This window comes from Aeribacillus sp. FSL K6-2848 (genome assembly GCF_038004325.1).
GTDB classification, from domain to species: Bacteria; Bacillota; Bacilli; order Bacillales; family Aeribacillaceae; genus Aeribacillus; species Aeribacillus composti.
In genome coordinates, this window is record NZ_JBBOQQ010000001.1 from 1,403,530 (window position 1) to 1,461,200 (window position 57,671).

A 57,671-nucleotide genomic window follows, 5' to 3' on the forward strand; every position below is an offset into this window, starting at 1 on the left:
GACTATTTTCCTTGAATACAAATCCATCATACTAGCTAGATAAAGCCAACCTTCATCCGTTGGAATGTATGTGATATCAGCTACCCATACTTCATTTGGTTTCGTAACAGTAAAATGTTGGTTTAAGACATTTTCGTGGACCGGATGGTTATGTTTTGAGTTAGTGGTAGCCTTATGCTTTTTCACGGTACGAGACTTCATTCCCTCTTTGTTCATTATGCGGGAAACCGTCTTCTGTGAAACCTTAATGCCTTCATGATTAAGCTTTTTGGCAACCTTTGGACTCCCATACAGTTGGCGAGATTCGATATACACACGACGCACTTCCTGCGTCAATTCTTCTCGACGCTCTTGTCTAGCACTTTTGGGACGATCACGCCATTTATAATAACCGCTTCGAGAAACTTTCAATACTTCGCACATCTTCTCCAATCGGTAATCGAAGCGATGTTTATGGATAAATGAATATTTTACCGATGGTCTTTCGCGAAGAAGTGCATCGCCTTTTTTAAGATGGAGTTTTCCTCCTCCAGATCCCGAATACGTTTCTTCAGTTCACGAACTTCGTGGTCTTCGGATCGAAACGTTTGGGTTTCTGTTATTTCAGGTTCTTGCTTATATTTTTTCATCCAGCCGTGAAGAGTATTTTCGTTAATTTTGAGCTCACGAGCCACTTGTGCAACGGATTTCGCTTCCTCCAAAATATAACGAACAGTTTGACGCTTAAAGTCTTCCTCGTACCGCCTTTGTTTTTTTGTCATGTAGACACCTCATTTTTCAGTCTATTATTACTATAATAATCTGTGTCTACTTTTTAGTCTAACATCATCCCCTTTTGAGGGTTAATTCAATGATATTTTACTTCAATCCTATTCTTACTTCACCGTCATGAAATATCTCAATAACATATCCTGAAGATGGTGAAAATATCCATGTATCAAAACTTACAGCAGTAACATCATCTATAACTTCAAATACTTTATTTAACTCAGATTGAATTATAGGTAATGTCCTTTCATCCCAAATAACATATATAACGTTGCTGTATTCATCAATGTTTTGGTTCAAAAAGGAGATGATCTCATCAACTGTATTCATTTTAGCATGATAAGTCACTTTCTCCCATTCAATACGCCCCCACTCAGTAAATGGAAAAGAATTCTCAAAATCTCTTAGTACTTGCTCTCCCTCACTATCAGATAAGACGTGTACATTCTCACCTAGTGCTTCAATACATTCATCAAATAAACTCATTCAAATTCCCCCTTATCTATTCAGCTGTTACGATCGCCAAAGATTTCATTCTGTTCCTTGTATTTGGCTAGTCGAGGTAAAAAATTTTCTCGAATCCGTTTTAAAGGTTTTTTCCATTTCTTGCGTTCTGCTCGTTTTTCCTTCCGAACTTTTGTATCAGATTCCTGTTCGATTTCCTCTGTTAGGATTTCGACTTTTTCTTCTAATTTTTGAGCGATGGCTTCCAAGTTCTGTTCCGTGATTTCTGGATCTTCTTTCGCCTCTTTTTGTGCTGTTCCTGCTTCTAATTGGGTTAATTCTTGAATGTACTGAAGTGTTTCTTGAATTTTTTCTCTTACCTTCGCTTCAAATTTCAAGGTTGATTTTTTCCACACGAAAGAATACTTATTGGCATTGGCTTCAATTTTAGTACCATCCAAAAAGTAGTTTTCCATCGTGATGTAATTTTCTTCAATCAGCTTCAGAATCATCGCTTCAAATAACTCATCCATTAGGACCTTCATCCGTCCGCCTCGGAATTCGTTGATTGTCCGGAAATCTGGTTGTTGCATCGCTGAAAGCCACATGGCAGGAATATTTTCTTTAACGAGTTTTTCGATTCCTCGACAAGAATAAACCTTTTGAGAATAAGCATACAAAATGATTTTCAGCATCATTTTGGGATGATAGGAGCTTCTGCCGCCGCCTTTATAATGAGAAAACAATTGCTCATCTGGTATCGCCTCCACCATTTCGTCCACGACACGTGCCACGTGATGTTCGGGTATGAGCGATTCAATATCATAAATCATTTGAACTTGACGGTTGTCATATGGTTTGAAAGTAGGGGCTAAATTTCTTTTGGCAGAAGTTTTTTCTTCTTTTCCATCTAGAGGAAGTGTCATTTGTGTGTTATAATTTTCAGGAGTAATCATTTGATTGCTCATAAAAAATCGTCCTTTCTGTAATGTTGTGTCGCAACTTCATTTTACTAGAAAGGACGATTTTTTTGTGCATTTTTTTAAAAGTGAAAAAATGAGGGGCTCCAAAAAGTCAGTTACCTGACTTTTTGGACAGCCCCTTCAAAAATCATAGTTTAAACTTTCTTAAATACTTTCTATTTCAATGTCTGACTTTATTTTTAAAGCTTTATTTAATGCTTTTTTTAAAATAGTTATTAAATCTTCCCCATCACTTGTAACAAAATAGTTAGATAAGTCTGTAATTTCATCACTTATATTATCTCCCCATGGAGGTGTTTTTGAAAGGTCTTCGATATCCCAAACGACTTGTGATGGACTGTAATTTTTCAAACTTTCTTGAATTTCATCTATTTCTTTAATAACATCTTTAATATATTTATACTCAAGTTTACCATTATATAGTTTGTTTAATAAAAGAGGATACTTTGTTCCCCAACCATTTGGCTCTAAATGATAGCTTACTGTTGAAAAAAACGAATGTAAAAAATCACCATGACCAATTGGATACCAGTAATATTTTACTTTCAAACCTACAGCCAATTCTGTCACCTCACTCATTAGTTTTAAATCTAATATTTACTTTACCATTTGTTTTTTTCATTATTCTATCATACAAATCATCTAGTATTTCTTCCGATACGTTTTGTCCCCGTATATCGATAATAACAGTTTGTTTAGTACCTCTCGGCAAATCACTTAATCGTTTTTCAACTTGGGTAGAAATATTGTTTACTAATCTGCTTCTACCACTTGGGGTAGTAATTTTATAATTTTTTACCTCTATACTAAATCCTTCTCTATAAAAATCTGGTCTTGAGCTTCCTTTTGTCCCATAAGGTACTTCTTTTCCGTTTTTGAAAGATTTTTGAGCACTATATTCTGGATATTCTTTTCCTATGTCAATTTCTGATTGTCTCCAAGACGGTCTAGCATTACCCATACCCTTAGTGCTAAGTTCAATGCCATCGTTGCCTGCTTTACCTCCGCCTACATTTATCCCATCCATCTTACTTAACCAAGCTTGAATCTTATTCTCCACCGGAACCTTAACATTCCCAGCCCCTTCTATGGCCAATCCCATTTGCCGGCTTGGCAGGAGGTGTCTTAAGTTTGTTGCGGCGTTGTCTACGAATCGGCCGACTTGCAACGCACCGTTTGCTGCGCCGGTTTTCAAATGCTGCGGCATTTCCTTCGCCCATGCTTTCGCATTTCGAATGCGGGCAACGATGTCTTTTTCAGCATGGACAATCAGGTCGCAGGCACGTTGTGATTTCTGGTGCAAGCCAGCTTTCAAGCTTGTAAATAGCTTGGGATCCATGGCTTCTAGAAGAGGTGCGAACCGGGCGGTGCTGCTGAATTTCGAAAGCGCGCTGACGCCAGGGACGATATCCAATGGGGCGAGGACACCGCGGAATACTCTTTCGCCTGTTCCCAGTTCCCTCCCTGAAATCCAGTCTTTTCCGGAAACGGCCGAGCTTAATTCCAGTGTACCATAGGCCATGCCCAATGCCATCCCTGCCGGCGGACAAATAAATGAGACGCCGACAATCACGACGAGCGCCGCTATTTGCCCCCAGAATTCTTTATTCAACTGTCCTTCTTTGATCGATTCATACTGAAAAGCATGGGAATTCAATGTCGTCTGTATATATTCTTTTTTCGAAAAGTCATGGCGGGTGTTCAGTTCTTTCCATGAGGCGTATTCCCGTTCCATTAGCCTGGCATAGTAGTTGCTGCCGCTGAACAGATCTTCCAGTCCAACTTCCGCTTTCGGCACTTCGATCGTCTCCTGTGAGCCATAAGTTCCTGGAACGACGATTATTTCTTTAACACCGATGTGGTTTTTCGTCTTGATCTTTGATATCGATAAGTCGCGCATCGCTTCGACAAAAGCACCGATATCTTGATAAAACGGCTCATCGATGGTGCGGTCGACAATATCTCCGATGCGGCCGCTAAAGCGGTGCATGACAAGAAAATCCTCATATAAGCTTTGATATTGGCTTTTGCGATCGGTATGGGTGAAAGAGATGACACCATCGCTGTCATATTTGGCTATGTCTGACTGGGCGTCTTCCAAAAGATCGCTGATATCTTTTAAGTTGTCGATCATGCCTTTTCCCCATGCGCCAAGGCCGATCAGATCGCCAATGCCTTTCTTGGTCCTTTCCCATTCTGAAGGTATATAGTTGACATTCACTGTATCCATGCCTCCGATTGAAACGAAATGGATTCCATCAAGTGGAAAAGCTTTTTGTTTCATTATAAGACAGATAAAGGAATTTTTAGTAAATAGAAATGAAAAAAGGGAATTTTAAGAAAAAACTACCAAGAGGTTTCTAGATTATTTTCTTATTTAGGTAATAGAGACCAATCATATTGTCTCAAAATAAAAATCCCCCTTAAAATTTGAAGGGGGATAAATGATTCTGTTTTGCAGGTAATCTTGACGGCAGCTTGTTGTCGATTTTTTGGTTTTATAATATGTTTGTTGGCGTATTTTTTGTTTAAGATAAAAATAAATTTTTTGCATTCTATTAGACTATGATTTATCCTACTACTACACCTTAACAGGGTGGAGGTCACTGGTTCGAACCCAGTCGGAATCATCGAGATGAAAAGTCATAAATCCTTGAGATAAGGGCATTGACCTATTTAATGTTCAAAAGTTGAGAGTCGATCGAGTAGTGGAAACAAAAGATTGATTATTGAATCACCCGCCAAAGTGATGGAAAGGTGCGTAAAAATGTTAGGGGAAAGTAATGGAATGGCGTTTAAAAGTGATTGAATCCCTAGCCAAAGTGATGGGAAAGTGCTTAAAAGTGATTGAATCCCTAGCCAAAGTGATGGGAAAGATTCCAGAAGTGATTTAAATCCCCAGCAAAAGTGGAGGAATCAATCGATCCTAGAAGTAACCTATCAAATTTGCAGCAATCGGTGAATGACCGAGTGCTTTATTATTCGGAACACAAGGATTTTAAATCTCGAATGCTTATTTTGTTACCCCATGCATTAAAAATGGGTTTAATATTATAATAAAAAAAAGAGAACTCATTTTTGAGGTGGACTAGGAATGAATAAAACTATTGCAGATATAGCAAAAATTTCGGGAGTTTCCAAAAGCACTGTATCTCGCTACTTAAATGGTGGATCTGTTAGTGAAGCAACAAAAAGAAAAATTGAACTTGCCATTAAAGAAACAGGATATACACCTAATCCTTTTGCACAAAGTTTAAAGGCTAAGAAAACATATTTTATTGGAACGATTGTTCCGCGATTAGATTCCTATGCAGCATCGCATACTTTAATTGGGATTGATGAACAATTAAAAGAGTTGAATTTTCAATTATTAATATCCAATACGAATCAGCAAATTGAACGTGAAATTGAAACGATTTATAGCTTGGCTAGTCAAAAAGTTGCGGGAATTATTTTACTTGCTACTCAAATTACACAAGTACATTTAGAGGCATTTGAAAAGGTGAACATCCCGATTCTTCTTGTTGGTCAAGAACATCCTGATGTACATAGTCTGATTCATAATGATTTGGAAGCAGGCTATGCAATTGGAAAATATGTATTAGAGAAAGGGCATCGAAAAATTGCTTACTTAGGTGTTACCGAAAAGGATGTAGCAGTTGGAGTAAGAAGAAAGGAAGGATTTAAAAGGGCAATAGCAGAAGCGGAAGGATGTGAGGTTCGTTATTTTGAAACAGGTTTTAATATGTTTGCTGCTCAACAAAGAGTAACAGAAATGCTAGAAGGATTTCAGCCAACTTGCATTGTGTGTGCAACGGATAATATTGCTCTCGGTGCTTTAAGGGCAGCACAATTAAAAGGATTGAGCATTCCAAAGGATGTTTCTATTACGGGTTTTGGAGGATATGATGTGACGGAAATTATTCACCCAGGGCTAACAACAGTAAAACTGTTTTTTAAAGAGGCTGGAAAGATGGCAGCGCAAAACATTGTAAAGCTTGTCAATGAGGAGTCAGTTCCAAAAAGAACATTATCAAAATATGAAATTATTGAACGAGAAAGCGTTGACAGCATCATTCCTAATGACTTATAATCAGACTGGAACCGGTTCCATTTCATAAAGTTTGGAACCGGTTCCTAAATCGTGAAAAATGGAACCGGTTCCACTAAATAAATGGGGGAGGAAGCTATGAAATACGATCAAATCGCAAAAGAAATTTTAGAAGCTCTTGGTGGAAAAGATAATATTTCTGCTGCAGCTCACTGTGCGACACGTTTACGTCTAGTTTTAAATGATGAAAGTAAAATAAATCAAGAAGCGCTTGACAAAATGGACGATGTAAAAGGAACTTTTTCAACGGGTGGACAGTTCCAAATTATTTTAGGGTCAGGTACAGTTAACAAAGTTTATCAAGAATTGACCAAATTAACTGGACTTCAAGAAATGTCTACAAAAGATGTGAAAGATGCTGGAGCGAAAAATTTAAATCCAATTCAACGTTTAGTGAAGCTACTTTCTGATATTTTCGTTCCGATTATTCCTGCCATTGTTGCTGGCGGTCTTTTAATGGGAATTAATAACGTATTAACGGCAAAGGATCTATTTATTGAAGGTAAGTCCCTCATTGATGCTTATCCAGAAATAGCGGACTTAGCAGCACTTATTAATACATTTGCCAATGCGGCATTTGTCTTTTTGCCAATTTTAATTGGTTTCTCCGCTACACAGCGCTTTGGTGGTAACCCGTACTTAGGAGCTACTTTAGGTATGTTAATGGTTCACCCTGATTTATTAAATGGTTGGGGTTATGGTAGCGCCTTAGCGAACGGTGAAATTCCAGTTTGGAGTATTTTCGGATTTGAAATTGAAAAAGTCGGTTATCAAGGGACCGTATTACCTGTATTAGCATCATCCTTTATTTTAGCGAAAACAGAACAATTCTTACGCAAATATATTCCGTCTGCACTTGATAACTTATTAACGCCATTATTAACGATTTTTATTACAGGCATTTTAACGTTTACAGCAGTAGGACCGATTACTCGTTCTGCAGGTAACTTATTAACAGACGGACTTGTTTGGTTATATGATACTACGGGACTCATTGGTGGTGCGTTATTCGGTTTAGTTTATGCCCCAATCGTTATTACAGGTATGCATCATAGCTTTATTGCAGTTGAAACACAATTGTTAGCAGAATTTGCTAAAACAGGTGGTTCGTTTATTTTCCCTGTTGCGGCTATGTCAAACGTAGCTCAAGGTGCAGCAACATTAGCTGTTTTTATGATTATTAATGATAAGAAAATTAAAGGTATTGCATCCGCAGCTGGTATTTCGGCTCTTTTAGGAATTACAGAGCCTTCTATGTTTGGTGTTAACTTGAAGCTACGTTATCCATTTATTGGTGCTATTACAGGTGCAGCTGTATCAGCCGCATTTATTACGATCTTTAAAGTAAAAGCTGTTGCGCTTGGAGCAGCCGGTTTACCAGGTATTATTTCAATTCGTCCAGATTCCATAGCTCCATACGTAATTGGAATGGTTATTTCATTCATCGTTGCATTCGTAACAACCATCATTTTAGCGAAACGTGCAGCGAAAAAAGAACAAGCAGCAGAAAAAGCATCTTAATAAATTAAATATTGGGGTCTGATCCTTAAAAAGAGGTCAGGCCCTGTGTTTACATCGTGAAGGAGTTTGAGGTTTAAAGATGGAATGGACGAGAAAACAACGGTATCGCCGAATCGAAGAAGCGACAAAAGAAGAATTGAATGCATTAAAAGAAAAAGTCAACAAAAGCATTTGGCGTCAGAAATTTCATATTCAACCAGTAACGGGTCTTTTAAATGATCCAAATGGTTTTTCTTATTTTAACGGAGAATATCACTTGTTTTATCAATGGTTTCCGCTAGGTCCTGTTCATGGATTAAAATATTGGTATCACACAAAATCAAAAGATCTTGTCAATTGGCAAAATGTCGGAATTGGTATTAAGCCGAACGATTATTTTGATTCTCACGGAGCTTATTCAGGTAGTGCTATTTGTCATGACGGTAAGCTCCATTTAATGTATACAGGAAATACAAGAGATGAAAATTGGGTTCGTCATCCATATCAATGCTTAGCGGTAATGAATGAAAATGGACGTATTGAAAAATTACAAGAGCCGGTTATTAAAGAAGTTCCAAAAGGTTATACCGATCATTATCGCGATCCGAAAGTTTGGAAGGAAAATGACACATTTTATGCTGTTATCGGGGCACAGAGGGAAAACAAAACAGGTTGTATTGTTCTTTATTCATCACCTGACTTAAAAAATTGGACATTTGAAGGTGAGGTTCAAACAAACTTAAAGGAATTTGGATTTATGTGGGAATGTCCCGATTATTTTGAACTAGATGGAAAAGGTGTGCTGATCTTCTCACCACAAGGGTTAGAGCCAAAGGGAGATCAATTTCAAAATATCTATCAATCCGGTTATCTTTTAGGGAACACACTAGATTTAAAGACAAAAGTTTTTGAACACGGTGAGTTTGTTGAGTTAGACCGTGGATTTGACTTTTATGCACCACAAACGACAATTGACCATAAGGGACGTCGCCTTTTAGTTGGGTGGATGGGTCTTCCCGAAATCGAGTATCCAACTGATAAGGATGGGTGGGCTCATTGTTTAACATTACCGAGAGAGTTGACCGTTCAAAATGGAAAGCTTATTCAGTGTCCTGTAAAAGAACTAGAAGCATTGCGACAAGATTCGGTAAATGTGAAAGATATTCTCGATGATGAGAAAAAAATGTATGAAGGATTCAATGGGACGACGTATGAACTTATTTGTGAATTTACGAACATGGAAGCAGATGAAGTCGGGATTGAATTCCGGTCATGTAAAGATGAAAAAACGGTCATCTCCTATAACAGAAAGGAACAAAAGGTGACCTTAGACCGTACCCATTCAGGGGAGGTTCCAGCTAAAGAATATGGAACAACAAGAACGTGCAGCGTTGAAGGGGATACGTTAAAGCTTCATCTGTTTGTTGATACGTCTTCTGTCGAAATTTTTATCAATGACGGCGTTGAAGTATTTACGAGCCGAATTTTTCCAAGACTTGAAAGCACAGATATTCGCTTCTTTGCACGAAACGGAAAAGTTACATTAGACACAACGAAATATAACTTATCCACTATGAATTAAAAGGGAGGTGTAGACAATGGGGCGCTTATTTTCAATTGGTGAAGTGTTAATTGATTTTATTCCAATGCAAAAAGGCAAAGCATTAAAGGATGTTCAATCTTTTAAACGTGCACCTGGGGGAGCCCCAGCAAACGTTGCAGCAGCTGTTGCGAGATTTGGAGCAGAATCTGCAATAATCACAAAGCTTGGAATGGATGCCTTTAGTGACTTTTTAATTGAAGAGTTACAAAAAATCGGTGTGAAAACAGATAAAATAAAGCGAACAAAGGAAGCGAATACAGGATTAGCATTTGTTTCACTGCTCGATGATGGTGAACGTGATTTTTCCTTCTATCGCAATCCTTCTGCAGATCTTTTGCTTTCAGAAGATGAAATTGAAGAAAGTTGGTTTGCTAAAGGAGATATTTTACATTTTTGCTCCGTCGATCTAGTCGAAAGCCCAATGAAAAAAGCCCATGAAAAAGCAATTCGACTTGTTAAAGAAAATGGGGGAATCATTAGCTTTGATCCCAACGTTCGCCTTCCACTATGGAACAGTGCAGAGAAATGTCGACAAACGATTTTAGAATTTATTCCGAAAGCACATATCATCAAAATTTCCGATGAAGAATTAGCGTTTATCACAGGAATCACTAATGAAAAAGAGGCGATTGAAAACTTATTCACAGGTGATGTAAAAGCCGTTATTTACACAAAAGGAGCTAATGGAGCCGACCTTTACACGAAGAATGCCAAATATGAATCAACTGGTTTCAAAGTTGAGGTTCAGGATACTACAGGTGCAGGAGATGCCTTTATCGGTGGCTTTTTATATAAACTACTCGAAAAAGAAGTAAACCATGATAACTTAATAGATGTATTAAATGAACACCATCAAGAAATCCTCACCTTTGCCAATGCAAGCGGTGCGATCACAACAACAGGAAAAGGTGCCATTTCATCCTTACCGACAAAAGAAGAAATCCTTAACTTCATTTCATGTAAATAAAAACATATTAAGATTAGCAGCACAGACCACGGTCAAGGTCTGTGCTGCTATTTGTGCGCCCGGCATGGGTGTAATCTATAGGGTGAAAGTCCCGAGCTGCGAAGGCAGAAGTAGCAGTTAGCTTAACGCAAGGGTGTCCGTGGTGACGCGGAATCTGAAGGAAGCGAGCGGCAAACTTTGGGTCTCTCGGAACACGAACTTCATATGAGGCTAGGTATCACTGGGTGAGTTTGCACAACAAAACAAAGCCCTTTCTGCCGAAGGTGATACAGAGTAAATGAAGCAGATGGATGGAAGGAAAGATTACACTCTTACCCGGGGAGGTCTGGCGGATATGTGAAGTACGCTTCATAACCTACTTAGTGATAAGTAGCTGAACCGTCAGAAGTCAGCAGAGGTCATAGTATTAGTTGGTCTAGAACAACTAAGAAGGACCGAACAATTAAGAGAGAATAGCCCTTGGCATTCAGTGAGTCATGATGAACACAGAAAACGTAGTACCTCACTTGAGGGAGGAAGCGGTGAATCCCGTGGGAGATCTCTTGGAGGGTGGAGTGACCACTGGCATAAAGAGAACAGCTATTCACGGAAGTTATAAAGACTTGCGTCAATTATCTTAATTGAACCGCCGTATACGGAACCGTACGTACGGTGGTGTGAGAGGACGGGAGTTAATCGCTCCCTCCTACTCGATTTTTAGTAGAAGTGGAGAAAAGGTCGTGACAGCCTAAAGAACGATAGGTTCGCAATGAAAAAACTGGCCTACTTCACGGATCTTATAAGAATCAGATTTAATATGTTGGATCCATGAGATCGTGGATAAGAAAAGGGAATCATTAAGGTTATATGAAGGCTTCTACAAATAATAGAGGAGGAATGTTTATGCAAAGTGTCATTGCCATTGATGTTACTAGGGGAAAGAGCTATATGGTTATTTATAATTCTGCTCAGATTTGTGTTTATGAGGGGGAAATATTACATAATCGCCTACAATTACGACATCGCATCAGCAACTTCGTAATTGTGTAGGAAAAAAAGCAAAAATCGTGGGGGCTATTTGGCATGCGTAAAATTATTTAGTTAGGGGCTTCTAATAAGTCGATTTTCCGTCTTATAGACGCCCCTTTAATGTTTTAGAAACGTTGATATATCAATGCTTATGATGTTTCGTTTTCAGTGGATTTTGACTTTCTGGACAACCCCTAAATAAATCCACTGAAACAAATAGTTTTACTAAAAACTCTTGACTAATTGTAAGTAGGGGGCTGTCCGAAAAGTCGATTGAATCGACCTTGGGCTCAGCCCTTTTTTCTGTTTTTAGGGTACAAAAAAATCGTCCTTTTTTATAGAATGAAATTGACCAAAAAACATTCTACAGAAAGGACGATTTCTTATGAATAATCAAATGACTATTCAAGAAAATTATAACACGCAATTAGAAATGACTCTAGAGGGTATTCAAAAAATAGAGGTTCAAAAGAATAAGAAACGCAAAAAACTAGTTTTCCAACCTTATTGCAATCGTCAAGTCATGAGCATTTTAGATATCGAAATGTATATTCCTGAAAATCATGTCGCCCGTTTAGTGGATGAAATGGTGGAATCGATTCCGGATGAAGTGTTGTATACTCATTATGTTGGTGGGGGTCGTGCACCCTATCACCCTAAAATGTTATTGAAAGTGATTTTATATGCGTACACTCAAAATGTTTATTCAAGTCGGAAAATAGCGCAAATGGTGAAAGAAAATCTTCCGATGATGTGGTTGGCGGGATTGCAAACCCCTGACCATCGCACAATAAATGATTTTCGTAGTGTTCGTATGTCAAACATGATGGATTCTGTATTTGAACAATTTGTCCTTCAACTAGTAGAACAAGGACTTATCGACCTCGACCATATTTTTGTGGATGGTACGAAAATAGAAGCGAATGCCAACAAATATACGTTTGTATGGCGAAAATCCGTAGAAAAATATGATCAGAAACTACGAGCCAAAATTCAATCGTTTCTACAAGAAGCGCACCAAATCGCCTTGGAGGAATTAAAAGAAGAACAATTAGAAGAAGAATTAGAAAAATCATCGGCACAACTTTCTGAGAGAATAGAAGCTTTGGAAAAAGATTATAAACAGGAAGAAGACAAAGAAAGAAAAAAAGAACTTCGCTCTAAAAAATCCCAACTCACCAAACAACTGAAAACGATTCAAACGGATTATCTTCCACGATTACGAAAATACAAAGTACAAAAACAGATTCTAGGTGAACGAAATAGCTACTCGAAAACCGACCATGAGGCCACTTTTATGCGAATGAAAGAGGACCATATGAAAAACGGCCAACTCAAGGCGGGTTATAATGTTCAACTCGCCACACAACATCAATTTATCGTGGGATTTGAAATTTATCAAAATCCAGGAGATACTCGCTGTTTCCAACCATTTATGGAAAAGTTATTGGAATCGATGCCGAAGGAAAAGAAACTCAAGTATGTCATTGCCGATGCAGGATATGCGAGTGAAGAAAACTATTTATATGCGATTGGCGAAGAAAAAGAACCTCGTTTTGAATTATTAGCCCCATACCAAACCTATTTGAAGGAACAAAGTAAAAAGTTTAAAAAGGATTTATCAAAAGTACAAAACTGGAAATACATCGAAGAAGACGATTGCTTTATCTGTCCGAACAATCGGAAAGTCGTATTCAAGTATTATCAAAAAAGAAAAAATGCATCTGGATACATACAAGATTTGAAAGTGTACGAGTGTGAAGATTGTACGGATTGCCCGTTGAAGAATGGGTGTACGAAAGCCAAAGGAAATCGTCGAGTATATTGGAACACGATTTATGAAGAAATGAAAGCGAAAGCCAAAGCAGCTCTTGGTGACGAACAAAAGGCAGCTCTTTATGCGAAGCGTAAAGTGGATGTCGAAAGTGTGTTCGGTAACATCAAGGGCAATTTGCGTTTCACTCGATTTCTGTTACGGGGGCTTCATAAAGTCCGAACAGAATTCGGGATTGTGGCAATGGCCCACAACATACTGAAATGGGCCGCAAATTCCCAAACCAATTTCAAAAATAAGGAAACAGAGCGAATGGAAAAACTCATTGTTTTCTCCATTCGCTCTGTTTTTATGGACTTTTTAGACAAGCCCCTTGCAACGATAAAGTACCTTCATCTTAAAACTGCTTGATGCTTACCATTTCCGCAATCGAATCAAAAATAATATCAACAGCGGTCTTTAGCTCATCATCGGTCATCGCCAAAACAGGGATAAACGTGATGACAGGACCTAATGGTCGGATAATGAGCCCGCGCTTTCTAGCTTCTAAAATAATTTTATGCTCAATCTGCTTCGAGCGGTCGAATATTTCTTTTGTTTTCTTATCCTTGACGATTTCGATGCCAATCATGAGTCCTTTTTGACGAATATCACCGACGATCGGCAGTTCATAAAGCTTTTGCAATTTACCTGCCAACGCATGAGCTTTTCGTTGGACATCCGAAACTAAGTTTCTCTTTTCGATCAACTCAATATTTTTTAACGCAACAGAACAAGATAATTGATTTCCCGTATATGTATGACCATGGAAAAATGTTTTATTTTCATGAACATCTCCTAAAAATGCAGAATAAATTTCTTCTGTTGTCAATGTTGCCGCAAGCGGTAAATATCCTCCTGTGATGCCTTTGGCTAAGCAAACAATATCAGGCTGGACATCTTCTTGTTCGCAGGCAAATAATGTTCCGGTTCTGCCGAATCCAACAGCCACTTCATCGCAAATAAGCAAAATATTGTATTTGCGGCAAAGCTTTTCAACGCCTTTTAAAAACCCTTTCGGATGTACAATGATACCTGCCGCTCCTTGAACGAGCGGTTCGACAATCATACCCGCGACTTCTGAATGATGCTGTTCAAGCGTTTCCTCAAGCCTTGTTAAACAATAATTCACAATTTCCTTTTCATCGCCATATTCGTCCATCCTATATACATATGGGGAAGGTACTTCAATTCGTTCAAACAATAGCGGCCTAAAGATTCGATGGAATAAATCCATTCCGCCAACACTTACAGCACCAATGGTATCCCCGTGATAAGCTTCTTTTAATGAGATAAATTTGTTTTTATCCTTGTAGCGGACAGGGTCAATGTTTTGCCAGTACTGGTATGCCATCTTCAATGCAATTTCAACGGCAGCAGCCCCTGTATCGGAATAAAATACTTTTGATAAATTTCCTCCCCAAATTTCCACTAGTTTTTTTGCTAACAAAATGGAAGGAACATTCGCGGACCCTAAAAGCGTAGAATGAGAGATTTTTTCAATTTGTTCATAAAGCACTTCGTTTATTTCAGGATCACTGTGTCCGTGAACATTTACCCATAAAGATGCATAACCGTCTAAATATTTTTTTTCCTTCGACATCATAAAGGTAGCTTCCCTTTCCTCTTTCAATGATGAGCGGCTTTTCTTCGATATAAGACTTCATTTGGGTAAAAGGATGCCATACATATTGTTTATCAAGTTGTTCTAACTGTTCGTAGCTATACTTCAATTTCTAATCCCCCTGACAATACATTCTTAAGTTCTTGCTTGGATATCAATGTTTTGGCTAATTGAGTAAGACTGTCTTTAGACAACGAGTCCATTGTTGGCAATTTAGTGATAATTGGAAGATTCAACATCTTATGTATAGTCCGTACATTATCAACATGAATCATATTGTATTGGTCAAAATGGTTAAATATAAGCCCGAGGATTTTAATGTCGTGCTTTTCGGCATAATTTACAGTTGTGAGTGTATGGTGTATAGCCCCTAATCCAGCCAGAGACACGAGAATTGTTGGCAATTCACATTCTTGAATTAAATCTTTTGTCATATAAAATCCATTAGAATGTTCAATGAGCGGAACCGCGAGTCCGCCTGCTCCTTCTACTAGAACAACATCGTATTGATTTTTTAATTCTAAAATTTTATTTTTTATTTCATTTGGCAGAATCGTAGTATTTGTGATCTCTGAAGCTAAATGAGGGGAAACAGCAGGCTCCATATAATACATCCCCGTAGAGCCTTTTTCTTCTCCAATCACTTCTTCATACCAATATTGATCGGCAAAAGAATCGCTCTCTTCTACTACACCTGTTTGAATGGGTTTAAATATTTTTGTTTTCACTCCCATTTCTTTCAATACCAGAAATAGAATGGAAGTGACAATCGTTTTGCCAATTTCTGTTCCGGTCCCTGTGATAAAAATCGCTTTTCCCATTAAGATGCAACTCCTTGTTTATGAATCAAAAAGTTCGTCCGTGGAAGAATCTGCGCTGCGATGATGGAACATAGGATACATAAGAAAATATCTCCCGGTATAGGAATCACAAAACCAAATAATAATGTTTGAGCAATCGTTAACGACTTATCGAAAATAAATTTCATTGCTGCATATAACCAAAGACAGCCAAGAAGATACACTACAAGAAGGCAGGCGAAATTAGCGAGGAAAATAGAAAATGTTTTTACCAATTGCAATCTCTTAATCAACCAGCCATTGACGTATGCTCCTAACACAAAACCTAGTAAATAACCAAATGTAGGTTTAAAAATGTAACTTGGACCTCCTCCTTCCGCAAAAACAGGCGCACCTGCCAGTCCAATCAAAACGTAAACAAGCTGGCTTAACATTCCGAGTTTTGGGCCTAACAAACACCCAGCTAAATAAACAGATACAATTTGCAGCGTAAATGGGACATATGGAATAGGGATTTTAATAAACCCACCGATCGCCGTTAACGCCGCAAAAAGAGCAATTAACACCATCGATTTGATTTTCATGCTTTTCCTCCTAATACAATATTTGTTATTTATTATGCAAGAAGAATGATAGAAATGTCAACCTAGAATTTTATTTGGTTAACATATTAAAGAAGAAGGAGCATTCCTGTTAGAAGTTTTTTCGGGGACTTGAATAAAAAAAGCCCTCTTGGTATGATTCGGGGGTGTCAATCGGATGAATTGACCCCTAATTTGGATACCAAGGAGGACTATACATGAATTCTATCTCAAACAAGAAGATTAATCAAGTCACCGATCAAACACGTTGCTTTATCCCACATATGGAGAAGCTAGCCTCCACTTCATTACCGATGCCCCAAACAGTTATTGCGGTAGTGAAGAAAACTATGTATATGCAGTTGGTGATGAGAAAGAGCCCCGTTTTGAGTTTTTAATTCCTTATGGGAGCTATGTAAAAGAACAAACACGTACATACAAAAAAGACATTAAAAATGCCAAAAACTGGACCTATTGTGAAGAGGAAGATTGTTTTATTTGCCCGAATGGAAGGAGAGTAACGTTTAAAAAATACCAAAACAAAAAGAATCCATCTGGCTATGAACAAAGCTTCAAAATATACGAATGTGAAGATTGTACCGATTGCCCATTGAAAGCGAAATGCACAAAAGCGAAGGGAAATCGTCAAGTTCACTGGAATCCCATCTTCGAAGAAATGAAAGCAAAGGCCAAAACAGCCCTTGAATGTGAAGAGAAAGCCGCCATCTACGCTCGACGCAAAGTCGAGGCAGAAAGTGTGTTCGGTCACATCAAGGGCAATCGGTCGTTCCGCAGATTTTCTTTGCGGGGCCTCGACAAGGTACATGTTGAGTTTGGGATTGTGGCATTAGCCCACAACATACTGAAAGTAGCCGGCATCCGCCAGCTACTTTCAGATAAAAATCGAAAAAATATAAAAGCAAGTGGAGAGAAACGAATTGTTTTTCTCCACTTGCTTCATTTTAGGGACTTATCGGACAGTCCCTTTCTTAGTGTAGCACCCCTATAAAACAGAAGAAAATCTAATTTCAAAATCTTTTTTAACCTAATAATTTTGTCTCATCACCATATTCTGTGATGTTCACACAATTCCGGAAATAAGTTAGCGAGATTGATACTCAATCTAGAGTAGCTCCTTCGTCAGCTTGATTCCTTCCAACTTGCCGATACTGCCCTTTCTCTTCGCAATGTTAAAAAAGTATGTAAGATTTTATTACATTAATATTACAAAAAAATTAACAAGAGAGTATATTAATTTACATATTCAAGACCTATTATTTTTTACTCTAAAATAGAACGATGTTCCTCTTAGCGGAACAAAATGAGTAATGAAATAAAGAGGTTCAAATTGTGAGGAGGGAATGTGATGGAACAATTGGAAATGAACAAAAATTTATCGGAACAAATAGGTATAGAGAGCAAACCTAAGATTACAAAGTATCAGTGGAAAACATTGTGGGCATCCACAATTGGCTATGCAATGGACGGACTGGATATGATGATCCTTGCATATACATTGCCTCTGATCATGGCCTTCTATGGGCTGAATCAAGCTGAAGGCGGCGCTCTCTCTACCATCACTCTGCTCGGATCGGTACTGGGGGGGATCTTTTTCGGCACTTTGGCAGATAAGTTTGGCCGAGTTAAGGTTTTTTCATGGACTATCTTAATTTTTTCGGTTTTCACTGGTCTTTGTGCTGTTGCGCCTAACGAGCAGGCCTTTGCATTTTTCCGTTTTATGGCCGGGCTTGGTCTTGGCGGAGAGTTCGGTATTGGCATGACCATTGTCAGCGAGAGCTGGCATAAAAAATATCGTTCAAGAGCAACATCGATTGTTGCAGTCGGTTTTCAGTTTGGAACCGTTCTGGCTACACTAGCCGTGTTATTTATCGCACCTGAATTTGGTTGGCAAGGTGTCTTTTTGGCAGGGGTATTGCCTTCATTGTTAGCATTCTGGTCTCGTAAAAATCTAGAAGAACCGGAAATTTGGAAGGTTTTAAAAAAGGAAAATAAAAATAAAATTGCGATTGGACAACTTTTTTCTTCTGCTAAACAAACAAAAACTACGATTGGCCTTATCATCGCGACGACTGTTCAGAACTTTGGTTTTTATGGAATCATGACCTGGATGCCGACCATGCTCGCTACTGAAATGGGTTACTCTTTTAACAAAACGACCGTTTGGACAGTAGTCACTATTATTGGCATGATTATCGGCATTATTACATTTGGCATTTTGGCAGATAAAATCGGGCGCAGACCGTCCTATATCATTTATTTATTTTCAGCTGCGACAATTGTTTGGATTTATTTTCATCAAACTTCTACAACGATTCTTCTGCTCTTGGGAGGAGTGCTCGGATTTTTTGTAAACGGCATGATGGGCGGATATGGCGCTCTGCTTGCCGAACATTATTCAACCGAAGCAAGATCGACAGCTGAAAATGTCATTTTTAACATCGGCCGGGGATTTGCCGGATTTGCGCCATGGATTATCGGTTATCTGTCATTAAATTACTCCTTAAGCTTTGCTTTAGGGCTAATTTCTCTTACGTATATAATCTCAGCGTTAAGTTTTATCTTTTTAATCCCTGAAACGAAAGGAACAGAATTGAAGTAGTCGGATCGGTTTCCGTTATTTATTTAGTAAAAAGGGGTTAATGTTTATGGAATGGTTAGATCGAATGATATCGGTCATGGACATAATCAGTGAAAAATCGGTAGAAGGTATTGGTATAACGGAATTATCCAAGCAAACCCTTATAAGTAAGGGAACTCTTCATCGGATGTTAAAAAACATGGTTGAACATAAACTGCTTACCCAGGACGCTGTTACGAAACGATATATGCTGGGGCCAAAATCAATGTTATGGGGTAGCGAATTTCTTCGCAACCAAGATCCAACAGGCTTGTTAACTCAGTATTGCAATGAAATTGGCAATAAAACCAACCTATATTCTTATATTTGCAGATTCCAATCCAATCAAGTCTATTGTACCTATACACATCAACCATCAGATGTACGCCATAAATATTTTGTCCATCTCGGCCAGAGAATGCCGCTGCACTGTACGTCAGCGGCAAAAGCAATACTGGCTTACCAGCCTCCTAATTTAGTAGATGGCCTTCTGCAAAAAGAAGATTTAATGAAGTACACCGAATACACAAAGCAGAATATTGAATTGATAAAAAGGGAATTATCCGAAATTCGCCAGGACGGTATTGCTTTTTGCAATCAAGAATTGGAAGTAGGTGTTTATGCTATGTCCGTACCGCTTTTTCATGAAAATCATAAAACGGCTATAAGTCTTAGCTTGGTCGGGGAATGCCAATATATTCAAGAAAACCGAATGCAATTCATCAAGGAACTGAAAAACATTTCCGAACAGGCAAGCGAGCATTTAATATCTATGAATCTATTAAGTTCCAATCGGATCTAGAGAAAAAGAATAGCAAAAACAAGTCGGAAAAGAGGGGTGGGAAAAACAATGGAATTATCTGAAACATTGGGGGACAGATATGAGGTGGTTTTTTGAAAATTTCCAGGGTTATGCAAACATTAGAAAAAATCAACGAGTTTGGAAAGACGGATTGCGGTATATCAAGATTAGCTTATTCAGATGAAGAACAACAGGCCAAATTCTATTTATTGGAGCAATGTCGGAATTTAGGGATGAAAATAAGCGTCGACCCGGTTGGCAATATGATCGCCCGTTATGAAGGATTGGATCATACATTGCCTGCTGTAGCTGTTGGTTCCCACTTAGATACTGTTTACAATGGGGGCAAGTTTGACGGTGTGCTGGGTGTTGTTGCAGGACTTGAAATTGTTAGGAGCATTGTGGAACAAGGGATCACGACGCTTCATCCAATTGAATTGATATGTTTTGCTTGTGAAGAATCATCCCGATTTAATTTTTCAACATTAGGCAGCAAAGCGATGATCGGCAGCTTAAACCTCGAAACCCTTAAACAGTTGAAAGATCATGATGGCATTTCCTTAGCACATGCATTTCAAAAGCAAAATTTACACCTCGAAAACTACCATATGGCGGAAAGAACAGAAAGGGAATTAAAGGCGTTTTTTGAACTTCATATCGAACAAGGCGCCAAGCTAATCGAAAGCGGAAAAAGAATAGGAATTGTTACTGGCATTGCAGCTCCATTGCGATTAGCCGTAAGTATTGAAGGGAAAAGTTCCCATTCCGGGACAACGGCGATGGGGCATCGCAAAGACGCTTTATTGGCTGCTGCCGAATTATCTTTAGCTGTGGAAGAAGCGGCATTTGCTGAAAGCGATTTTGAAACAGTGGCAACGGTGGGAGTGTTGGATGTTCATCCTTGCGCCATGAATGTGATTCCGGGATTAGCGGAATTAAAGATTGACATTCGAAGTACTGACATTGAATCTCGTAATCGGGTTTTCAAAAAAATTCAAGAAGAGATAGCATTCCTGCAGAACAAGCGGGGAGTTGTGATCAAGATAGATTGGATGATTGAAGAAGAACCGGTCATGATGGATCAAGGCATCGCTAAAACGATTGCTTCAATCTGCGAGGAGCAAGGATTGAGTTATATGTTTATGGCAAGTGGAGCTGGCCATGACTCAATGAATATGGCAAAACGCTGGCCTACTGCCTTAATTTTTGTCCCGTCAGTCGATGGTTTGAGCCATCATCCTGATGAATACACGAAACAAGAGGATATTGCAGCTGGAATAGCACTTTTAGAGCAAGCGGTCTTAACCAGCGCGATAACTTTAAGCAAGAAAGGAGATTCAGTATGGAGTCGCACCAAGTGAGAATCCTCTCAAATGAAAAAGTAAGTGAACGCTATTGGCATATGATTGTTGATGCAAGTGATATAAAAGAGAATGTGGAACCCGGCCAGTTCTTTCATTTTCTTTGCAGTAATAGTATCTATCCATTCCTGAGACGGCCGTTTAGTGTATACCGAATCGATTCGGATCGCAATACTCTTGAATTTCTTTATTTAGTAAAAGGTTTGGGAACAAAGAAAATGACTGAGCTGAAGGCTGGAGAAAAAATTGATATATTTGGCCCGCTTGGAACCGGATTTCATTTAAAAGAATCCGATTCCAATATCCTCCTTCTTGCCAGAGGTGTTGGCATTGCGACATTGGCGGCATTAGCTTATAAAGCTGTCGGCAAAAACAAAAAAGTCATTGCAATACTAAGCGCCAGATGCCGAAATGATCTCTTGGCTGCTGATTATTTAACCAGTTTTGGCGTTCAAGTGTATAAAGTGACTGATGAAGAAGGAACAAGCGATTTGCACAACGTTAAGGAATTAATCAATCAACTTCTTATTGAAAATGACATTCATGCTCTTTATACATGCGGTTCAAAAAGATTAGCTCGATTAATGCAAAGTATCGGAAAAAGGGAAGGATTGTGGGGAGAAATTGCTCTCGAAGAAAATATGGGATGTGCAATGGGAGTTTGTTTTGCATGTCTTTGTCATATACATGATGGCCATGAAGCGAAAAGTGCCCGAGTTTGTGTTGACGGTCCTGTATTTCCTTTAGAACAGGTGATCCTACAATGAAAAATGCGGCAGTGAATATGAGTGTAGATATTGGTGGATTAGTTTTGAAAAATCCGGTTATGCCAGCTTCAGGTACATTCGGCCCTGAGATGGAAAAGGTGATTGATTTTAATCGCTTAGGTGCGATTGTTCTTAAAAGCATTACGATGTTTCCGCGTGCTGGAAATTCAGCTCCACGCGTGTGTGAAACACCGGCTGGAATGATAAACTCCATTGGGATCCCAAGTAAAGGGATAGAGTATTATTTGGAAAACTCCGTCCCTTCTTATTCAAAATATGACTCACCCCTCATTTCCAGCTTATCAGCTGATTCCATTGATGAATTTGCCAAACTGGCTGAAATTGTAACAAAAAGCAATGATGTGGATGCAATAGAATTAAATATTTCCTGCCCTAATTTAAAAGGAAACGGCCTTGCATTCGGTATGGATGCAGACATCACGTTTAACCTTGTAAAGAAGGTTCGTGCTGTAACGGAAAAACCAATCATTACAAAGCTTACGCCCAATGTAACAAACATACAAGAAATAGCTGTAGCGGCTGAAGAAGCTGGGAGCGATTGTTTAAATGTCGCTAACACTTTTTTGGCGATGTCCATTGATGTTCATACGAGAAAGCCGAAGATTGGGAACATTATGGGCGGGCTGTCTGGACCCGCAACGAAACCGATCATTGTCAGACTAATTTATCAAGTTTCCCAAGTCGTTCACATTCCGATTATTGGATGTGGCGGAGTTATGTCAGGAGAAGATGCCATTGAAATGATGTTAGCTGGGGCAACTGCTGTTCAAGTCGGAACGGCAAATTTCATTCAACCTGATGCGATGATCAGAATATTGAAAGAAATTGAATCATATATGGAGCAATATCAAATAAAAGATATTCGTGAAATCATCGGACAAGTAGTAATAAATCAATAACAAGGGGTGATGGAATCAATGGAGTTCGATTTACTAATAAAAAATGGAACGATTGTGACCCCAGAAGATGCTTATAAAGGCAATATTTATATAAAAAATGGAAAAATTGCCGCTATCACAAACGATGAATTGCGGAGCGATGTAGGGGAAGTCGTGGATGCAAACGGAAAATTTGTATTTCCTGGTTTTATTGATACCCATGTGCATTCGAGGGATCCCGGTGCTACCTATAAAGAGGATTTTTACCATTCTACTCAAGCTGCCGCAGCCGGAGGTGTTACGACTGTTTTTGAAATGCCAAATACGAATCCGCCGGTAAATAATGTGGAAAATTTTCGGAAACAGGTTGCAAATTTGAAAAGTAAAGCTTTTGTTAACTTTGGCGTTTGGGGAATTTGTCTTGGGCATTTAAATATGAAAGAATACGAAAAGCTTCACCATGCTGGTGTCATTGGTTTTAAATTTTTCTGGGGATATGCTGTACATTCGGAAACATTCCAATTGATATATAACTATAAACCGGGGATGAAAGATGTAATCCCGCCATTTGCAGACGGTGAAATATATGAAATGTTTCAGGAAGTGGCAAAAACCGGGCAAATATTTGCGATTCATGCGGAAAATCATGATCTCATCCAGCGGCTGACACAAAAAGTTGAGGATCGGAATGGACGCACTTACATGGATCTGCTCGAAGGCAGACCCAGTCTTGCCGAAGAATTGACAATACAATCGGGGATAGCTATGGCAAAAAAAACCGGGGCGCGACTCCATATATTGCATGTTAGTACTGCCGAAGGGATAGAATTAGTTCGCCAGGCGCAAAAAGAAGGCTATCCAATTACCGCAGAAACATGCCCGCATTATTTGTTTTTATCAGCAGAAGATTATGATCATATAGGGCCACAGATGAAAGTTTATCCTCCGATTAAATATAAAAAAGACCAAGAAGCCCTTTGGGATGCGTTGCAAGATGGGACCATTTCTCATGTTTGTTCTGATCACGCTCCACACACTGAAGAAGAAAAAGCAGGAGATTTATGGTCAATCCCGGCAGGTATGTGTGGAGTTGAAACAATGGCTCCGCTAATGTTAAATGCAGTCAACGAAGGAAAAATTTCAATCCATGATATTGTCCACCTTCTTTCGGAAGGGCCGGCAAAATTATTTAATTTATATCCTAATAAAGGTGTTATTCGTATAGGCGCCGATGCGGATATCACGATTGTTGACATGAATAAAGAACATACAATTAAACGCAATGAGCTCCATAGCAAGAGTAAAGTTACCGCTTTTGATGGGTTTAAAGTGAAAGGGGTTCCCGAACAGACAATTGTAGGAGGTACGATTGTTATGAGGGATGGCGAAATAATTGGCCCGCCAACAGGAAAATTCATTGCACCAAATGCATCAAACTGATAAGGAGATTGGCGAATGACAGGTATGAGTTTTGTTGCGACAGGAGACAGTTTTTTAACAAGAAGGTTGTCTAAGAAAGATTATGATCGTCATCTTGCTGAATTGATTGGGAGAGCGGAATTTCGTTTTACAAATTTAGAAGTTACCCTTCACCATAACGAAGGGTATCCTTCTGCGCTAAGCGGTGGTACGTGGGCTATGGCCGATCCGGAACGGCTGGATGACTTAAAAAAGTATACATTTAATTGTATGACATGGGCCAATAACCATACGCTTGATTATTTATACGGCGGTTTGAGTGCAACGGAACGATATTTGAATGCATCTAATATCGTACATGCAGGTGCAGGAGAAAATTTGGCTGCTGCAAGTTCCCCTAAATATTTAGACTGCGAGTCAGGAAGAGTAGCTATAATTGGAGCCACTTCCACGTTCCATGATTTTTGGCGGGCTGGTGAACAACGCTCTGATATGAAAGGACGTCCTGGGGTCAATCCGCTTCGCTACAAGACTACGTATTATGTAAAACCGGAACATATGAAGGTTCTCAGGGAAATTGCTGATGTTACGGGAATGAATGCGGAAAATGATCTGGCAATTAAAGAGGGGTTTTCTGCTGAAAATGATCAGTTTAAATTTGGGGAATATACATTTTGCATAGGCGACAAAGAAGGAATGGTTAGAGTTCCCTATGAAAAGGATTTAAAGAGAATAACAAAAGCCATTCACGAAGGAAAGCGCCAGGCTGATTACGTCATCATTAGTATTCATTGCCATGAAATGAATAAGGATCGCAAAGATCAGGCGCCTGATTTTCTGGAAGCCTTTGCCCGTCATTGTATCGATGAAGGTGCTCATGCAGTGATTGGCCATGGCCCCCATATTCTTAGAGGCGTAGAAATTTATAAAAACAGACCGATTTTTTACAGTTTAGGGAATTTTATTTTTCAAAACGATTCTGTGCAGAAATTGCCTAGCGATTTCTATGAACAATATGATTTACCATTGACGGCTACTGTGGCGGATGCACTTGATAAACGAAGCAACAATAATACAAAAGGTCTTGGGGTTAATAAGGCAGTATGGGAATCTGTGGTTGCCTTTTGGGAAATGAAGGAAGGTGCTCTTACAAGTTTAACTTTTTATCCAATAGAATTAGGATATGGATTAAAACGATATCGAAGAGGCTGGCCTAAATTATCGGATAATATCGAAATATTGAAAAGGTTGGAAATATTATCGAAACAATATGGAACCAAATTTGACATTAAAGATGGAACAGCCAAAGTAATGTTAAATTAAATGTTTTTGTAATTTCCTGAGTAAGAAATATATAAAGGGTGAATAAAATGGATAAGGTAGAAAAAGTGAAAGTTTTATCACAATTATTTGACCTTATTAATTATTATTATGAGTATCGTGATCAACCAGCTGATGATCATTTTATTCAAAGTTGGCTCTCTGCTTCGGCCAGTTTTGCCCAAATTTTTGTGTCAGCGTGATCAACATTTGCAGTTGGTTAATCTTCATTTAGAAATGATAATCTGACAAATTCTTCTTCCTATCGTTAATTCAATCGGTAGGCGATTCGCGTTAAACAGTTCCAACGTGATTTGTCCTTTAAATCCCGGGTCAACCCAACCGGCATTTTGAATAAATAGCCCTAAGCGGCCGATCGAGCTTCTTCCTTCTACGAAAGCAGTAAGATTTTCCGGCAGCTCGATGGTTTCTATAGTAGTCGCAAGCAAGAAAGAGAAGGGGGGAATGACAATTTTCTCGTTTTCAGCCACTACTTCTTTATATTTCGCTTTCGCCTCTAATGATAGATGAGCATTGGCGTGCTCATCCATCACAAGAAAATGATTTCCAAGGCGCAAATCTACTGAAGCAGGTTGAATTTGCTCTTTTGTTAAGGGATCAATGACCAATTCTTTATGTTGAATTTTCTCAAGAATAGTTTTTCCAGATAAAATCATTCCTTCTTTCCTTCCTCCAGTTACACTTTTTGTAAATTCCAAGGGAATGGATCTGGAAGAGTAGACCAGTCTTGATCAAACTCAGCGTCGGTTAGTAAACATTTATCCAATTCCTTTATGATTTCTTCAGGGCGTAAATCTATTCCAATAAATACTAATTCTGTTTGCCGATCTCCGAACTGATCATCCCACTCGTCCAGCAAATGAGGGTTTTCCTTTAAAATTTGCTGCTGCTCTTCTTTCGGTAAAGAAGCGACCCAATAAGAGATCGGTTCAATACTAACAGAAGGTCCTGCCTGAGACATCAAAAGGGCAAGGTTATTCCTAGTTGCGCACCATGCAATTCCCTTTGCCCTTACAATATTTTCGGGCATGGAGTGAAGCCAATTGTAAAAGCGCTCGGAATGGAAAGGCAAACGTCTTGAATAAACAAAGGAAGAAATTCCATATTCTTCAGTTTCCGGTGTATGCTGATCATGCCCTTGCTCTAACTCCTTGATCCATCTAGCTGAAGAGCTTGCTTCCTCAAAATTGAATAGTCCAGTGTTTAAAATCTCTCGAGGATCAATCTCACCTTTGACAGTACGAATAAGTTTCGCTTTTGGCTGCAATGTTTTTAATACCTTTTCCAGCTTTGCCAATTCTTCTTCAGACACCAAGTCACACTTATTCAAGATGAGCACATCGCAAAATTCAATTTGATCAATAAGAAGGTCTGCGATTTCACGAGTATCGTCTTCACTTAACGCTTGCTTTCTATCTAATAGCCGATCACCTGACTGGTAATCCTTCCAGAATCGATTGGCATCTACAACCGTCACCATCGTATCCAATCGACAAAAGCGCGTCAGATCGATTCCTAGTTCTTCATCAATATATGAAAAAGTCTGAGCAACTGGGATTGGCTCACTAATTCCAGTCGATTCAATAATGATATAATCGATATTTCCTTGTTTAGCGAGCCTTTCTACTTCGATTAATAGATCTTCCCTTAATGTACAGCAAATACATCCGTTTGACATTTCGACTAGCTTCTCCTCAGTTCTTGAAAGCTCTCCGCCTTGTTTGACTAATTCAGCATCAATATTGACCTCGCTCATATCGTTCACAATAACGGCTACCTTGAGCCCTTGGCGATTTTGTAAAATATGATTCAGAATGGTAGTTTTCCCTGCTCCTAAGTAGCCGCTTAAAACGGTCACAGGTATTTTTTTATCCATTGTCATCTTCCTTTCAACAATTAAAGTTTTTCTTTGACCTCAGATTGGTTCGAGAAAATTGAAAACCAATTTATATAAATCGTAATCATTACGATTTATATAATATTTAAACATATTTTTTTCGTAAATGCAAAATAAACTGTGGGAGTATTGATTTAGAATGACGCAAGCCGAATATTAAACGATATACACAAAAGCAGAACGCATTCATAGCTGCCAAAAAGTACTTCAGAGAAAGTTCTTCTATAAAACAATCGTACAATACACATCATGAACAATTTCTGGAAGCTTGAAATCGATGTGCACAATGCTTTTATAAATGGAAAAAAATTATCCATTCACAAATTCCGTTTTAGATGGTATAGTTTTTACTATTTTCAAGGAGTGAGATGAACCCTTTTATTCTAATCGTAGGAGCGGGTCCTGTCGGGATTGGAATGGGGATATTATTAAAACGACTAGGAATTAAAAATTGCGGAATTTTAGAGCGTGACCGTATTGGGTCATCGTTTATGCAATGGCCGAAGGAGATGAGATTTATTACGCCATCGTTCACAGGATAAGGATTTGGTGCATTAGATTTAAACGCTGTTTCGCTGTCTGTTTTTGATTATAAAAAATTTGTTTAATCACCCAAAAAATTGCTGGAGAAATGGTTGTTTTTTTGTTTAAGTGTATATATCAAATTGAGGATGAACCAAGTATAATTTGATTAAAATTTTCTGAATAAAAAGAAAATAAAGTATTATTACCTGATAAACATCAATGAATATTCGTGAAAAATGATAGCGTTTTCAATTATTTAATTAATCTCATGTGAGGGGGAATGAAATTGTTTAAAGCATCTAATGGTGAAGAAATTTTTATTATTGATGCACACATTGCCTTATGGGATGGAAGCAAGGAGAATCAATTGAATATCCACGGAGAACAATTTATTAGTTGTTTTTATGATTATCACAAAAATCTAAGTCCGAAAGAATATTGGTGGCCGAAAGATGAGTTTGTAAAGTATTCTCCAGAAAAACTTGTGAATGACGTGTTTATGGAAGGATATGTGGATATGGCGATTTTTCAGCCAGTTTTTCTAAAAGAGTTTTATAAAAATGGCTTTGGTAATTTTGATGCAAATGAGGAGCTTTCAAAAAAGTACCCTAATCGTTTTATTTGCAATGGAACATTCGATCCTCGGCATGGCGAACGAGGCTTAGAAAAATTAGAAGAAAACAAAGAAAAATACAACTGGCAAGGGGTCAAGTTATATACAGCTGATTGGTATGGTAATTCAAAGGGCTATAAACTATCTGATGATTGGTCAAAAAGATATCTTGAAAAATGTCAAGAACTGGGGATAAGAAACATACACATTCATAAGGGGCCGACGATCACTCCTTTAAATCGGGATGCATTTGACGTAGCAGATGTTGATGATGCAGCAAGCTGTTTCCCTGAACTGAACTTTATTGTCGAACATGTAGGGCTTCCAAGATTAGAAGATTTTTGCTGGATTGCTACACAAGAGAAAAATGTCTATGCAGGTTTGGCAGTTGCCATTGCTTTAATCCATGATCGACCTCGTTATTTTGCTCACATTATAAGTGAATTGTTGTATTGGCTTGATGAAGACCGAATCATTTTTGGAAGTGACTATGCTATATGGGAACCGAAATGGATCATTGAAAAGTTTCTTGAATTTGAGCTTCCAGAGGATATACAAGAAGAGACTGGAGTTACATTTGATTTGGAAGTGAAGAAAAAGATTTTAGCAGGAAATGCAGCGAGATTATATAACATTGATATCGAAAAACAAAAAGAAAAATTAAAAAATTGTCAATTATCCAAACGGATAGCGTGACGAATAGAGAATAGTTGATGAAAAAACTTAAAAGGGAGGTGAAAGCGAGGTAATGGATAAAGAAAAGCAAGTATATAGCATGCTTGAAAAAGTGTATGATCCTGAACTGGATCAGCCGTTAACAGAGTTGGGATTTATCGATCAAGTCCTAGTGAAGGATAATCATGTTAAAGTAGTCTTTCGCCTTCCAACTTATTGGTGCTCTCCTAACTTTGCCTACATCATGGCTGAAGATATAAGGAAATATGTATCTGAGATTGAATGGGTAAAAACGGTTCAAGTTCATTTACTCGATCATTGTGCATCCGATGAAATTAATCACGGAGCATCAGCAGGAAAATCGTTTCGCGAAGTCTTCCATAATGTATCTGACGGAGATCTTGAAGAATTACGCAAAACTTTTGATATAAAAGCCTACTATGCAAGGCAAGAGAAACTGATGAAATATCTACTAAAAATAGGAATGTCAAAGGAAGAAATTACGTCTTTATCTCTACAAGAACTGAATGAACTGTCCCTGCCCGAAGAAGGGAGGCTGTTAAGAGAAAAATATTTGGAGAAGAAAAAAGTATTCCATCACTCAAGTACATTTGCCATAACAACTCCAGAAGGGAAACCATTGACTGAAGAAGAGTTTTCAGATTACTTGAAAGGCGCCAAGCTGACAAGGTTGAGCATGGAGTTTAATGCGCATTATTGCCGGGGATTGTTGGAGGCACGATATAATTTGTCTGCTGCTTATGAAGGCAGTTTGGCAAAATGATTCATAATTTTTACAGCGTACAAATAATTTCATAATAAAAGGAAAGGTGATGTAAGATGAGTAAAAATGTTCTTATTATTACTGGCGATGCTGCTGAAGCATTAGAAGTGTTTTATCCTTATTATCGTTGTATTGAAGAAAATATTAATTGTACAATTGCCTCACCTGTTAAAAAGAAGCTCCAGACGGTTGTCCATGATTTCCTTCCTGAAATGGAGACTTTTACAGAAAAATGGGCATATAAAATCGAATCTCATGCATCAGTAGATGAGATTAATCCGGCCGACTATGATGGATTAATTATCCCAGGAGGGCGTGCGCCTGAATATATTCGTATGAATCCAAAGGTTCAGGAAATTGCTGCTCACTTTTTAAAAGAAAATAAACCTCTTGGGGTGATCTGTCATGGACAATTAGTCTTAACAACTGTAAGAGAATACATCAAAGGAAGAGAGATGACAGCTTACACTGCTTGTAGACCAGAAGTGGAAGCAGCAGGAGCTACTTATGTGGAAAAAATGCTTCATGTGGATGGGAACATTGTATCGGGCCACGCTTGGCCGGATTTACCGGGATTCATGAGAGAATTCTTTAAATTGTTGAATGTAAGAGAAAAGTCTGCTGTTTAAAACATAAAAGGGCTGATGTATTTGAAAATGCAACCCGAATATCGGATACTTGAAAAAAGTTCGATATTCGGGATTTTTTGTTTCATCAGGAAAAATACGTTTATCATCGAATCCAAGATGTAAGCGGAGGAAATCCAATGAGGATGATTTGAGTGACGTTCAAATGAGACAGTTAGAGAAAATCATTGGAATGTCAAACATGTGTCCAGACGTTCTCCACATTTAGAGCAGTTCCTAATTACTTGTCTAAAAGGAAATTGCCCATTGAAAGACACTATGGACTTAATACTTGGCGTATAGCAGCAATCCCAAGTTTTCCTGCCGGTCGTCTCCCCGAACAACATTTGCCGATTGTCTTTTTTCATTCACTCCCGTTTCGATCAAATTATCCGGACTTAACGGTTTAAAGAATTTAATAACAGTAACGATATATAAAATATGACAATTCCTTCTGTTGTTTTAGGGTTAATTCCTGTCAGCTCTTCGATTTTATTTAAACGGTAGTGCAGTGTATTAATATGGATATTCATTTCCTCTGCTGTTTTTTTGATCGATTGATTATTGTTCATATAGTGTTGTAACGTTTCGATTAGAATTTGATCTTTTTCCATCATATGAATGGTTTGCTTCAAAAAATCTTTTTGCATCTCTGATGGGATATCTTCCAAGATGATTTCTAATATAAGATCCTCATAAAATACAATGCCTTTATTTTTTCGCGCTACCTTTAATGCTTTTTGTGCTTCTTTAAAAGATTTATTGATCATGTGTTTGCAAGCTGTTTTTCCTATGCCAATAGCTAAAGTGCTTTTGTATCTGTTTTCGAATCTTTTTTTTAAATCGTTTAACTGACTGTAAAAATAATTTTGTTTATAAGAAGCATCCATCTTTTTTAATACTAAAAAGCGCTCTTGCCCCCATCGAACAATAAAATGTTTTTCTTTCCCGAAGATAGAATAAAACAATTCTATGATTTCTTTTTGAATTCGATGAATATCGTAATTATTTAATGTGTGTATCTCCAATTCCATGAGTGTGCAAACATGAGTGTCATACACAGGAATGCCTAACATAAACCCGCGCTCTAAAAAATCTTTATCCACAGACGAAGCATTGATCCATTCATAAAGATACGATTCTATTCCTCTTATTTCCCATTCGTTTCTTTCAGTATAATATGCTTCTTGTATAATGAGCTCTGTCATTCTTCTAATTAAGTCCGCATAAGGCTCCACTTGTTTCGGTTCGCCAGTTATTCCGATCACTCCAATTACCTTCTTATGAAACATAATGGGCATATTGATTCCTGCTTTGACTCCTTTCAGCACTTGTGCTTTGATTTGATCAATGTAAAGCTTTTGTTTGGACTTAATAACAATCGTAGCTCCTTCATGAAAAGAGCCGATCCGACTCTCATCAGTGGAGGATATGATGATCCCATTAATATCAACTAATATGATATCCTCTTTGACTACGTCCTGAACCTCTGAAATAATTTTAGCAGCCAGCTTTGGGGATAATTGCAACTCGTATCACCACCCTTTTGGTTAAAAAGACAATAAAATAGGTATTTTTGGTATGTTAATTATATCATCATACATAGATAATATGACTCTCATTCTTTATAATAAAACGAAAAGAATAAAAGTGAGGGGTTTGAATGATTGCTCCTGATATAAAGAGGGAATTCATAAATATTGTAGGAGAAGAAAATTTTGAAGATTCGGAAGTTGAAAGGTTAGTATATTCGTATGATGCGACTCCAAATTTTCAATCGATTCCGGATGCGGTCGTTTCGCCTAGAAATACAGAGGAAGTATCTAAAATATTGCAATTATGTAATGAAAATAAAATACCGATTGTTCCGCGGGGCTCTGGTACGAACTTATGCGCCGGCACTTGTCCTGTTGAAGGAGGAATCGTTCTTCTATTTAAACATATGAACAATATTTTAGAGATCGATGAGGAAAACTTAACCGTCACATGTCAACCGGGAGTTATCACACTTGATTTAATCCATGCGGTGGAACAAAAAGGTTTGTTTTATCCACCAGACCCAAGCTCAATGAAAATATCTACAATTGGGGGAAATATTAACGAAAATTCTGGAGGATTAAGAGGACTGAAATATGGAGTAACTCGTGATTATGTGCTAGGGCTAGAGGCGGTTCTTCCTAATGGGGAAATTGTTCGAACAGGAGGAAAGCTAGCGAAAGATGTGGCAGGGTATGATTTAACGCGCTTATTTATAGGTTCTGAAGGAACGTTAGGAGTGATTACAGAAGCGACATTAAAGCTGATCCCACTGCCTGAATCAAAAAAGACAATGCTTGCTTTATTTCAAGATTTAGAAGCTGCTGCGCGTTCCGTATCGAAAATTATTGCCAATAAAGTAATTCCGGCAACTTTAGAGTTTTTAGATCAGCCGACGCTAAAAGTAGTGGAGGACTATTCACAAATCGGACTGCCAACAGACGTGCAAGCCGTATTACTGATTGAACAAGATGGAACGCCTGAAAATGTGAGTAAAGATATGAAGGTCATGGAAGAAATATGCAGGAGTGAAAACGCCGTATCTGTACAAATTGCCCAGTCAGAAGAAGAAGCTGAAGCTTTACGAACAGCGAGACGCACCGCTTTGTCCGCATTAGCCAGACTAGCACCAACTACCATTTTAGAAGATGCGACTGTTCCAAGATCAGAAATTGCCAAAATGGTCAAAGCCATTAATGAAATAGCCGCAAAACATAACGTAAAAATATGCACGTTTGGTCATGCGGGAGACGGAAACCTTCATCCTACCTGCACGACAGATATTCGGAAGAAAGATGAGATGGAACGGGTGGAAAAAGCTTTTGCTGAAATATTTGCAAAGGCCATTGAACTGGGAGGAACAATTACTGGAGAACATGGAGTAGGAGCCATGAAAGCGCCTTATTTAGAATGGAAGCTAGGGAAATCTGGCATCGATGTGATGAAGTCGATCAAAGCTGCATTGGATCCAAACAATATTATGAATCCTGGGAAATTATTTGCAAAGGATACACGAAAACGAGTGGTGATCTCAAAATGATGACAGAATCAGAAAAGCAAAATATCCAAAGAGATTTCAAGGAACGCATGGACGAAGATGAGCTGTTAAATTGTATGAGATGCGGTTTTTGTTTGCCATCTTGCCCAACTTACATTGTGTCTGGATATAAAGAAAGCCAATCACCAAGAGGAAGAATTGCCTTAATGAAGGCAGTTTATGATGGGGTCCTTCAACCGGATGATGAATTTGAAAAGTCTTTAAACTTGTGTTTAGGATGTCGTGCGTGTGAGCCGGTTTGTCCATCAGGTGTGAATTATGGACATTTATTAGAAGAAGCAAGAGACATAATTAACCAAAATAAAAAGCATTCTTTACCTGTGCGGGCAGTTCGAAATGTGGTTTTTAAACAACTATTTCCTAAGAAAAATAATTTAATCAACATAACTAGCTTAGTTGGATTTTATCAAAGCTCTGGACTTCAAAAAGCGGCACGTAAAATAGGATTTATGAAACTGTTTCCAGATCATCTCCGGGAAATGGAAAAAATATTGCCTGATGTTCCTGAGAGAAAGACACTGAAACAGCGATCTGAATATTTCCCGCCAAAAGGAGAGAAAAAAGCAACTGTTGCTTTCTTTTCCGGATGTTTAATGGACACGTTGTTTCTCGAAACAAATCATGCAACCATTCAATTATTGCAAAAAGCCGGGTGTGAAATTGTTATTCCCAAAACACAAGCATGCTGCGGAGCTTTGCATGGTCATAGCGGAGAAAAAGAACTAGCGAAAGAATTAGCAAAACAAAATATTGAAGCGTTTGGAAAAAACGAAGTAGATTATATTATAACAAACGCAGGTGGCTGTGGCGCTTTCTTGATTGAATATGATCACTTATTAAAAGATGATCCGCAATGGTCAGAGCGCGCTGAAAAATTTGTTGCAAAAATAAAAGACATTACGTCCATTTTATATGAGCTTGATTTTCACAAACAATTTCGCCTTTCACTTCCTGAACAAGTCGTCACATATCAAGATTCCTGTCACCTGAGAAACGTCATGAAAACGTCAAAAGCTCCTAGAGAATTGCTTCGTTCAATTAAAGGAGTAACATTCACAGAAATGGAAAATGCCGATAGCTGCTGCGGCTCTGCAGGCATTTATAACATTGTCGAACCGAAAACATCCATGGAAATTTTAGATCAGAAAATGGAAAAAATGAAAAAAACCAGTGCTACTACAATAGTAACAGCTAATCCAGGATGTTTCATGCAAATGAAGCTAGGAATTGAAAGAGAAGGATTAAAGGATGTAAAAGCTGTTCATATTGTGGATCTATTGTTAGAAGCAGCGAAATAACGAACAAGCACTATATTTGATGTAATTTTGAAACTTAATGTGAATGTTTAATTGTTAAGCTGCAGTTTTTTGTTCAGATGATTATGGGGGAGGACTTTCTCTAAGAAGCGGACTTGTTTGAAGTAGCTTCTACTCAAGTGTCTCAGACCTTCGAAAGCATCTGTGTCTGATTTTAAGTTAAATTCAACATAAAATGAAGAAAAGAAACGGAATGTACCGCGCATGCATTCCGTTATTTCAACCGCCATCAAGATAGATTTTACGGTTGTGAGAACATATAGATTTTTCATGAATGAAATAACTAAACGTTTCTTTTTATTCCAGACTTCATTTTCATCATTGGAGGATTTTGCTTGCGGCGTTGGCAAGTTTGCTTTCGTTTGATGATCCAGTCTAACTTTAAGCAGATTCATTCCCTTTTAGAACAAGAATATTTTTTGGGCTGTCCAGAATGAAACATCATAATCATTGATATATCAACGTTTCAAAAATATTAAAGGGGCGTCTATAAGCCGGAAAATCGACTTATTAGACAGCCCCTATGTGTAGAAGACTCCGCTCATGGAATACATTTGTTAGCATTCCGCCTCTGTGAAACATCTCAGCCAAAAGGTGCCTTCACCCGCAAACAAGTTACGATTGCTCCGCTAAAAAATAAATTTTCTTCACTTTCTCCTTAAACTGCTCAACATGAACAAACCGCGCTTCTCGCAAAACCTCTTTTCCATCGACATACAAAATTAAAACAGGTGCGGTAAATATGGATAAGTGACCGGCTATGCTCGGAATATCATCGACGTTGATAAAGCCCATTTGAATCTTTGGAAACTCAGCCAGCACTTTTTCCACCTTTGGCAGCAAAGCATGACAAACACTGCAATTTGTTTTGGATATATATAAAAATGCCAAATGATGACTATTAATAAATTGCTCGACATCTTCTATGGAAAATAAATCATGGTTTGTCTGCAAAATTCATTTCGTCCCCTTTCATGATCAAAAAACTTACTTCATTATACCATAGGAAGGTATAAAGAAATTGAACAGATGCTTCACACGTTGAGAAGCAGGAGATTCACTTGGAGGGGCTTTAGGATAGACAAGCGAGAATCCTCCCCTTTTTAAAGGGGAGATGAATCGCTTTTTTTATATTTTATAAAGACTATATGTGGTTTATTAAAGATTGAAATAATTGGTTTTTTTGTATATTTTTGATATACTATATGTATGAAGAAAACAAATTTAATTCACGCAAGAACTTGTGTTTATAATGTCAATTATCATATTGTATGGTCTGTGAAATATCGAAAGAAGGTTTTGACACAAGAGGTTGAGTTATATCTCAAGAAAATTTTTAAAGAGATTGCAGAAGAAAAAGGTTTTCTGTTGCAGATGGTAGAGGTGGGTGAACAAGATCATATTCATGTATTTGTATCAGCTCATCCAAAAATAGCACCTTCTTATATTGTCAAAATGTTAAAAGGGATTTCAGGGAGAAAAATTTTTCTGCAATTTCCTGAAATCAAACAAAAATTATGGAAAGGAGTATTATGGAACTCTAGTTATTATATTGAAACCGTTGGCTCTATTAGTGAGGATGTCATAAAACGCTATATTGCTAACCAAAAGAAAGGTGGTGACTAAATGAAAAAGGTATCGTATTTCACCTATAAAGCGAATCGAACCAATCAAATCATCTTATATCACTTGTGTTATGCCAGTCGTAAGTTATGGAATGTGGGGAACTATGAAAAACGGAATTGGTCGAAAGAACAAGGTGTACCGTTCCCGAATTGGTATGAACAGAAAAAACGATTAAAAACACATTTTTGGTATAAACAATTACCTGCTCAATCAGCACAAGAGGTCTTAAAAGTCTTGCAAGAAGCGTGGGTGTCTTTTTTCAAACTAAAGGAAAGCAATGGAATAGATAATCCACAACCACCACGATTCAAACATCAAAACTTTAATGTCCGTTTTCTAAATAACAGTTTCAAATTGGTGGAGAACAATACCAAAATTCGTTTACCCATTCCAAAGGCTCAAAAAGCCTTTTTAAAAGAAACGTATGGATTGGAAGAAAGTTATCTTTATATCCCGATTCCGAAACATATCGAAATCGAAAAGATAAAACTGATTGAAGTGAAACCCATCAGTCGAAAAGAATATACGATTTATCTGATTCAAGAATACAAAGATGTACCATTGAAACAAAAGAATAGCACGAAATTTTTATCGATTGACTTAGGGATTGCCAATGCGATGACTTGTTATGATTATCAAGGAAAAGCACACATCATTTCAGGAAGGCAATGGCTATCCGTTGAACGCTACTTTCATAAACAAATCGCCCATTTTCAAGCGATTGGTTTCGCTCAACAATGTGCTAAAGGAATACAATACCCGAAACCTTCCAGACGTGTGTTACAACTTTATCAAAAGAAAAGAAAACAAGTGCATCACATGTTGCATTGTATGACAAGAAAAGTGATTGATATTGCTCTGCAACAAGGAGTCGAAACGATTGTGATTGGTGACATTACAGGTATACGAGAACAAGCGAAATTCAACAAGAAAACGAATCAAAAATTGCATGGTTTTCCGTATGCGAAAATCATTCAAATGATACGGTATAAAGCGCAGGAGCAAGGAATAGATGTTCGTTTATTAACCGAAGAATACACCTCTCAAGCATGTTCAGTATGCCAAATGTTCCCTTGTGAAGAAAACGCAAAGCCGAGTAATCGGATTCATCGAGGGTTATATGTATGTAACGACTGTCATACAACCATCAATGCGGATGTGAATGGTGCTATCAATATCAGCAAAAAGTATCTGAAAGAGATTAAGGCTTTATCTCAATCAGTAGTGGTGTTGGACACGCCGACTGTGTATACGTTTAACGGACAACAGTTCGTTGCGTAGAACAGGAAGCTCGTCATTTCAATGACGAGTAGTTCACATCGTTATAACGATAATATACAAACGTTAAAAGTGATGGTGCCAAACAAAACGATCTGCTAAAGTACTCATGATGAGGTTAGATCAACAACAGAAATACATAAAGGAAAGGGATGAACTTCTCACGCGGTTTCTAAAGGAATCCATGGAGACACGCAAAATGATCACTGTGGCCAAAGAGGAAGAGCAAAAGAAGAAAAAGTGTTTTGGTCTCTTCATCTCTTTTGTGATTGTTCATTTCGCATGCATCCTCTTTTCCCTCAAGTTCAGTATTCATGCGAGAATCAAAATTGTACATTTATTAAATTAGCATTCATATGCATCTTCGCTCTGTATGAGTAAAATGTTTGTTGGAGAAAGATAAGATCCTTTCCGTTAGAAGCAAGAGTTTCTCTTAAATGGTAGGGGGAAAGGCAAAATAAATGCAAAAAGGACTCTCTTCCTGTATTGTGATAAGTGCACAAACCAAACACAAGGAGAAAAGAGTGTACTATGTAAGAGTTTATCACAGGTGGGCAAACATTAAAAGAGATCGAAATGGAATTATTTTCGATGATTCAAGAAACCTTCGGGGAACTGCTTCAACAGGTGTTGGAGTACATCGATCAAGAACTGGCAAAACATCGGGATAAAAATCGTTATTACTTGAAAGATAAACGAACGGTACGAATCCAAACATTATTTGGGGAGGTGGAGGTCAGACGCAATTATTATTTGGATCGTGAGAAAACAAGCATACACCTGTTTATTGGATCATTTTCTATGCTTTGATGGAACAAAGGAGATCAGTCTATTGTTGGAGGAAACCCTCATGGAATTAGTCGTCACCGATCCTTTCCACCTCCAAGCTGCAGAGGCGTTTGAAAAGATGGCAGGGTATGCGGTAATGAACCATGAAACGATTCGCCAGTAGTTCTACAGGCGACGGTGGAGATGCATCGTCGGGTGAAGATGAGGCGCCGTGTGTTGTTTGCGGAGGCAGACGGACTGCACGTGAAACGGCAACAAAGCCGCCGAAAAGGGAATAAGAAAAGATCTTGTTGGTTCTTCAAGGCTGAGAACGAAACGGAAAACGGGTGCCCTTGGTAAACAAACGTCACTATGTGCATCAGACGAAATGAGCCGGTGTAGGAAGGGATTGAAAGGTTTATGATGGAAGAATACAGCTATGACCCGATGGTGGACTGGTTTTCTGAATGGAGATAGAACCGCGTGGATCACCGCTTGCCGGGAGTATTTCGGAAAACGGCAGGAACACCGATTTACAAGCATTAAAAGTGTTGAAAGGATTTAAAAAAACAAAAGAGGCACATACAAACAGGATGAGATGGTTGGCGAACGCTTACAAAACAGATCGTAAAAACGAAATATACCCAAAAAATCAAAACAGCAAAAAAATCCCCATCAAAATCTTGTCTCAATCTCTCTGCAAATCTATTACAATAGAAATAAAAACATAATTTATAAGGTGATGCATAATGGATTCTTCATGGCTGAAGCCGATTTCGGAAGCAAAGTATTTGGCAACGGACAATGCTTATCGCTATCGGGCGATTTTACGATATTTTTATATGCAGCATGAACGAATGCGGCAATATTTGTTTCCTGAAGAAGTATTTGCATTTTTAAAAGAACATAAGGAGTTTCAGAACTATACGGAAGACGATCTCCAGCAGGATTTAGATCAGCTTGTCAAATGGAAAAACTTAATTGCTCGGCAAGAGACGGTGAATATTCGCACAATCGAAGAATTTAAAAAGAAACGGTTTCGTTATCAATGCAGTCCTTACACGGTTGAAATTGAGAGGATGATCCGCACGTTAGAGAAGCTAGGGGATTCATTCGGAGGATCTTTAGAAAAAACGCGTTTTGACCGTTTATACTCTTCACTCGTTCGAATAGAAAATATTATACAAAACGATTTTCAAGAAAAACGAGAAGAGATTAATCAAATTTGGGAAGAAACATTCGATTATTTCAAAAAAATCATTCAAAATTCTGCGGATTACATCGCTTACCTTAACAGTGAGAACACGGAAGAACGAATGATGTCGGAAGCCTTTCTTGTATATAAAGAAAAATTTACGACATATTTACGCGATTTCATCGTTGCCTTACAGAAAACATCGTTAAAAATTGAAAAGTTGTTGGAAGATATCAGAGAAGATGATGTTCACAAACTAGTCGCAATTGTTGCTGATTATCAAATGACGATTCCTCGATTAGAAGAAATGGAAGTGACGAAAGAACAACTTGAAGAAGATTTATTCGAAAAGTGGAGAGGTCTAAAAGAATGGTTTTTAGGCAGAGAAGGACGTGAAAGTGAATTGTATTTTCTTCAGCACCAAACGAATGAAGCCATTCGCCGCATGACTCGGGTCGTGCAAAGGCTGGGGGAACGTCATCACAATTTCCGCAGCCGCAAGAAAGATTTTCTCCATTTAGCAAAGTGGTTTTCCGAGCTTCCGAGTTTAGTAGATGCCCACCGACTATCCTCTGTTGTTTTCGGCTGTTTCCATACAAAGCATCTCATAACAGAGAACGATGCAACAGAAAACTTTTATCGTGATATTTGGGAAGAAGAGCCGACAGAATGGACGGTAAAGCCTCGCGTTCGCCATTACCGTGAAAAGAAAAAGCCGGAAGCGATCGAAACACATGAAAAAGAGAAACAGGAGATGAAGGAGAAATTTTTGCTGGAGAAAAAACGTGAGAAAGAAGAGTTAGAGAACCTCATTCAAGACAATAAAATCGTATTACGAGAGTTGCCGGTGATCGAACCGCACATTCGAAAAACATTGTTAAGCTGGATAGCAAAATCAATGACAAAACAAGACGGAGTCGTAAAAACGGAAAACGGGTGGAAAGTGAAAATCTTGCAAAAGGATTCTTCCTCGATTCAATTGAAAGCCTCTGACGGTACACTTACGATGCCGAATTATGAACTTTATGTCCTCGAAAAGGGAGAGATGTAACATTGGAAAAGACGGAGCAAGGGTTTGATGAAAAAGCGAAAGAAGCCATGACAGCCCTGTTTGAAAACTTCTGGATTGTCCGGGAAGAGGAACCAGAGCTTTATCAAAAGATTAGAGAACGTGAAAAAGTATTGAAACGTTACTTGCAAGAAAAGTTTGGATATCGGCTAATCATTCACCGCTATTTTGCAAAGCTCGAGAAAATCCCGGCTGAGCCAGAATCGTGGATGGGTATTCAAGATTTTCAAGATATATTAGATTATGCCCTGTTTTGCTGCTTATTAGCATATTTAGAGAGCAAAGCCGTCGATGAGAAATTTCTTCTGTCCGATTTATGTGAAGAGATTCAAGCGATGTATCCCGGGGAACTGCCAATCGATTGGACGAATTATCAACATCGGAAGTCGCTCATTCGGGTGCTGAGGACGTCGGAGCAAATTGGTATCGTAAAACGCGTCGATGGGGATCTTGAAGGGTTTGCAAATAAAGAAGACCATGAAGCACTCTATGAAGTTCCCGTTGTATCCCGCTATTTTATGAGATCATATCCGAAAGACTTGTTTCAATATGAAACGATAGAGGAGATTTTAGAAGAAGAATGGAAAGCGTCCCCGCAAGACTATCGCCGCCATCGGATATATCGGCAACTATTTTTATCGCCAGCCATTTATCGAAGACAAAAAGACGATCCTGACTTTTATTATTTAAGAAACTTTCGCCATCGCTTGCGGGAAGATATTGAAAAACATACTGATTATCACTATGAACTTTTTAAAAATGCGGCACTTTTAACTTTACCGGAACGTCAAAGCCGCTATACGCTGTTTCCAGATCAAAAAGGTACTTCGGAGATTATTCTTCATTTTTCCAAAATTATTCGCCAGCATCTTGATGTTCACATGCCTGATGAATATGGACAAATCCGCTTAACACCAAATGATTTTTTAGGTCTGTTAAAAAAATGCCGTGACGAATTTTCCGAAGGATGGAGTAAAACATACCGCGACATGACAATCTCTCAGCTTTCTGATGAAGTATTGAGTGCATTAAAGGAGTGGAAAATGGCAGAACGTGAAGCGGAGACTGGGATGATTATTCTCTACCCTCTTTTAGGTCGATTAGTCGGAACATATCCTGATGATTTTCTAATGAAAGGAACGAATGAAGATGACGAGTAAATGGGAGTTATATCGAGCGGGAGTGTTAAATTTTTGGTATTATGATGAAGAATTTTTTTATTTCGCAGACGGAAAACTTCTATTGCGTGGAAGCAACGGCTCCGGCAAATCGGTGACGATGCAAAGTTTTCTTCCGGTTCTGCTTGATGGAAAAAAGAGTCCTGACCGCCTCGATCCGTTCGGTTCCCGAGCTAGAAGAATGGAAGATTACTTGCTTGGGGAAAAAGAACTCGTCGACAGGGACGAACGAACAGGCTATTTATTTTTAGAATATAAGCGGAAAAACTCTGAACAATATATCACAACGGGTATCGGCTTACGGGCAAAACGGCAGAAAAATATGGATTTTTGGGGATTTGTCGTTTTTGACAATCGGCGCATCGGCAAAGACTTGCGTTTATATAAAGAAGAAAAGACAGACGGGAAGACGCAAAAAATTCCTTTAACGAAACGGGAGTTGATCACTGTTATTGGTGAAGGCGGTACGGTTGTTGATTCGCAACGTGAATATATGGAGTTAGTGAATAAACATATTTTTCGATTTGAGTCGCTTGATGCGTTCCACGAATTGATTGAATTACTCATTCAATTACGCAGTCCGAAGCTTTCAAAAGATTTTAAGCCAACTGTGATCTACGAAATATTAGAAAGCTCGCTGCCAGCACTTACAGATGAAGAGCTGCGACACTTGTCAGAAACGATAGAAAATATGGATCAAGCAAAACAACAATTAGAACAGCTTGAAAAAGACGAGAAGGCTCTAAAGCATCTTTGCCAGCATTATTCGACTTACAATGAGTATATGTTGGCTGAGAAAGCGAATGAATATGTAAAATCGGAAAAAAGCTTTAAAAAGTTAGCTGAAGAAAAGAAACAGTTTGTCGCACAACATCGTGAATATGAGGAAACACTTGCGACATTGAAAGAAGAGACTCAACAATTATCGATTGAACAAGAAGTGCTGCGTAAACGGGAACTTGATTTATCCAATCATGAAGTGTTTCAGGCAGAAGAAAAGCGTAATGAAACAGCGGAAAAACTGCAGAATGTAAACAAAGAGCTCAAAAAGAAAGAAAGATTTATAGATGAAAAACGAGAGCAAGAACGGAAAATTGAACAAAACTTAAACATGTATGAAGAACGTTTCGAACAGTTATTGAAAAAGCTAACAGAACAGTTAGAAATGATGCGGAACGATGCGTTAGAAAGCTCTTTTTCCGAGCATACAATCAACGAAGAAGATTTTCAGCGGAACCGAGAATATGAATTTGATTTTACCGTATGGAAGCGGGAAGCTAATGCACATTTTGATCGACTGGAGCAAATTAACGGACTTTGGAAAGAACATGATGAAATTCAATTACGTTATGAAGAAACGTATAAAGAGCTCGGCGAATTAAATAGGGAATTAGACCAACTAAAAAATGAAGAGAAAAAATGGTATGAACTGGTTGAAGACGAAAAATCCCGTTTGCAGGAAAGCGTGTTTGAATGGAGCAAAATGTATCCGGATATAAAGGTGGATGACGAAGCATTTCAAGTATTTTTACAAAGGTTGAATGAGCTATATGAGCGCTATCATTTCGAAGAGGTGAAACAACCGTTTACGAATCAATATTATCAATCTTTAGAATCGTGGAAAGCGGAAAAAATTAAAAAACAACATGAAATGAAATTGATAGAAAATGAAATTCGTGAAACGGAAGAAAAATTACGTTATTGGAAGGAACAAAAAGATCCTGAACCAGAACGAGACATGCAAACGGTGCAAACAAGGGTTTTGTTAAAAGAGAAAGGAATACCTTACGTTCCGTTTTATGCAGCTGTGGAATTTCAGGAGCACGTTTCTGAAGAGTTGCGGGAACGGATCGAATCTACATTAAATCATGCTGGATTGCTCGACGCTTTAATTGTGGAAGCGGATTTAGATATCCAATATGATCGAGTAATCATGCCAAACCCGGCAATGATGGCACACACGCTAGAGGATTATTTAAAACCTGATGTAGAGAATGACTCAGGTGTTACTAAGGAACGAATCGAAGCGGTATTGCGCAGTATAATCGTATCGGACGAACAGCAAGGTAACGAATATTTTGTCATTAACGAAGCCGGACAATATTCACTAGGACTTTTAAAAGGACATGCCCCTGAAAGGGAAAAGGCAAAGTATATTGGAAGAGCCGCACGGAAACGGCTGCGTCTTGAGAAAATTCAGCAATTTGAGGAAGAATTACAGCTTTTAAACACTCAACTAAGAGAAAAACGAGAGCAGCTCGCGGCAGTGGATGAACGAATTCGCCATATTACGGAAGGGTTTCAATCGTTTCCAACTGACCAAAATGTCAAATATGCCTATGACCAGTGGAAGGAAACGAAACTCAAAGTAGAGAGCAAAGAAAAAGAAACAGAAAAGAAAAATGAAAAATTAGGTCAAATTGCTCGAAAATGGCAGCAAGTGAAAAATACTTTGCGCAACAAGACAGAAGGACTGGACCTTAAGTTTTCGAAAAAAGGGTACGAAGATGCTTTGTCTTATATGAAATCATATTTAAAAGAGTTAAATGATGTACAAATTACGCATGGAAACATCGTGCATACCGATGAAATGATCAAAAACCTAAATGATCAGCTTGAAGCATTACAAAACGAAATAGACGAAGCGAAAGGCGAAATCAATGTTCTTCTCGATCAACAACAGCGAGTATCACTTGAACTTGAGCATATCGAATCGATGTTAACGAAAATGGGAGCGGAACATATTCGTCAAGAGATTCAACAGATTCGAGAACGACTAACGTTTTTAAAAACGGAAATTCCTGAGAAAATTAAGAAACAAGCAGACATCGGGAATCAACTTTCAAACATGAAAAACAAATTAAGCAGTTTAGAGAGAAAACTGGAATTTGCAAAGGTTCTTGTCCAAGCATGGGAAGAGCTATTTGCCAAAGAATTGGAACGAGGGCTAGTGTTTGTTGACGAAAATGAAACAGGCTCGCTTTTGGACAAAGCAATAGACATTTCCAAGAAATATGGTTCTGTATTAAAAGAGAATACACGACTTTCTGTCACCGAACGATTAAACCGAATATTTTTCCAAGAACAACCGAATTTAATCGAATATCGTCCGGCACAGGAACCTGCCGATTGGAACAAACAAAATCCGTTCGTCGAGCTTTCATTAGATGAGGAATCGGAGCTAAAAGCGAACGATTTGAAGGAAAAAGCAGGACGTATCATCATTTTACTAGACTACAAAGGACAACGCGTTACACCATATTATGTATTAAAAGAGATTGAAAAAGATATATTGCTGCAAAAAGAATATATTAACGAACAGGACCGCGAATTGTATGAAGATATTATTTTGAAAACGATCGGGCGAATATTGCGAAGCCGCATACAGCGTGCCGAACGCTGGGTAAAAGATATGAACGCATTAATGGAAAAACGTGATACTTCTTCAGGTCTGACGTTTTCAATTCAATGGAAGCCGAAGACCGCGGAAACCGAAGAAGAAATGGACACGAAAGATTTAGTCGAATTGTTGCGAATGAATTCGCGGCTGCTAAAGGAAGAAGATTTGCAGCGGGTTACGATGCATTTCCGCTCAAAAATCAACCGAGCGAGAGAAATGCTTGAAGAAAGTGGGCAAGGCAATACGTTGCACCAAGTCATTAAAGAAGTGCTCGATTACCGAAAGTGGTTCTCGTTTACGCTTTATTACCAAAAAACAAATGAACCAAAGCGGGAATTAACGAACCAAAAGTTTTATAAATTTAGCGGCGGAGAAAAGGCGATGGCGATGTATATTCCACTTTTTGCCGCGGCATATTCACGATATCAAGAGGCTGCAGAGGATGCTCCATATATTATTTCGTTAGATGAAGCGTTTGCCGGTGTTGATGAAAATAACATTCGTGATATGTTTGCTTTAGTCGAAGAGCTTGGTTTCAATTATATCATGAACTCTCAGGCGCTTTGGGGAGACTACGACACGGTACCATCGCTTTCTATTTGCGAGCTAGTTCGCCCGAAAAATGCACCGTACGTTACGGTTATTCGTTATCATTGGGATGGAAAAGTGAAACGACTTGCGTCAAATCTGGATGAAGAATTTACTTTTACATCATCCATATAGGAAGGATGGTTCATGTTGGAACAAAAAGTAGCGGATGCTGTTGAGTTTTTTCGCGGTGAACCTGGCTTTCACCGCCTTTTTTTGCTGATGAAAAAGAAATATCAATCACTCGGGAGAATCGGCGGAACGGTCAAATTAGACGGTTTTTCCTTTGAAGAAAAAGAAGCGCTCGGGGCGTTTTTTGGGAAGGATTTTCATCAAGAATCTACTCCTTCGGTTTCATTAAAAATGTTTGCCGAACAATTAGAGAAAACGCGCTTTGCCGGTATACCGCTCGTTACGTTACTTGAGAATTATTTTGGTGAAGACATTACAACCAATCAAGAGAAGAGGGAAACAGATCGGAAGAAAAAAGAAGAATTTTTTCAAAACCTTATTCATCAATATCCCGAACAAGCAAGGCTTCTGTCTTTTATAGCTGAATCAGCTCCCCAAAACCGCTTTATTCATATCGCCTATTCGCAAGATCGGGAACATTTGGAGACTGTTTTAAAGAATGTGTGCACTGCGCTTCAACATTTGCCGAAAAAAGGTGATTATGAACGTCTTTCAATTTTTTCACAAAAAGTGCTAAAAGATCCGCACGCATTTGACTTACATACGTTTCAAGGAAAAGTATTTCTTCATGCACTTCAATTTTACTCTGATCAAGACTATGACTTATCATCAGTCGAGGAAGTCAATGAGCTCCTGCAATCATTTGGCATTTTACGGGAAGATATTTTAAACTTTGTGACATGTGCGGGAATTTTGACAGAAACGGAACAGGGAATTCATTCTGTGTTTGCTTCTGCTGTAAAAACCAATACAGTACTCAATGTGCCATTGCGGGAAATATTGAAGTTAAAGCGTGCATATCCTGCTAAGGGGCAGACCGTATTTGTCGTTGAGAACTCAGGCGTATTTTCCGCTTTGTTGGATTTATTTCCTGACGCTTTTCCGCCGCTGATTTGCACAAATGGGCAATTTAAACTAGCGTCACTAATGTTAATAGACTTAATCATCCAAGAAGGTTGTCAAATATATTATTCTGGAGATTTTGATCCTGAAGGACTAAAAATGGCGCAGCGATTAAAGGAGCGGAATCAGGAGCATATTCATTTATGGCATTTCCAATTAGAAGATTACTTAGCGTCATCTCCAGAGGTTTTGCTGTCGGATGACCGAGTAGCGAAACTAGAAACTGTTACGATCGAAGAATTGCAGCCGATCAAAGAGAAAATGCGGGAAATAAAAAAAGCTGGGTATCAAGAAGAAATCCTGAAGAAGCTTTATGAAGGTATTTGTCGCCACATGTGGGATTAGGCTGGAAACATGATTTGCGAGTCTGTTCCCATTCGATTTGCTAACAATGCGCGAATGGGGACAGGTGGTTACATAGTAAAGAAAATACTCGTTTGGATAGACGTGCTTACTTTTCGAGTTTATATTAACATATTTCATTATTTGAGGTTTTAAGCTTTTTGTTGGTTTTAAATTAACTCGAATGTCTATTTCTTTTTCTATATGATGAGCTTGCTCATTTTGGTGCAAGTGGTCAATAATTCCTATGTTGAAATGGAAAGACAAGCGAATTATTTTGCAGCTGCTCTAATATTGCCGAGGAAGCTCTTCCTATACTCATATAAAGCTAGAGGAGTTTATTAATGAAAGAAATTTTGGATGGTTTCTATAAATGCGATGATTGTAAGAAGTTATCATATATGTTTAATAAGTTACAATTCAATACCAATGCCAGCAAAAGCAAATGTACCAAAGGAAATAAAAACACTCAGTTGAAATTAAGTTGGACCGCCAAACTCTAATGGAGAAAAGATTTGAAAGTACCAAAACAAGATTAATCTAGATTTAGAAATTTTGCATCAACTCTTTCAAGGAAATTCAAAAAATTCGCGGTTAAAATAAACCAGATTTTACAAGCTCAAGCATCTGAAAGGATCGGATTTGAAATTGGCTAGTATTTTTAGACCCATCCATTTTTACACAATTGTACGGACTTAACTCTATTAAATAGATGTATGACTGGAAATGATATATATTGTAAAATTTATGATAAAATAGCACTATATACATGTTCTTATGGGTGAGGTGTGTATATGTCGCAAAATTTTCGCTTTTTAGAAGAAAAATGGGAAGTTCTCGCCCGTGTTGGGGAAACAGCTGAACGAAATGTCTATCAAAATCCAAATGTGGCGATAAGTGAGCTTAGAAAATTTGCTGAAACTATAACAAAATATATTTTAGCGTTAGAAGAAATAAAGGAAGAACGTAGAACTGATCAACAGGAGCGTCTGAGAATTCTTTTTTATGAGCAAATTCTGCCGAAAGAAATATATGACTTATTTACGGTCATTCGTTTGAAGGGGAATCAAGCGGTACATAATCCGAGCTATGGTGAAGTAAATGAGGCAAAAGCTTTATTGCATATGGCGTTTCGAATTGCGGTTTGGTTTATGGAAGTGTATGGCGATTGGTCATTTCAAGCTCCAGAATATATCGAACCGACACCGCAAACATCTATATCAGAAGATGAATTGAACGATGTAGTTAAGTCATACGAAGAAAAGCTTGCTCATTTGGAAACAGAGCTTGAGAAGATACGCAAAGAACAGCTATATATTAGCAATGAAGAGAAACAAAAACGACGTGAATATTCACAACGGGCAGTCGCCAACTTTGAATTGACGGAAGCAGAAACCCGTATTCTTATTGATCAGCAATTGCGAGATGCTGGCTGGGAGGCTGATTCAGAAAAGCTGCGTTTCTCAAAAGGAGTTCGTCCGGAAAAAGGAAAAAACATGGCGATTGCGGAGTGGCCTTTAAAACATGGTTACGCTGATTATGCTTTATTTATTGGCCCCGAGCTAGTAGGGATCATTGAAGCGAAACGTGCTAGTAAAGATATCCCATCTGACATTGAGCAAGCAAAAGAATATGCAAAACTTATTGTTCGGCATGGCCATGAAGTGATCCATGAACCATGGGGAGATTACTATGTTCCATTTTTGTTCGCAACCAATGGCCGCCCCTTTTTAAAACAGTTAGAACAAAAGTCAGGCATTTGGTTTTTAGATGCGCGGAAATCAACGAATCACCCGCGACCACTTCAAGGATGGTACACTCCTCAAGGACTGAAAAATCTATTAGAAAAAGATACGGAACGTTCGGAACAATTTTTGCGTGATGAAAAATTTGATTATCTTAAATTACGAGACTATCAAGTCAAAGCTATTCAAGCGGTCGAAAAAGCATTGGAAGAGAAAAAACGCAGCATTTTAATCGCCATGGCAACCGGAACAGGGAAAACAAGAATGGCGATTGGTCTCATTTATCGATTGATCAAAGCAAATCGTTTTAATCGTATATTATTCCTTGTCGACCGAAAAGCTCTTGGAGAACAAGCGGAAAGCGCTTTTAAAGAAAGTAAGCTGGAAAATTTCCATACGTTCACTGAAATTTATAGCTTACAATCGTTATACGATCAAAAACCAGATGATGAAACGAAAGTACATATCGCTACCGTACAAGGAATGTTAAAACGCATTTTCTACAACGAGAAAACAGAAGACATTCCATCGATTGATCAATATGATTGCATTATTGTCGATGAAGCCCATCGAGGCTATACACTAGATAAAGAGATGAATGACATAGAAATTGAAATAAGAGATCACAATGACTATGTAAGCAAATATCGAAAAGTACTTGATTACTTTGATGCCGTTCGCATCGGTTTAACAGCAACTCCTGCGCTGCATACTACAGAAATTTTTGGACCGCCGGTTTTCACTTATTCTTATCGTGAAGCAGTCGTCGATGGATATTTAGTCGACCATGAACCACCATATCAATTTGAAACGGTATTAAAAAAGGAAGGAATCACTTGGGCCAAAGGTGAAAAGGTCGACGTATATGATACGGTTTCCGGCACAATTTCACAAGAATACCTTGAAGATGAAGTGAATATTGAGGTTGCACATTTTAATACAAAAGTTATCACAGAAAGCTTTAATCGTGTTATTATACGAGAGTTGACGAATTATATTTCTCCTGACGATGAAGGCAAAACATTGATATTTGCAGCGACAGATGATCACGCAGACTTAGTCGTACGTCTTTTAAAAGAAGAATTTGAAAAAGTATACGGTGAAGTCGAAGACAATGCGATTATGAAAATTACAGGCTCCATTAAAGACCCATCAGGTGCGATTCGACGCTTTAAAAATGAAAAATATCCAACTATTGTTGTGACGGTGGATTTGCTAACGACAGGTGTCGATGTTCCAGCAATTACAAATCTCGTCTTCTTGCGCCGCGTTCGCTCTCGGATTCTTTATGAGCAAATGCTAGGCCGAGCAACGAGAAGATGTGAAGAAATCCGAAAAGATCACTTTAATATTTTCGATGCGGTTGGAATCTATGAGTCTTTAAAACCATATACAAGCATGAAGCCTGTTGTCACTCGACCAAATATTTCACTGACTCAATTAGTAGAAGAATTAGAAGGTTTAGAAAAAGAAGAACACCTTCAGCATCAACAAGAACAAATTATAGCCAAAATCCAACGAAAAAAACGCCAATGGTCAGAGAAGCAGCACCAAGACTTTAAAGTATTATCTGGTGGAAAAACAGTTGATGAATTTATAGATTGGGTAAAAAACTTGAATCCTGCTGAATTAACTGGACAGTTAAAAGAGTATAAATCGATGTTCCGTTATATGGATGAAAATCGCTATCGGGAAAATAAACAATATATTTCCACGCATGAAGATGAACTTATTGGAGTTAAACGCGGATATGGAAATGCGGAAAAACCGGATGATTATTTACAATCATTTGGAGAGTTTATCCGAAACAATATGAACAAAATCCCTGCGCTAATGATTGTATGTCAACGTCCAACTGAATTAACGAGAGAAGAGTTAAAGAAATTGTTGCTTGAATTGGACCAAAAAGGTTTTTCCGAGAAAAAATTACAAGCAGCTTGGCGCGAGGCGAAAAATGAAGACATCGCAGCGGACATCATCGCCTTCATCCGCCAGCAAGCGTTAGGCGATCCGCTTATTAGTCATGAAGAACGAATTAAACACGCCATGAAGAAAATTTACCAAATGAAAGCATGGCCGCCTGTTCAAAAGAAATGGCTGGAACGTATTGAAAAGCAATTACTGCAAGAATCTGTTCTTCATCCGGACCCTGAAAAGGCTTTTGAATATGAACCTTTTAAGAGCCGTGGAGGCTTTAAACAATTAAATCAAATTTTCGATGGACAATTAGCACAAATTGTTCGCGAAATTAATTATAATTTGTATAACTATCACCAAAAGAAGGAGCAAGCGTAGATGAACAACAGAGAAATCGTCCAAAAACTATGGAATTTATGTAACGTTCTTCGTGATGACGGCATTACGTATCACCAATATGTGACAGAGCTAACATATTTGCTGTTCTTAAAAATGATGAAAGAAACCGGTCAAGAATATATGATTCCTGAAAAATATCGTTGGGATTCGTTAGTAGAAAAAGACGGGATCGCACTTAAAGAGCATTATCAACAGCTGTTGCTTGATTTAGGAAAAGAGGAAAATGAATTATTAAAACAAATTTATACAGATGCGACATCTAATATTAGAGAACCAAAGAACCTAGAAAAAATTATTCAATCGACCAATAACTTAGATTGGTACAATGCGAAGCAAGAAGGATTAGGGGATTTATACGAAGGGCTGTTAGAAAAAAACGCGAGCGAAGTGAAATCGGGAGCGGGGCAATATTTTACGCCTCGCGTCCTTATTGATGTTATTGTCGAACTTGTCAATCCTCAGCCGGGCGAACGCTGCCATGACCCTGCTGCGGGAACATTCGGCTTTATGATCGCGGCAGATCGCCATGTTCGTAAACAAACCGATGATTATTTTGACTTATCTCAAGAAGAAATCGAATTTCAAAAATACAAGGCATTCTCAGGAGTAGAGCTTGTCAGAGACACGCATCGTCTAGCGGTCATGAATGCGTTGCTTCATGATATTCATGGGGAAATCTTGTTAGGCGATACCCTCTCTTCACTAGGTGAAAGTTTGAAAAATTTTGATGTGATTTTAACGAATCCGCCTTTTGGAACAAAAAAAGGAGGCGAGCGGGCAACACGAACTGACTTCACCTTTACAACATCGAACAAACAGTTGAATTTCTTGCAGCATATTTACCGCGCTCTCAAGGCAAACGGCAAAGCCCGTGCCGCGGTTGTCCTTCCAGATAACGTCTTGTTTGAAGGCGGGGTAGGAGCCGACATTCGCCGCGACTTAATGGATAAGTGTGATTTACATACAATTTTACGCTTGCCAACTGGCATTTTCTATGCCCAAGGAGTGAAAACGAACGTTTTATTCTTCAACCGCGGGACAACAGATGTCGGCAACACGAAAGAAGTATGGGTGTACGATTTACGAACAAACATGCCTTCCTTCGGCAAACGGAATCCGCTAACGAAAGAACATTTTGAAGGATTTATCAAGGCTTATACGGCAGAAGATCGCAGCCAAGTCAAAGACGAGCGCTGGAATGTGTTCACACGTGAAGAAATTGCGAAAAAAGGCGACAGCTTGGATATTGGTTTAATTGCTGATGAATCCTTATCCGTCTACGAAAACCTGCCAGACCCAATCGAATCTGCAGAAGAAGCGGTGGAAAAATTAGAACTAGCGATTTCGTTACTAAACGAAGTCATTGCCGAGTTAAAAGCTGTCGAACAACCGAACACCTACCAAACAGATTCTAAAGAAATGCTAAAAGTCGCAGAAACATCTGAGGTGCTTGAAAAATGAGCAAAAAGAAACAAAAATCGATGGAAGAACTACTAGAAGAAGCATTAGTGCCGGAAGAAGAACAGCCTTATAAAGTGCCGGAGAATTGGGCATATTTTTACTTCACTTCAATATTAGATATTCAGGGCGGAACACAACCTCCTAAAAGTCAATTTATAAATGAACCAAAAGAAGATTATATAAGACTAGTTCAGATCAGAGATTTTGCGTCAGATGATTATTTGACATATATTCCATACACAAGTAAGTTAAGATTAATTGAAGAAGAAGACATCTTAATAGCAAGGTATGGAGCTTCAATTGGCAGGATTTTAACAGGACTAAGCGGTGCATACAATGTTGCATTAGCTAAAGTAGTTTATCCAAAAGAACATATTTATAGAAAATACTTATATTGGTTATTACAAACAGAACATTTTCAAGGACCTTTGAAAATGATCTCTCGTTCAGCCCAAGCAGGATTTAATAAAAATGATTTGTCTAACATTAAATTACCATTACCTCCTTACAATGAACAAAAACGCATTGCTGAGAAGATTGAGCGGCTTTTTGCGAAAATTGATGAAGCGAAGTGGTTAATTGAAGAAGTAAAAGGGTCGTTTGAACTTCGCTGGGAAAGCATTTTAGACAAGGCATTTCGAGGAGAGTTAACTAAAAAATGGCGGTCTAAGAGCTCAATCATTAAAAGTGCTGATGATATTTTTAAAGAAATTCAAAATGTCTATAAAAAAAAGAACAAAAGAGATGAATACGAAATTAATCCACCTTTTCCAATCCCTCAAAATTGGAGATGGGTTAGATTAGGTGATATTGTCGATATTAACCCAGCTAGGAAGAAATTAGAGGATATTGAAGATATTCAAAGTTGCTCATTTATTCCTATGCCTTCTGTAAATGATAAAACAGGTGAAATAGAAAATCCAGAGATTAGGAAGTATGCTGAAGTCAAGAAAGGTTATACATTTTTCCTTGAGAATGACATTCTTTTTGCCAAAATAACTCCATGTATGGAAAATGGAAAAACTGCCATTGCTCATAATTTAATAAATGGTTTTGGATTTGGATCAACTGAGTTTCACGTGATTAGAACAAACCCTTATATTAACACTAAGTTAATATATTACTTACTCCGATCTAAAAAATTTAGGATGGAAGCTAAAAAGGAAATGACAGGAGCAGTAGGACAACAACGTGTACCTAAATCATTTTTAGAGAATTATTTATTTCCATTGCCACCAAAAGCAGAACAAGACAAAATTGTTGAGTTATTAGATCATTTACATGTTAAAGAAGTCGAAATTAGTAAAATAGAGGCATTAGAAGGAGAAATAGATTCACTACGTCAATCTATCCTTAACAAAGCCTTCCGCGGCGAGCTTGGTACGAACGATCTAACCGACAAACATGCGATTGAGTTGTTAAAGGAAGTGTTAAAATCTAAATAAAATATTTATGTAGGAGGGGCTGTCTAATAAGTCGTTTTTTGGCTTATTGACGGCCCCCCTTTTATGTTTTAGAAACGTTGATATATCGATGTTTATGATTTTTTGTTATCAATAGGGATTTGACTTTCTGGACAGCCCCTCTTTTTTCATTGCGCAAAGTTGTGAAGCGGGATAGTACACTCATTCAACATTGTCTTCGTCATTCTGTTATTTGTACTACGCATATTAACTACAACAGACCACATACTTACTTTCTTGCTAACACATTTGCTAACGTAATTATTTTTTTAAGTTAAATTTAATGAACGGAGTTAATTTTCAACAGCTAAAAAACCTTGATAAATCAAACTTCTTTTGCATATAATTTACAGGCTTTCTTATTCAAGGAGAACGAAAATAGGGAGAACGCTGGATTTTTGAACTTTCCCTCCCTCCCTCCTCATTGTCCAATCTGCCCGACTTGCTTCGGACGGACAACTAACATGTCATCGAAACGAAAACAATGGATTCATGGCTATACTGGGTTGAGCTTTCCATAGAAAGACATCGCTACCAAGCCTGTTCCCTTACAGTTACCGTTTCCTATCCGGGGCTTCCGTCTCTCAGTATCGCGACGGAATCGTTTCAATATTGTGGGTCGCCCAGATACGTATCGGAAAAACGATTCAAGAAGTCGCTCGCTTGTTATAACTCGCTTACACAACAACAGCAGGACGCTGGTTTTATCAATACCGACTCTTTTACCAGCATCGAATCCTACAAGTAGTATGTGCGAACGTTAAATGCATAAATGTAAAACATTCGGCGAAATGAATTTTTATTGCATCATAGGTATCTATTCTTTTTTCAGTTTTTGGAGAGTGATATAATTGAAAGAACAAGTTGAGGTGATGGAGATGGAATGGCAGGAAGTGCGTTCACTGTATCCGAACCAATTTGTGAAATTACAGGTATTGAGGTCTCATTTACAGGGTGATCAGGAGATTATTAAAGAGGTGGCTGTCATTGAAACGGTTTCGGATGAGGATGCAACTCGTGAGTTACTGCAATCAAAAGGGGATCAGCTTGTTTATCACACTAATCACAAGGAGATTGTCTTAAAAGTTCGCGGAACGATTGGTCTGAGGGGAAATTTTCGTTATGCAGATTGAATATCGTGATGGGTTGTTGTTTACATCGATAGAAATTGTTTATCAAGGAAGGGCTAAGTTGATTGATAATATGGTCATTGATACTGGTGCTGTCAAAACACTGATTTCTCAAAATGTAGTAGAGGATATTAATTTACGAGTAGAGATGGGCGATCAAATTGTTACTTATTACGGAATCGGAGGAAAAGAGCACGCATTTACGAAGAAATTGGACTCGATTAATTAGGTTCTTTTCAACTGAGAGAGTATGAGATTGATTTTAGTGGGATGGATAACGGTTTGTTAGGATTAGATATATTTCTAGACGCTGGATTTGTTCTAGACCTAGACAAATTAGTAATGTACCGTTCCGGTCCAAAATAAAAATAAAGGTAGTTGTCTGTGATTCAAAAAAGAATTCGTGCCACTGTGCATCATCCGAAATATGTCAAAGTGCGGTAGATATCAGTAAAGAGAGCCTTTGATAAAATCATCCGACTCTTTTTTTGATTTATATTCAGAAAATTCTGTTTAAAATTCCGATCTTTTTCCTCTTCATTCCGCATTTAGCAATTGGTGAAGTAAAGATTCACTGACTTCGAAATCTGAATTATATTGAAATACCTAATCACAACATCTTCTGTTAACACTAAGTCAAATATGATTATACTTGCAACCATCTTTATCCTGTTCAATTAAAAACTCGAAACGGAATGTCCGTCCCGAGTTTTTAATTGAGCTTGATTCCTAAAAGTTTAAGCTATGTCACTCTTGACATCTCTTGTTTTTTTGCTACCGAACTAAGATAAAGCAGGTCACGAGTTTGCAGCCATTGGATGTTCTGTTTTTTCATTTTATGTCATTGGTCAATTTTTAATTTTTCAGGGCTTGTTTTACGGTTTCCTTCAGAGGGGTCAAGGATCCGATCAGTTTTTGCAGATCATCTGATGTTTTGGACGCTTCTCCTTTGGAAATCGCGTCATAGATCGCTGCCGTAATTTCAGCAAACGGCTCAGGGACACCAGCGTTTACGAGGAAATTTTTCTCTTCTTCGAATGAGACAGGCTGATGCACGACTTTTTTGCCGGAAACCTCGGAGAGAATTTGGGCAAGTTCATCAAAGGTCCACGGTTGATTGGAAACAAGGTTATACGTTTTGTTTTCATGCCCTTCCTCTGTAAGAACCGTTGCGGCAGCCAAAGCAAGTTCATTGCGTGTTACTGAATTAACGATCCCGCTTCCCGCATTCGTAACAATTGCTCCAGACTCTATGGATGCGCGCAGCCACTCATTTACAAAAAAGTCCGTATATAAGGCATTACGCAGGAAAGTATACGGGATATTGGTCGTACGGATGGCATATTCCGTTGCTAAATGAACGTGTGCAAGGGGAATTATTGATTCCTCAGCAAAGGCATATCCTGTGTAAGCAATATGTTTGACTCCCGCATCTCTGGCAGCTTTTACGACATTTGCATGTTGAACGATACGAAGCGTATTATCAGAATCCGGACCTGAGATAAAGAGCAGCTTGGAGACACCTGCAAAAGCCTTTTGAAGAGATTCCGGTTGATTATAGTCGCCATGGCGAACTTCCACGCCTTGATCGGCAAGAGTGGAGGCTTTTTCAACATTACGCACGATGGCAATGATTTGACTGGCGGGAATTTTTTTGAGCAAATGTTGAATCACAAGCCCACCGAGTTGACCAGTAGCACCTGTAACCGCAATTGACATAAACATTTCTCCTTTTTTTCTAAAGATTTTTTAATAAATAACATCATCTAGGTGGCGGAAGCCAAAAATAAACGAAGGCGGCCGCAATTGAAGACTGGATTGAGGAATGACTGTTTATTATGTATTTCGGCCATTCTTGCCCACCATTATAATTGCATCAGAAATGTAAATCAAATCTTATGCCTGTGCTGCTAAACAAGGTGAATGCCTCCTATCATTTTGTCGCGCCTATCATAGATAAGGACGTGCAATCAAAATTCTTACAAGTCAACTCCCCTTTTTAGCTTTTTAATAGTTTGCCGCTGTTGTTCAACTCATGAAAAAGTTATTTTCTCTTTC

Annotated in this window: 45 protein-coding genes and 4 pseudogenes (1 of these 49 running past the window's edge); 35 read left to right on the top strand and 14 right to left on the bottom strand. The window is 38.3% G+C overall.

Annotated features, from left to right (window positions below):
• The 5 genes from NSS70_RS07000 to NSS70_RS07020 all read right to left on the bottom strand — a co-directional run.
• Nucleotides 1–761, bottom strand: a protein-coding gene (locus tag NSS70_RS07000; protein ID WP_445290580.1) for an IS3 family transposase whose coding sequence is annotated in 2 segments (ribosomal slippage) — nt 1–500 and nt 500–761 — 1,158 coding nt in all; it reaches 396 nt to the left of the window's first position. Because the reading frame shifts where the segments join, the coding sequence is not laid out codon by codon here.
• 97 nt (nt 762–858) lie between these two features.
• Entirely contained in the window at nt 859–1,254 is a 396-nt protein-coding gene (locus NSS70_RS07005) for a CDI toxin immunity protein (RefSeq protein ID WP_063386457.1), read from the bottom strand.
• A gap of 20 nt (nt 1,255–1,274) precedes the next feature.
• Entirely contained in the window at nt 1,275–2,180 is a 906-nt protein-coding gene (locus NSS70_RS07010) for a transposase (RefSeq protein WP_340881134.1), read from the bottom strand.
• A 159-nt stretch (nt 2,181–2,339) separates the two neighbouring features.
• A complete protein-coding gene (locus NSS70_RS07015) occupies nt 2,340–2,756 on the bottom strand; it encodes an immunity 70 family protein (protein WP_181556890.1) in 417 nt (138 codons plus the stop codon).
• 10 nt (nt 2,757–2,766) lie between these two features.
• Complete coding sequence (locus NSS70_RS07020; protein WP_340881138.1) at nt 2,767–4,425, bottom strand: hypothetical protein; 1,659 nt, start codon at nt 4,423–4,425, stop codon at nt 2,767–2,769.
• A gap of 864 nt (nt 4,426–5,289) precedes the next feature.
• Between NSS70_RS07020 and NSS70_RS07025 the strand changes: the two genes are divergently transcribed.
• The 5 genes from NSS70_RS07025 (at nt 5,290) to NSS70_RS07045 (ending at nt 13,569) form a co-directional block, all read left to right on the top strand.
• Complete coding sequence (locus NSS70_RS07025) at nt 5,290–6,288, top strand: LacI family DNA-binding transcriptional regulator (protein ID WP_066249868.1); 999 nt, start codon at nt 5,290–5,292, stop codon at nt 6,286–6,288.
• Nucleotides 6,289–6,384: 96 nt separating this feature from the next.
• Nucleotides 6,385–7,827 carry a sucrose-specific PTS transporter subunit IIBC gene (locus NSS70_RS07030; RefSeq protein ID WP_117017468.1) on the top strand — a complete coding sequence of 481 codons (1,443 nt, stop codon included), beginning with the start codon at nt 6,385–6,387 and terminating at the stop codon, nt 7,825–7,827.
• A gap of 79 nt (nt 7,828–7,906) precedes the next feature.
• On the top strand, nt 7,907–9,388 hold the full coding sequence (locus NSS70_RS07035) for a glycoside hydrolase family 32 protein (protein WP_339199309.1): 1,482 nt from the start codon (nt 7,907–7,909) through the stop codon (nt 9,386–9,388).
• A gap of 16 nt (nt 9,389–9,404) precedes the next feature.
• Nucleotides 9,405–10,376, top strand: a complete 972-nt coding sequence (locus NSS70_RS07040) for a carbohydrate kinase family protein (RefSeq protein ID WP_339194814.1) — start codon at nt 9,405–9,407, stop codon at nt 10,374–10,376.
• A gap of 1,393 nt (nt 10,377–11,769) precedes the next feature.
• Entirely contained in the window at nt 11,770–13,569 is a 1,800-nt protein-coding gene (locus NSS70_RS07045; protein WP_340881141.1) for an IS1182 family transposase, read from the top strand.
• Here NSS70_RS07045 and bioA read toward each other — a convergent pair.
• The 3 genes and pseudogenes from bioA to NSS70_RS07060 all read right to left on the bottom strand — a co-directional run bounded on the left by bioA (nt 13,556) and on the right by NSS70_RS07060 (nt 16,205).
• Nucleotides 13,556–14,930, bottom strand: a pseudogene (gene bioA / locus NSS70_RS07050) (adenosylmethionine--8-amino-7-oxononanoate transaminase). The gene NSS70_RS07045 and the pseudogene bioA sit on opposite strands and share 14 nt — an antisense overlap.
• Complete coding sequence (bioD, locus tag NSS70_RS07055; protein ID WP_339199315.1) at nt 14,920–15,642, bottom strand: dethiobiotin synthase; 723 nt, start codon at nt 15,640–15,642, stop codon at nt 14,920–14,922. Before bioD ends, bioA begins: the two are co-directional and overlap by 11 nt.
• A complete protein-coding gene (locus NSS70_RS07060) occupies nt 15,642–16,205 on the bottom strand; it encodes a biotin transporter BioY (protein WP_339199317.1) in 564 nt (187 codons plus the stop codon). Before NSS70_RS07060 ends, bioD begins: the two co-directional genes overlap by 1 nt.
• A 265-nt stretch (nt 16,206–16,470) precedes the next feature.
• Here NSS70_RS07060 and NSS70_RS07065 point away from each other — a divergent pair, with 265 nt between their 5' ends.
• The 9 genes from NSS70_RS07065 to NSS70_RS07105 all read left to right on the top strand — a co-directional run bounded on the left by NSS70_RS07065 (nt 16,471) and on the right by NSS70_RS07105 (nt 25,611).
• Nucleotides 16,471–17,211: a transposase gene (locus NSS70_RS07065; protein WP_340881143.1), complete on the top strand. Its 741-nt coding sequence runs from the start codon at nt 16,471–16,473 to the stop codon at nt 17,209–17,211.
• Between the two features lie 357 nt (nt 17,212–17,568).
• A complete protein-coding gene (locus NSS70_RS07070; RefSeq protein ID WP_339199321.1) occupies nt 17,569–18,822 on the top strand; it encodes an MFS transporter in 1,254 nt (417 codons plus the stop codon).
• A 46-nt stretch (nt 18,823–18,868) separates the two neighbouring features.
• The gene (locus NSS70_RS07075) at nt 18,869–19,642 is read left to right on the top strand and encodes an IclR family transcriptional regulator (protein WP_340733356.1); all 774 of its coding nucleotides are present in this window, start codon (nt 18,869–18,871) and stop codon (nt 19,640–19,642) included.
• Between the two features lie 92 nt (nt 19,643–19,734).
• Nucleotides 19,735–21,003, top strand: coding sequence for a M20 family metallo-hydrolase (locus tag NSS70_RS07080; RefSeq protein ID WP_339199326.1), 1,269 nt, complete (start codon nt 19,735–19,737; stop codon nt 21,001–21,003).
• On the top strand, nt 20,985–21,770 hold the full coding sequence (locus NSS70_RS07085; protein WP_339199328.1) for a dihydroorotate dehydrogenase electron transfer subunit: 786 nt from the start codon (nt 20,985–20,987) through the stop codon (nt 21,768–21,770). Before NSS70_RS07080 ends, NSS70_RS07085 begins: the two co-directional genes overlap by 19 nt.
• A complete protein-coding gene (locus NSS70_RS07090; protein WP_339199330.1) occupies nt 21,767–22,690 on the top strand; it encodes a dihydroorotate dehydrogenase in 924 nt (307 codons plus the stop codon). The genes NSS70_RS07085 and NSS70_RS07090 overlap by 4 nt, the downstream gene beginning before the upstream one ends.
• Nucleotides 22,691–22,708: 18 nt before the next feature.
• On the top strand, nt 22,709–24,109 hold the full coding sequence (allB, locus tag NSS70_RS07095; protein WP_339199332.1) for an allantoinase AllB: 1,401 nt from the start codon (nt 22,709–22,711) through the stop codon (nt 24,107–24,109).
• A gap of 15 nt (nt 24,110–24,124) precedes the next feature.
• Nucleotides 24,125–25,411 carry a CapA family protein gene (locus NSS70_RS07100; RefSeq protein WP_339199334.1) on the top strand — a complete coding sequence of 429 codons (1,287 nt, stop codon included), beginning with the start codon at nt 24,125–24,127 and terminating at the stop codon, nt 25,409–25,411.
• A gap of 47 nt (nt 25,412–25,458) precedes the next feature.
• Nucleotides 25,459–25,611 carry a hypothetical protein gene (locus NSS70_RS07105; RefSeq protein ID WP_339199336.1) on the top strand — a complete coding sequence of 51 codons (153 nt, stop codon included), beginning with the start codon at nt 25,459–25,461 and terminating at the stop codon, nt 25,609–25,611.
• A gap of 27 nt (nt 25,612–25,638) precedes the next feature.
• Here NSS70_RS07105 and dcd read toward each other — a convergent pair.
• Nucleotides 25,639–26,085 (bottom strand): annotated as a pseudogene (dcd, locus tag NSS70_RS07110) (dCTP deaminase); the annotation flags it as partial.
• 20 nt (nt 26,086–26,105) lie between these two features.
• Complete coding sequence (locus NSS70_RS07115) at nt 26,106–27,305, bottom strand: GTP-binding protein (RefSeq protein WP_340881145.1); 1,200 nt, start codon at nt 27,303–27,305, stop codon at nt 26,106–26,108.
• Nucleotides 27,306–27,694: 389 nt separating this feature from the next.
• On the opposite strand from NSS70_RS07115, the pseudogene NSS70_RS07120 reads away from it, so the two are divergent.
• The 4 genes and pseudogenes from NSS70_RS07120 to NSS70_RS07135 all read left to right on the top strand — a co-directional run.
• Nucleotides 27,695–27,865, top strand: a pseudogene (locus NSS70_RS07120) (NAD(P)-binding domain-containing protein); the annotation flags it as partial.
• Between the two features lie 272 nt (nt 27,866–28,137).
• Nucleotides 28,138–29,160, top strand: a complete 1,023-nt coding sequence (locus tag NSS70_RS07125) for an amidohydrolase family protein (protein ID WP_063386441.1) — start codon at nt 28,138–28,140, stop codon at nt 29,158–29,160.
• A gap of 52 nt (nt 29,161–29,212) precedes the next feature.
• On the top strand, nt 29,213–29,923 hold the full coding sequence (locus NSS70_RS07130; protein WP_117017476.1) for an iron-sulfur cluster assembly protein: 711 nt from the start codon (nt 29,213–29,215) through the stop codon (nt 29,921–29,923).
• Nucleotides 29,924–29,979: 56 nt separating this feature from the next.
• Nucleotides 29,980–30,552, top strand: a complete 573-nt coding sequence (locus NSS70_RS07135) for a DJ-1/PfpI family protein (protein ID WP_063386439.1) — start codon at nt 29,980–29,982, stop codon at nt 30,550–30,552.
• 395 nt (nt 30,553–30,947) lie between these two features.
• Here the strand turns inward: NSS70_RS07135 and NSS70_RS07140 are convergent, their stop codons facing one another.
• Entirely contained in the window at nt 30,948–32,078 is a 1,131-nt protein-coding gene (locus tag NSS70_RS07140) for a CdaR family transcriptional regulator (protein WP_130157612.1), read from the bottom strand.
• Between the two features lie 134 nt (nt 32,079–32,212).
• On the opposite strand from NSS70_RS07140, the gene glcD reads away from it, so the two are divergent.
• The gene (glcD, locus tag NSS70_RS07145; protein ID WP_340881146.1) at nt 32,213–33,625 is read left to right on the top strand and encodes a glycolate oxidase subunit GlcD; all 1,413 of its coding nucleotides are present in this window, start codon (nt 32,213–32,215) and stop codon (nt 33,623–33,625) included.
• Entirely contained in the window at nt 33,625–34,941 is a 1,317-nt protein-coding gene (locus tag NSS70_RS07150; RefSeq protein WP_340882482.1) for a (Fe-S)-binding protein, read from the top strand. The genes glcD and NSS70_RS07150 overlap by 1 nt, the downstream gene beginning before the upstream one ends.
• Before the next feature lie 47 nt (nt 34,942–34,988).
• Here NSS70_RS07150 and NSS70_RS07155 read toward each other — a convergent pair whose 3' ends face one another.
• Both NSS70_RS07155 and NSS70_RS07160 read right to left on the bottom strand, forming a co-directional pair.
• A complete protein-coding gene (locus NSS70_RS07155) occupies nt 34,989–35,354 on the bottom strand; it encodes a hypothetical protein (RefSeq protein WP_340881147.1) in 366 nt (121 codons plus the stop codon).
• A 220-nt stretch (nt 35,355–35,574) separates the two neighbouring features.
• Nucleotides 35,575–35,913, bottom strand: a complete 339-nt coding sequence (locus tag NSS70_RS07160; protein ID WP_144597540.1) for a thioredoxin family protein — start codon at nt 35,911–35,913, stop codon at nt 35,575–35,577.
• 255 nt (nt 35,914–36,168) lie between these two features.
• Here NSS70_RS07160 and tnpA point away from each other — a divergent pair, with 255 nt between their 5' ends.
• The 15 genes and pseudogenes from tnpA (at nt 36,169) to NSS70_RS07235 (ending at nt 55,979) form a co-directional block, all read left to right on the top strand.
• Nucleotides 36,169–36,585 (top strand): IS200/IS605 family transposase, encoded by a 417-nt coding sequence (gene tnpA, locus NSS70_RS07165; RefSeq protein ID WP_094246129.1) that lies wholly within the window; start codon nt 36,169–36,171, stop codon nt 36,583–36,585.
• Nucleotides 36,586–37,866, top strand: a complete 1,281-nt coding sequence (locus NSS70_RS07170) for an RNA-guided endonuclease InsQ/TnpB family protein (RefSeq protein WP_094246128.1) — start codon at nt 36,586–36,588, stop codon at nt 37,864–37,866. It abuts the gene before it with no gap.
• Between the two features lie 573 nt (nt 37,867–38,439).
• Nucleotides 38,440–38,673: a UPF0236 family transposase-like protein gene (locus tag NSS70_RS07175; protein ID WP_240326833.1), complete on the top strand. Its 234-nt coding sequence runs from the start codon at nt 38,440–38,442 to the stop codon at nt 38,671–38,673.
• Nucleotides 38,624–38,815 carry a UPF0236 family transposase-like protein gene (locus NSS70_RS07180; RefSeq protein WP_240326831.1) on the top strand — a complete coding sequence of 64 codons (192 nt, stop codon included), beginning with the start codon at nt 38,624–38,626 and terminating at the stop codon, nt 38,813–38,815. Before NSS70_RS07175 ends, NSS70_RS07180 begins: the two co-directional genes overlap by 50 nt.
• A gap of 283 nt (nt 38,816–39,098) precedes the next feature.
• Entirely contained in the window at nt 39,099–39,362 is a 264-nt protein-coding gene (locus NSS70_RS07185; protein WP_063386432.1) for a hypothetical protein, read from the top strand.
• 18 nt (nt 39,363–39,380) lie between these two features.
• Entirely contained in the window at nt 39,381–40,877 is a 1,497-nt protein-coding gene (locus NSS70_RS07190; protein ID WP_340806833.1) for a TIGR02677 family protein, read from the top strand.
• Nucleotides 40,878–40,924: 47 nt separating this feature from the next.
• Nucleotides 40,925–42,055 (top strand): TIGR02678 family protein, encoded by a 1,131-nt coding sequence (locus NSS70_RS07195; RefSeq protein ID WP_117017513.1) that lies wholly within the window; start codon nt 40,925–40,927, stop codon nt 42,053–42,055.
• Nucleotides 42,045–46,196 (top strand): TIGR02680 family protein, encoded by a 4,152-nt coding sequence (locus NSS70_RS07200; RefSeq protein WP_340881149.1) that lies wholly within the window; start codon nt 42,045–42,047, stop codon nt 46,194–46,196. Before NSS70_RS07195 ends, NSS70_RS07200 begins: the two co-directional genes overlap by 11 nt.
• A gap of 12 nt (nt 46,197–46,208) precedes the next feature.
• Entirely contained in the window at nt 46,209–47,501 is a 1,293-nt protein-coding gene (locus NSS70_RS07205; RefSeq protein WP_339194830.1) for a TIGR02679 family protein, read from the top strand.
• Nucleotides 47,502–47,753: 252 nt separating this feature from the next.
• Nucleotides 47,754–47,843 (top strand): ImmA/IrrE family metallo-endopeptidase, encoded by a 90-nt coding sequence (locus NSS70_RS07210; protein ID WP_339195707.1) that lies wholly within the window; start codon nt 47,754–47,756, stop codon nt 47,841–47,843.
• A gap of 449 nt (nt 47,844–48,292) precedes the next feature.
• Nucleotides 48,293–51,538 carry a type I restriction-modification system endonuclease gene (gene hsdR, locus NSS70_RS07215; protein ID WP_340881151.1) on the top strand — a complete coding sequence of 1,082 codons (3,246 nt, stop codon included), beginning with the start codon at nt 48,293–48,295 and terminating at the stop codon, nt 51,536–51,538.
• A complete protein-coding gene (locus tag NSS70_RS07220) occupies nt 51,539–53,020 on the top strand; it encodes a class I SAM-dependent DNA methyltransferase (protein WP_144597534.1) in 1,482 nt (493 codons plus the stop codon).
• Nucleotides 53,017–54,465, top strand: coding sequence for a restriction endonuclease subunit S (locus NSS70_RS07225; RefSeq protein WP_340881154.1), 1,449 nt, complete (start codon nt 53,017–53,019; stop codon nt 54,463–54,465). The genes NSS70_RS07220 and NSS70_RS07225 overlap by 4 nt, the downstream gene beginning before the upstream one ends.
• Before the next feature lie 896 nt (nt 54,466–55,361).
• A complete protein-coding gene (locus tag NSS70_RS07230; RefSeq protein WP_340882484.1) occupies nt 55,362–55,616 on the top strand; it encodes a hypothetical protein in 255 nt (84 codons plus the stop codon).
• Nucleotides 55,606–55,979: pseudogene (locus NSS70_RS07235) on the top strand (retropepsin-like aspartic protease). Before NSS70_RS07230 ends, NSS70_RS07235 begins: the two are co-directional and overlap by 11 nt.
• A gap of 489 nt (nt 55,980–56,468) precedes the next feature.
• On the opposite strand, the gene NSS70_RS07240 reads toward NSS70_RS07235, so the two are convergent.
• Nucleotides 56,469–57,332: an SDR family oxidoreductase gene (locus NSS70_RS07240; RefSeq protein ID WP_340881155.1), complete on the bottom strand. Its 864-nt coding sequence runs from the start codon at nt 57,330–57,332 to the stop codon at nt 56,469–56,471.
• Nucleotides 57,333–57,671 lie beyond the last annotated feature (339 nt).

What these genes read in the sequence shown, in the direction of transcription:
- NSS70_RS07005 (WP_063386457.1), bottom strand. Translation starts at nt 1,254, where the DNA reads ATGAGTTTATTTGATGAATGTATTGAAGCACTAGGTGAGAATGTACAC.
- NSS70_RS07010 (WP_340881134.1), bottom strand. Translation starts at nt 2,180, where the DNA reads ATGAGCAATCAAATGATTACTCCTGAAAATTATAACACACAAATGACA.
- NSS70_RS07020 (WP_340881138.1), bottom strand. Translation starts at nt 4,425, where the DNA reads ATGGATACAGTGAATGTCAACTATATACCTTCAGAATGGGAAAGGACC.
- NSS70_RS07025 (WP_066249868.1), top strand. Translation starts at nt 5,290, where the DNA reads ATGAATAAAACTATTGCAGATATAGCAAAAATTTCGGGAGTTTCCAAA.
- NSS70_RS07030 (WP_117017468.1), top strand. Translation starts at nt 6,385, where the DNA reads ATGAAATACGATCAAATCGCAAAAGAAATTTTAGAAGCTCTTGGTGGA.
- NSS70_RS07035 (WP_339199309.1), top strand. Translation starts at nt 7,907, where the DNA reads ATGGAATGGACGAGAAAACAACGGTATCGCCGAATCGAAGAAGCGACA.
- NSS70_RS07040 (WP_339194814.1), top strand. Translation starts at nt 9,405, where the DNA reads ATGGGGCGCTTATTTTCAATTGGTGAAGTGTTAATTGATTTTATTCCA.
- NSS70_RS07045 (WP_340881141.1), top strand. Translation starts at nt 11,770, where the DNA reads ATGAATAATCAAATGACTATTCAAGAAAATTATAACACGCAATTAGAA.
- bioD (WP_339199315.1), bottom strand. Translation starts at nt 15,642, where the DNA reads ATGGGAAAAGCGATTTTTATCACAGGGACCGGAACAGAAATTGGCAAA.
- NSS70_RS07060 (WP_339199317.1), bottom strand. Translation starts at nt 16,205, where the DNA reads ATGAAAATCAAATCGATGGTGTTAATTGCTCTTTTTGCGGCGTTAACG.
- NSS70_RS07070 (WP_339199321.1), top strand. Translation starts at nt 17,569, where the DNA reads ATGGAACAATTGGAAATGAACAAAAATTTATCGGAACAAATAGGTATA.
- NSS70_RS07075 (WP_340733356.1), top strand. Translation starts at nt 18,869, where the DNA reads ATGGAATGGTTAGATCGAATGATATCGGTCATGGACATAATCAGTGAA.
- NSS70_RS07085 (WP_339199328.1), top strand. Translation starts at nt 20,985, where the DNA reads ATGGAGTCGCACCAAGTGAGAATCCTCTCAAATGAAAAAGTAAGTGAA.
- NSS70_RS07090 (WP_339199330.1), top strand. Translation starts at nt 21,767, where the DNA reads ATGAAAAATGCGGCAGTGAATATGAGTGTAGATATTGGTGGATTAGTT.
- allB (WP_339199332.1), top strand. Translation starts at nt 22,709, where the DNA reads ATGGAGTTCGATTTACTAATAAAAAATGGAACGATTGTGACCCCAGAA.
- NSS70_RS07100 (WP_339199334.1), top strand. Translation starts at nt 24,125, where the DNA reads ATGACAGGTATGAGTTTTGTTGCGACAGGAGACAGTTTTTTAACAAGA.
- NSS70_RS07105 (WP_339199336.1), top strand. Translation starts at nt 25,459, where the DNA reads ATGGATAAGGTAGAAAAAGTGAAAGTTTTATCACAATTATTTGACCTT.
- NSS70_RS07115 (WP_340881145.1), bottom strand. Translation starts at nt 27,305, where the DNA reads ATGGATAAAAAAATACCTGTGACCGTTTTAAGCGGCTACTTAGGAGCA.
- NSS70_RS07130 (WP_117017476.1), top strand. Translation starts at nt 29,213, where the DNA reads ATGGATAAAGAAAAGCAAGTATATAGCATGCTTGAAAAAGTGTATGAT.
- NSS70_RS07135 (WP_063386439.1), top strand. Translation starts at nt 29,980, where the DNA reads ATGAGTAAAAATGTTCTTATTATTACTGGCGATGCTGCTGAAGCATTA.
- glcD (WP_340881146.1), top strand. Translation starts at nt 32,213, where the DNA reads ATGATTGCTCCTGATATAAAGAGGGAATTCATAAATATTGTAGGAGAA.
- NSS70_RS07150 (WP_340882482.1), top strand. Translation starts at nt 33,625, where the DNA reads ATGACAGAATCAGAAAAGCAAAATATCCAAAGAGATTTCAAGGAACGC.
- NSS70_RS07155 (WP_340881147.1), bottom strand. Translation starts at nt 35,354, where the DNA reads ATGAATCTGCTTAAAGTTAGACTGGATCATCAAACGAAAGCAAACTTG.
- tnpA (WP_094246129.1), top strand. Translation starts at nt 36,169, where the DNA reads ATGAAGAAAACAAATTTAATTCACGCAAGAACTTGTGTTTATAATGTC.
- NSS70_RS07170 (WP_094246128.1), top strand. Translation starts at nt 36,586, where the DNA reads ATGAAAAAGGTATCGTATTTCACCTATAAAGCGAATCGAACCAATCAA.
- NSS70_RS07175 (WP_240326833.1), top strand. Translation starts at nt 38,440, where the DNA reads ATGGAATTATTTTCGATGATTCAAGAAACCTTCGGGGAACTGCTTCAA.
- NSS70_RS07185 (WP_063386432.1), top strand. Translation starts at nt 39,099, where the DNA reads ATGGAGATAGAACCGCGTGGATCACCGCTTGCCGGGAGTATTTCGGAA.
- NSS70_RS07190 (WP_340806833.1), top strand. Translation starts at nt 39,381, where the DNA reads ATGGATTCTTCATGGCTGAAGCCGATTTCGGAAGCAAAGTATTTGGCA.
- NSS70_RS07195 (WP_117017513.1), top strand. Translation starts at nt 40,925, where the DNA reads ATGACAGCCCTGTTTGAAAACTTCTGGATTGTCCGGGAAGAGGAACCA.
- NSS70_RS07200 (WP_340881149.1), top strand. Translation starts at nt 42,045, where the DNA reads ATGACGAGTAAATGGGAGTTATATCGAGCGGGAGTGTTAAATTTTTGG.
- NSS70_RS07205 (WP_339194830.1), top strand. Translation starts at nt 46,209, where the DNA reads ATGTTGGAACAAAAAGTAGCGGATGCTGTTGAGTTTTTTCGCGGTGAA.
- NSS70_RS07210 (WP_339195707.1), top strand. Translation starts at nt 47,754, where the DNA reads ATGGAAAGACAAGCGAATTATTTTGCAGCTGCTCTAATATTGCCGAGG.
- hsdR (WP_340881151.1), top strand. Translation starts at nt 48,293, where the DNA reads ATGTCGCAAAATTTTCGCTTTTTAGAAGAAAAATGGGAAGTTCTCGCC.
- NSS70_RS07220 (WP_144597534.1), top strand. Translation starts at nt 51,539, where the DNA reads ATGAACAACAGAGAAATCGTCCAAAAACTATGGAATTTATGTAACGTT.
- NSS70_RS07225 (WP_340881154.1), top strand. Translation starts at nt 53,017, where the DNA reads ATGAGCAAAAAGAAACAAAAATCGATGGAAGAACTACTAGAAGAAGCA.
- NSS70_RS07230 (WP_340882484.1), top strand. Translation starts at nt 55,362, where the DNA reads ATGGAATGGCAGGAAGTGCGTTCACTGTATCCGAACCAATTTGTGAAA.
- NSS70_RS07240 (WP_340881155.1), bottom strand. Translation starts at nt 57,332, where the DNA reads ATGTCAATTGCGGTTACAGGTGCTACTGGTCAACTCGGTGGGCTTGTG.